Here is a 57,671-nt window from a genome sequence, read left to right on the forward strand (position 1 = left end):
GAGGGACGCGGGGCGGGGCTAGTAGAGGAAGATCGGCAGCCAGGCGGGGTGGTGGGCGTGGACGATGACGAGGAACACGACGAGATCGAAGAGCAGGTGCACGCAGATGACGTACGTCAGCGACTTCGTCTTCGTGAAGATCCAGCCCTGGATGAGGGCGAACGGCAGCGTCAGAAGCGGTCCCCACGACTGGTAGCCGAGTTCCCAGAGGAACGACACGAAGACGATCGATTGCAGCGCGTTGGCGACCCAGAATGGGAAGTGCCGGAGGAGGAGCGTGAAGACCGTGCAGATGAAGAGCAGCTCGTCCCAGATGCCGACGAACCCGACCCCCACGAAGAGGCGCCCGATCTCGGACGCCGTGGAGACGGCTGGCCAGTTCTGGTAGACGCCTGACGTGATGAAGTAGAACGGCAGGATGATCCATCCGAGGACGAGGACCAGGCCGAGCCAGAGCTTCTCGAGCCGCGACCACGGGGTTCCGCGGCGTAGGGGGAAGCGCACAGCGTGGTCCTTGTACACCCACCTCGAGATGGCGTACGGGACGGCGACGGCGAGCGAGAGCACCGCGCCCATCACGAAGATGTTGCCCCAGGAGATGTCGGCCTTCATCGAGTGCAGGCTGATGATGCCCATGCCGATTCCGATGAGCAGGAGGTCGCGGCCGAGGCCCCGATCTGCGGCGAACCCGAGGGCGATTCCGGCGGCGAGCGGCAGATAGCCGAGGTTGTTCTCGAAGGCGAAGAGCACGGTGGCGCTGCAGACAACAAGGAGCGCCGCGAGAAGGTGCAGAAGCTTGACCCCCTGGGATGCACGTCGCGGGGTGTCGGTGACGGGCGGGTTCTGCGCTCGTTCGCTCATTCGCCTATCTTCGCAGGCCAAGTTGGACGGCCCATTTCACCGTTGAGGCCAAGTTGGCGGCCGAAATCTCGCCACCGATATAACGCTCCGGTAACTATCGCGGTATGCGCCACGATCCGCACGAGCGTAGGCGAGACGCTGGGTCGCGACCCGACAAATGCGCCGACTTTGGCGGAAAATCAAGCCTCTCAGGCGTTCCCCGGGGAATCCCCCTTGCTAGCGTTGACTCTCGGAGCAATCGCCGCCACACCGGTTCGGCGCCGCGATTCCCCGCGAAAGACCATCCCGGAGCGCTTGATCCGCTGCCTCAGTGAGGCAATCTCGATCGGCAGCGCGCGCCCCGGGGCGACTACCTGCGCCCAATTGCAATTCTGGCGCGGTTTTCGCCCGGAACTCCGCCGCCTCCGCGACCGCCTCTCCTCGGAGGCTGCGTCGCGATTCGCTGCGATCTTTCGCGTCCGATCCATCTACCGCAGGGAGAACGCGTGAACGACACAGCAGTGTCTGTGAAAGGCCTCACCAAGGTCTTCGGGCGCAAGCCCAAGGAAGCCGCGAAGCGTCTGAGCTCCGGAACGCCGAGATCTGAACTTGGCGCTGGAGTCACCGCGGCAGTCATCGACGCCACGTTCGATGTCAAGCAGGGCGAGATCTTCGTTGTCATGGGCCTGTCCGGCTCCGGCAAGTCCACCCTCATCCGCACCCTCAACGGTCTGCTCGAGCCCACGGCCGGCAGCATCGTCATCCACGGAACCGACCTCGCGACGGCCGACGCCGCGGAGGTTCGCAGTGTGCGCCAGAACCACGTCTCCATGGTGTTCCAGCACTTCGCGCTCTTCCCGCACCGCACGGTGCTCGAGAACGCTGCCTTCGGCCTCGAGGTGCAGGGTGTCCCCCGCGCCGAGCGCCTGGAGCGTGCCCGCAAGGTCCTCGACCGTGTGAGCCTCGGCCAGTGGGCAGACTCGCTCCCCTCCGAGCTGTCCGGTGGCATGCAGCAGCGTGTGGGCATCGCCCGCGCACTCACGGCCGAGACCGACATCCTGCTGATGGACGAAGCGTTCAGCGCGCTCGACCCGCTCATCCGGCGCGAAATGCAGGAAGAGCTTGTCGAGCTGCAGGCTGAGCTCGGCAAGACCATCATCTTCATCACGCACGACCTGAACGAGGCCATGTTCCTCGGTGACAGGATCGCCGTGATGCGCGACGGCGCCATCGTGCAGATCGGGACACCGGAGGAGATCCTCACCGACCCGGCAAACGACTACGTCGCCCAGTTCGTGCAGGATGTCGACCGTGCGCGTGTGCTCACGGCCGGCAGCGTCATGGAACCCGCCCGCGCAGTTGTCCCACAGAGCGCGGGACCCCGCGGCGCGCTTCGTGTCATGCGTGACACGCAGACAGGCGGAGCGTTCATCACCTCGACCGGCCGCAGGCTCGAAGGCGCTGTCATCGACCGCCACGTCATGCGCCTCGTGAAGGACGGCCAGCCCGACCTCGCGAGCGCCATCAAGCGAGACATCGCCATGGTCTCCCCGGAGACACCCCTCTCCGACCTGTTCGAGCTGTCGGTCGACTCGACGCTGCCGATCGCGGTTGTCGACGAGAACCAGCGCCTCCTCGGCGTCGTGCCGCGCGTCACGATCCTCGCGTCGCTCGCGAACGTGCCGAGCACAACGGGCCTGCTCCCGATCATCGACCCCGTCACGAGCGTCAGCCCGGCGGACATCGCAGAGACTCTCGAAGGGAGCCACGCATGATCGCGGCCACCGCACTCACGACCCTGCCAGCCACGTTCCGCTTGCCCCTCGGTGAGGGCGCTGAGGCCGTCGTCGATTGGCTGACCACCGCGCTCTCCGGCCTGTTCGCGATCATCCGCACGATCTTCCAGGGCATGTACGAGGGCGTCTACTGGGTGCTCGAGACTCCGCCGTTCTGGGCGATCCTCGTCGTCGTCGTCGCGATCGCGTTCTTCGCGAAGGGCTGGAAGCTCGCCGTCGGCAGCCTCATCGGCTTCCTGATCATCGTGGGCGTCAACCAGTGGGAGAACGCCATGGCGACGCTCGCGCTTGTGCTCGTCGCGAGCCTCTTGGCGATCCTCTTCAGCATCCCGCTCGGCATCTGGGCCGCGAAGTCGGACGCCGCCTCGAGCGCGATCAAGCCGGTGCTCGACTTCATGCAGACCATGCCAGCATTTGTGTACCTGATTCCGGCACTCATCCTCTTCCGCGTCGGCGTCGTGCCAGGCATCGTGGCGACGATCATCTTCGCCATGGCGCCAGGCGTGCGCATGACGGAGCTCGGCATCCGCGGCGTGGATAAAGAAGTGGTCGAGGCCGGCCGTGCGTTCGGCGCGACCCCTGGCCGCATCCTCCGCCAGATCCAGCTTCCCCTCGCGATGCCGTCGATCATGGCCGGCGTCAACCAGGTCATCATGCTCGCGCTCTCGATGGTGGTCATCGCCGGCATGGTCGGTGCTGGCGGACTTGGCGCCGCCGTGGTGCAGAGCCTCAACCGAATCGACGTGGCGCTCGGCTTCGAAGCGGGCATCTCAGTGGTCATCCTCGCAATGTTCCTCGACCGCGTGACGGCCGCCTTCGCCGGTCAGAAGCGGCGGGTTCCCTCGTTCCTCCGCTCGAAGCGCACCCAGCAGCGTGAAGCGGTCGGCGATGTCGAGCGGGTCGACACGACATCGACGCCCACTCGGGCTCCGGTAGCAGCCGGCTCCGCCTGATCCTCAGATTTCAACTCCCACACACCAGAAACGAAAGGACGCACATGCGTACCAAGAAACGAATCATCACCGGGATCGCGGCGGCTTCCGCTGCCGCACTCGCCCTCACCGGATGCGCAGGCGACACCGCCGCGGAGACGCTCGAGAACGGCGACCAGGCCGACGTCACGATCGCCGTGTTCAACGGTTGGGACGAGGGCATCGCCGCGTCCGAGCTGTGGAAGGCGATCCTCACGGAGCAGGGCTACGACGTGGAGCTCGAGTATGCGGACCCAGCTCCCGTCTTCTCCGGCCTCTCGACGGGCGACTACGACGTGACGCTCGACACGTGGCTGCCGATCACGCACTCCGACTTCGTCGAGGAGTACGGCGACAACATGGTGGATCTCGGCGCCTGGAACGACGAGGCTTCGCTGACCATCGCCGTCAACGAGGACTCCCCCATCACGTCGCTCGATGAGCTCGCTGGTGCCGCCGACCAGTTCGGCAACACGATCATCGGCATCGAGCCGGGTGCTGGCCTCACGCGCATCACGCAGGACGACGTCATCCCCGGCTACGGCCTCGAGGGACTGAACTACCAGACCTCGTCCACCGCCGCGATGCTCACCGAGCTGCAGACGGCGACGAACAACGGCGAGAACATCGTCGTGACGCTGTGGCGCCCGCACTGGGCCTACGACGCGTTCCCCGTCCGCGACCTTGAGGACCCCAAGGGCCTGCTGGGTGATGCCGAGGGCATCCACTCGTACGGCAAGCTCGACTTCGAGGAGACCCACCCGACGTTCGCGGGTTGGCTGAAGAACTTCAAGATGGACTCCGAGCAGCTCTACTCGCTCGAGAACCTCATGTTCAACGAGAACGACACCGACGACTACGGCCCCATCGTCGAGCAGTGGATCTCCGAGAACCAGGAGTACGTGGACTCGCTCACCGCGTAGTTCCCACGCTGCAGTGAAAGAGGCGGGCTGCTCCTGGAGCAGCCCGCCTCTTGGCGTCCCGGTCGGTCAGGCGATGCGCCCCTGCTGCGCCATGCGCGCCATGTCGGTGTCGATGACCATCTGCGCGTACTCGAGGGTCTCTGACGTGTACTGACCGGATGCACGAGCCAGGAGCATCGCACCCTGCTCGGCTTCCAGCATGAGACGGTAGAGCTCGCTGCGCTGAGCGAATTCGGAGCCGGGCTCGGCCGCGAGGTTCCCGACGAAGGAGTTGGCGAGTTCGCGGCGTCGCGCGAGCGTGTAGTCGACGAACTGGGGGTCGAACTTCTCACCGTCGGCACTCACGAGCTCTGGGTTCCGCAGCGCATCTTCGCCGGCCGAGACGATGACATCGGTAATCGCGGCGACCTCGCGCAGGCGGGCTACCTCATCGGGCCCTGGCACGCGCAGGACGCGGATGACCCACGGCAGGGTCCCGCCCATGCCGAGCAGCGAGACGATCGCGACGGTGAAGGCGATGAGGATGAGTTCTGCGCGGAAGGGCACGTCAAGTGGCAGCGACTGCGCGGCCGCGAGCGTGACGACCCCGCGCATCCCCGACCAGGCCAGCACGGCTCCGCCTCGCCAGCCGAGACCCTCTCGCGCCAGCGTCTCCCAGTCGGAACGTTGGTTCTCGATGCGGCGCTGGATGCCGCTTCGTCGTTTCTCGCTCGCCCGCGCCACCATCTCCGGCGAGTCGATGTTGGCGAGGAAGTCGTCTGCCTTGTCGAGGAGACCGACGGCGCGGCGCTGCTCGAGCCGCAGGGAGATGACAAGCGGCACGATGAAGAGTGCGCGCAGCACGGTGAGGGCGACGACGACGAGCAGGCCGATGCCGACACCGGCCCACACGTCGAGGCCTGCTTTCTCAACGTTCTCGATGATCCCCGAGATCTGCAGTCCCATGACGAGGAAGACGCCGTTCTCGAGCAGCAGCTGGATGGTGCGCCAGTTCATGCGCTCACTGATGCGGTCCTGCGCGCTGAGGTGTCGGGCGGACTTGTACCCCGTCACGAGACCGGCGACGACGACCGCGAGCACCCCGGATGCGTGGATCGACTCTGCGGGCAGGAACGCCAGGAACGGCACGACAAACGAGATGGCGGTCGTGAGGGTTGGCTGGTTGATGCGCGAGCGCGCCCAGACGGTCGCGAGGCCAACCGCGACGCCGATGATGATCGCGGCGAAGACGGCGAAGGCGAAGTCGCCGACGATCTCCACGAAGCTGAACGATCCGGCGATGGCGGCCACTGCGGAGCGCAGCAGGACGAGGGCTGTCGCGTCGTTGACGAGCCCCTCCCCCTCGAGCACCGTGACGAGCTTGGACGGCAGCCCGAGGCGCTTCCCGATCGACGTGGCGGCGACGGCGTCTGGCGGGCTCACGACGGCCCCGAGGGCGATCGCCGCCGCGAGGGGCAGCCCGGGGAGCAGCCACGTCAGCAGGAACCCGACGAGCACCGCGGAGATCACGACAAGCACGACCGAGAGGCCGGTTATGGCGCGCAAGTTGCGCCTGAAGTCGGTGACTGGGACGTTCACCGCTGCGGCGTACAGGATGGGTGGCAGGACGACGGCCAAGATCAGTTCCGGCTCGATCTCGATCTCGGGGAGCCCCGGGACGTAGCTCAAGACGACGCCGAGGATGACCAGGAGGATGGGCGCGGCGACGCCGATCTTGGTTGCGAGCCAGGTCCCGCCGACGACGAGGAGGACGCCGACAACGAGCAGCGGAGCGATGGATTCCATCCGAGGATGCTAACCCGAAACGAGCACCGAATCCCGACCAACTGGTTGGCGAAGCATCGTTCGCATCTTTTCGGGTGCAACCTTGCGGGAATCACTGAAGTAGATCTCGTGGTGCCGACCCGTCATGTGCAACCCCTGTGCCGGGATGAACTCGTCGTGCAGGCGAGCCAGGGTGGGCCCCTCATCGTCGTACGAGCCGCGGTGCATGGTCTGCACAACCAGCCCTTCCTCGAGCGGCTCGAAGCGCACCCGATCGAGCCAGCTTGGCGACTTCTTCGCCGCCACCCTTGCGACGGCCTCGTTGAATCGATGCTCGTCGATCCAGTCGGGCGTCATGAGCAGGAGCGTCCAGTTCCACCGCGACTTGTCGCGGGCATCCGTGAACGTCGCCATGTCGTCCGACCACCAGAGCCCCTCGAGCGGCATGACCGTGTAGTCGCGACCGAGTTCCTGCTTGCTCGCGAACTTCAACAAGTACGCCACCGGGTAGAGCGCCTCGACGGCGTTCGTGAACTCCGTCGACGTATTCGGGTCGCCGTACCCGTCGACCATGAGGTACTGGAGCGGTGGCACCTCGACCACGCGGAATTCGCCGCTCTTCGCCTGGTAGCAGTCGAGCTCCTTCTTGAAGTCGATCTTGGAGGCGCCGGTCACACCGCTCCCTGACGAGCGCGGATGCGCTCGGGAAGCTCAGCCATGCGCTCGAACGTCTCCGCCCCCGCATCCTCGAGCCAGGCGCGCGGCGTGAGCCCCCCGGCGAAGCCGTAGGCGTGCATCCCCGCAGCAACCGCGGCCTGCACGCCGTACTTGCTGTCTTCGACGACGACGCACATCTCGGGGTCGACGCCCAGACGCTCGGCGGCGTGTAGGAACAGATCGGGTGCCGGCTTCCCGTGCTGGACTTCTGTCGCGCTGAAGATGCGCCCCTCGAAGCGCGGGTAGAGACCCGTGTGACCAAGCGTCTTGCTGAGCTTCGTGTGGTCGCCGCTCGACGCGACGCAGCTCGCGAGGCCGAGCTCATCCTGAATAACTGCGAGCGCCTCCGGGAGGCCCTCGACCGCCGTCAGCTCCGTGTCGAACGCCCGGAAGAGCGTCTCACGCTGAAGGTCGAACCACCCCTCTGGCACGGGACGCCCGAGCCCTTCCTGCAGCTTCTTCTCGAAGGTCGCCTGCGACGTGCCGAGGAAGCGAGACACGTGCTCGTCCTGCGTGAGGTCCCAGCCGAGCTCCGCGAGCATCTGCCGCTCGATGCGCACGGCGAGCACCTCACTGTCGACGAGCACTCCGTCACAGTCGAAGATGACGAGTTCGACGACGCTCATGCACCGACCGCTGGCAGTGTGCGCGTCGCGATGAGCTGCTGGTACCAGCGGCCCGAGTCCTTCCAGGTGCGCTCGAGCGTTTCGTAGTCAACGCGCAGGATGCCGAAGCGCATGTTGTAGCCGAACGCCCACTCGAAGTTGTCGAAGAGAGACCAGGCGAAGTAGCCACGCACGTCGGCCCCGGCGTCGATGGCGTCTGCGATGGCCGCGATGTGGTCGCGGTAGTAGGCGACGCGCTCCGGGTCGTGCACGAGGCCGTCCTCGCCGACGACATCGGGGAACGCGGCGCCGTTTTCGGTGACCATGAGCGCCTGCCCCGGATACCGCTCGCTGAGCGACACCAGCAGCTCGGTGAGGCCGTCGGGGAAGATGCTCCAGCCCATCGACGTATACGGCGCACCCTGGTCGACGAAGTCGATGTCGGTCACGCCGACCCAGGGGCTCGCCGCGGACTCGCCGTGCCCGTCGTTGCGTGAACGCTCACCCGTGCCGAGATACTTCTTGACGCGGAACGTCGTGTAGTAGTTCACCCCGAGCACGTCGATGCGCTGGTGGATGAGCTGCGTGTCACCCGGCAGCACAAACCACCAGTCCGTCACATCCCTCGTGTCGTGGATGAGGTCTTCGTCGTAGTGTCCGGAGAGCATCGGCCCGAGGAAGACCCGGTTGGCGAGCGCGTCGATCTGGCGCACCGCGTCGTGGTCGGCTGCCGACGCCGGGTCGTCCGGCCGGATGACGTGGAAGTTCAGGGTGACGGAGACGACGGCGTCTTCTCCGACAGCTTCGCGGATGGCGCGCGTCGCGAGTCCGTGCGCGAGGTTCAGGTGGTGGCAGGCGGCGAGAGCCGCCGCTGGCTCGGTGCGGCCGGGGGCGTGCACGCCGGACGCGTAACCGAGGTAGGCCGTGCAGAACGGCTCGTTGAGCGTTGACCACGTGTGCACACGATCGCCGAACTCCGCCGCCATCCGTGCCGCGTACTCCGCGAACGCGTACGAGGTGTTGCGGTTCGCCCAGCCTCCCTCGTCTTCGAGCTCCTGGGGCAGATCCCAGTGGTAGAGAGTGGCGACGGGCTTCACTCCAGCCGCGACGAGCGCGTCGAGGAGTTCGGAGTAGAAGCGGATGCCCTCCTCGTTGAACTCGCCTGAGCCGCCCGGCTGCACTCGCGACCAGGAAATCGAGAATCGGTACGCATCCAGCCCCATCTCGCGGATGGTCTCGATGTCTTCACGCCACCGGTGGTAGTGGTCGATGGCCACATCGCCCGTGTCGCCGCCCTCGACCTTGCCGGGCGTGTGCGAGAACGTGTCCCAGATCGAAGGAGTCCTCCCGCCTTCCGCGGCCCCGCCCTCGATCTGGTAGGAGGCGGTTGCAGAGCCCCAGACGAAATCGTCGGAGAAGACTCGAGGGGAAGAGGCCGTGGTGGATTCTGGCACGATGCTCCTTGGCTGAGTGGAACGCGCGTCGTCGCGCACGCCCACTCTAGCGAGCCTCCGCAACGCATCTCGGCGCATCCCACAGGCCCACGAAAAATGCACCCTCGTTCGAAAACGAAGGTGCATTTCTCGTGCGCTTGGGGCACAGAGTCACAACAGACTCGCCCCGGGAAACTTGCTAGCTGTCGTAGCGCTTCTTGTACGGGCGGTCACCCGAGTCGCGCGACGGGCCGCGGTCCGGCGTCAGCTCGATGAGCTTGCCGGAGATGCGGGTGCCGGTGAGCTTGTCGAGCACGTCGTTCGACAGATCGGCCGGCAGCTCCACAAGCGAGAAGCCGGGGCGGATGTCGATCGCGCCGAAGTCGTCGCGGCTGAGGCCACCCTCGTTCGCGAGCGCGCCCACGATCTGGCGGGGCTCCACCTTGTGGCGCTTGCCCACCGCGAGGCGGTACATGGCCATGGGCTTGCCGTTCGAGCGCGAACGGCGTGGTGCCCGCTCGCCGCCGTCGCGACCACCGCGGTCGCCGCCGCGCGAGCTGCCACGACTGTCGCCGCCGCCCTCGCGCTCACGGCGCTCCTTGCGCTCCGCCTGCTCGCGCTGGTTGCGCTCGAAGCGCTCCTTGCGTTCGGCTTCGGCGTCGAGCAGCAACGGCGTCTCACCCTGGGCGACGATCGCGAGTGCCGCGGCGACATCGGACTCCGGCACGTCGTGGTGACGGACGTAGTGCTCGATGATGTCGCGGAACTTCTCGACGCGGTCGGTCTGCGTGAGCGCCTCGCTGATGGCGTCGTCGAAGCGCGTGAGGCGCGTCGTGTTGACGTCGTCGACGCTGGGGAGCTGCATCTGCGTGAGCTCCTGCTTGGTGGCCTTTTCGATCTGGCCGAGCAGGTAGCGCTCACGCGGGGTGATGAAGCTGATGGCGTCGCCCGTGCGACCCGCGCGCCCCGTGCGGCCGATGCGGTGCACGTACGACTCGGTGTCGGTGGGGATGTCGAAGTTCACGACGTGGCTGATGCGCTCGACGTCGAGGCCGCGCGCGGCGACATCGGTGGCGACGAGGATGTCGAGCTTGCCCGACTTCAGCTGGTTGACGGTGCGCTCGCGCTGCACTTGCGCCACGTCGCCGTTGATGGCTGCAGCGGAGTACCCGCGGGCTCGGAGCTTCTCAGCGAGGCCTTCTGTCTCGTTCTTCGTGCGAACGAAGATGATCATTCCCTCGAAGTTCTCGACCTCGAGGATGCGCGTGAGCGCGTCGACCTTCTGCGCGTAGCTCACGATGAGGTACCGCTGGGTGATCGTCGACGAGGTCGTGGTCTTGGTCTTGACCGTGATCTCGGCGGGATCGTTGAGGTACTTCTTGGAGATGCGGCGGATCTGGGATGGCATGGTCGCGGAGAACAGCGCGACCTGCTTCGTATCAGGAGTGTCGGCGAGGATCGTCTCGACGTCCTCCGCGAAGCCCATCTTGAGCATCTCGTCGGCCTCGTCGAGCACGAGGAACTTGAGCTCGCTCAGGTCGAGCGTGCCCTTCGAGAGGTGGTCCATGATGCGACCGGGGGTTCCGACGACGATGTGCACGCCGCGGCGGAGCGCGGAGAGCTGGACGCCGTAGCCCTGGCCGCCGTAGATGGGGAGAACGTGCACGCCGCGCATGCGCGCCGCGTACTTCTCGAACGCCTCACACACCTGGAGTGCGAGTTCGCGGGTCGGGGCGAGCACAAGCGCCTGAGGCGTCTTCTGGTCGACGTCGAGCTGGGCGAGGATGGGCAGCGCGAACGCGGCGGTCTTGCCGGTTCCCGTCTGGGCGAGGCCGACGACGTCGCGGCCTTCGAGGAGGGTGGGGATCGTCGCGGCCTGGATGGCGGACGGCGTCTCGTACCCGACGTCGCTGAGGACCTTGAGTACGGGCCCGTCAAGACCGAGATCGGCGAATGTAGGCGCGGCCTGGGCCTCTTCGGAGGGAGCCTCGGCCTCGGTCTGAACGGAAGAATTGCTAGAAGTCACGCTTTAGACTAGTCGTTTCTGTAGATTTTTGGGCAGTTTCAACTCTGAGTATCGCATCAAGGACTGATCGAAGCAGGTCCGGGCGATTCGCGTCTCTCCCCCAGCGCACGAGTGCGTGGGCGTTGAGGCCGTCGATCATGCCGAGGATCTGCCACGCGACGGCATCCGCCACCCCGTCGCGGACGCTGAATTCTCCGGCCGAACTGCCGTCGACGATGATGCGCGTGATGGCTGCGTGCCATCGGTCCATCTCGGCCCGCACCCCCTCGGCGAGCGTGTCGTTGCGGCGTCCGAGCGACCACCCGTCGACCCACGCGAGGGTCACGGCGTCGCGACTGCCGTCGAGGAGGGTGCTGACGAGCAGGTCGAGCTTCTCGGCGGCGGACGCGACAGGCGAGAGCTGCACCTCGAGGTCATCGAGCTCGCCGCCCACGATTGCCCTGAATGTGGAGGTGACGAGCTCGTCCATGTTGGGTTCGTAGTGGGCGACGAGGGCTGGCGCGACGCCGATGCGCGTCGCGACGGCGCGCAGGGTGACACCTGCGAGCCCTTCTTCGAGGGCGAGTGCGATTGCGGCCGCGGTGATGTCGGCGCGACGCTCGGCTGCTGGCTTCCTGATGGCTCTTGACACGATGTCTCGAGTCTACGTACTCTTCGAGCACTTGTTGATCACTTGATCAACAGAGGCTGTATCGACCTGGAGGACCCGGACATGGCTTGGAAGATGCCCGCCGAGACGGCGCCGCACGATCGCACCTGGATGGCCTTCCCCCGCGAAGGGATCACGCTCGGCGACACCGCCGCGCAGCGCGAAGCAGGCTACGCCGCCTGGACAGCCGTCGCCCACGCCGTCGCGCGCTTCGAGCCCGTCACCATGGTCGTCGACCCGAGCGAGCTCGCCCGCGCCCGACGCATGCTCGGCGAGGAGATCGAGATTCTCGAGGCCCCACTCGACGAGTTCTGGATGCGCGACATCGGCCCCACGTTCGTCACCGACGACAACCGGCCCGGCGTGCTCGGCGCCGTCGACTGGATCTTCAACGGCTGGGGCGCCCCGGCCTGGGCGGAGTGGCAGAAGTCGGCGGGCATTGGTCGCTTCGTCGCGGAGGCCAGCGGCGCCGAGCTCGTGAGCTCGCTCCTCGTGAACGAGGGCGGCGGCATCCATGTCGACGGCGAGGGAACTGTCCTCGCGACTGAAACGGTGCAGCTCGATCCACGCAGGAACCCGCTCGCAGACAAGACGCGAGTCGAGGCCGAGTTCGCACGGACGCTCGGCACCACGCGCACGATCTGGCTGCCGCGCGGACTCACCCGCGACTATGACGAGTTCGGCACGAACGGGCACGTCGACATCGTCGCCACACTCACCGCTCCCGGCACCCTGCTGCTGCACGAGCAGCTCGACCCGGAGCATCCAGACCACGCGGTTGTCGCCGAACTGCGCGAGCACCTCTCCGGCCAGCGGGACGCGGCTGGCCGGAAGCTCGAGGTCGTCGGCATCCCTGCGCCGAGCACGCTGCGCGACGAGGAGGGGTTCGTCGACTGGAGCTACGTCAACCATCTCGTCACGAACGACGGCGTCGTCGCGTGCGGCTTCGACGACGAGGCGGCGGATGCGCGGGCGCGCGAGGTGCTCGAGTCCGTCTACCCGGGGCGCACGGTCGTCTCAGTCGACGCCCGCGAGCTGTTCGCGCGTGGCGGCGGCATCCACTGCATCACGCAGCAGCAGCCAAGCCTCAGCCCCTCGACTGCAGACGGAGGCCGGCCATGACCTTCGACGTCGTGGAAGCGAGCATCGCCCAGCTGCGTGAGGCGCTCGAGAACGGCGGGGTCACGAGCGCGGGTCTCGTCGAGGCGTACCAGGCGCGCATCGCGGCCTTCGACGCCGCGGGGCCCAAGCTCAACTCGGTGGTCGTCGCGAACCCCTCCGCGCTCGAGGAGGCGCACGCCTCTGACGAGCGACGCGCCAACGGCAGCCCGCTCGGGCCGCTCGACGGGATTCCGTACACGGCGAAGGACAGCTACCTCGTCGAGGGCCTGACCGCCGCATCCGGGAGCCCCGCGTTCGCGGACCTCGTCGCCCAGCGCGACGCCTTCACGATCGAGCGCCTCCGCGCCGGCGGCGCGATCTGCCTCGGCCTCACGAACATGCCGCCCATGGCCAACGGCGGCATGCAGCGCGGCGAGTACGGCCGAGCCGAGAGCCCGTACAACGCGGCGTTCCTCACAAGCGCATTCGGGTCCGGCTCCTCGAACGGCTCCGGCACCGCGACGGCCGCGAGCTTCGCGGCGTTCGGTCTCGGCGAGGAGACGTGGTCGAGCGGCCGCGCGCCCGCCTCGAACAACGCGCTGTGCGCCTACACGCCCTCGCGAGGCGTCATCTCCGTGCGCGGCAACTGGCCACTCGTGCCGACCATGGACGTCGTCGTGCCCCACTCGAGGTCGATGGCCGACCTGCTCGAGGTGCTCGACGTCGTCGTCGCCGACGATGCCGAGACGCGAGGCGACTTCTGGCGCGCGCAGCCCTGGGTGCGCATCCCCCGCTCCTCCGAGGTACGGCCGGCCTCGTATGTGGCCATGTTGCCGTCCAACCAGGCGGATGCGCGGGCGACGCTCGCCGGCACCCGCATCGGCGTGCCTCGCATGTACATTAACGCCGACCCGGAAGCCGGGACGGCGGAGAAGCCCGGGATCGGGGGCCCTACCGGCCAGAGGATCGACACGCGTCGATCCATCATCGAGCTGTGGGAGTCGGCCCGTGCCGACCTGGAAGCCGCCGGTGCCACGGTCGTGGAGGTCGACTTCCCCGTCGTCTCGAACTACGAGGGCGATCGGCCAGGAGCCCCGAACATCTTCACGCGGGGCCTCGTCACACCCGAGTACCTGCAGCGAGAGATCGTCGACCTGTCGGCGTGGGGCTGGGACGATTTCCTCGCCGCGAACGGCGACCCGCAGTTGAACTCGCTCACGCAGGTCGACGGCACACGCATCTTCCCGCACCCGGACGGTGCCCTCCCCGACCGTTACACGGGCTTCGACGACGACATCGCGACGTACCCGGACCACGTCCGCGAGCATCCTGTCGCGTCGTTCACGGACATCCCGGAGCTCGCCGACGGCGTGCGCGGGCTCGAGGAGACACGACGCCTCGACCTCGAGGACTGGCTCGTCTCCGAGCGCATCGACGCCGTCGCCTTCCCGGCCGTCGCAGATGTCGGGCCGGCCGATATGGACGTCAACGAGTCCTCCGCCGACCTCGGCTGGCGCAATGGAGTGTGGGTCGCGAACGGCAACCTCGCTATCCGGCACCTCGGCATCCCGACCGTGACCGTGCCGATGGGCACGACCTCCGACATCGGGATGCCTGTCGGCCTGACCTTCGCTGGCCGGGCCTACGACGACACGTCGCTTCTGCGGATGGCGGCAGCCTTCGAGGCGACCGGCGAACGCCGCACGGAGCCCCCGCGCACGCCTCGCCTCTGATTCCACGTCGGGCGACTCGAGCTCAGCTGCGCACAGAATTGTGGCGTGATGCGCTTGCCGCATTCGGGCATCGCACCACGCCACAACCCTGCAGCCGTGTCAGCCTGCAGCAGCGAAAACGCTACTTCTGCGGCTTGACGATCGCAAGAGCGCCGGTCTCCGCGAACTCGCGCTCGACGTCGTCGTCGGTCGCGCTTCCCGGCTTGTGCGTCAGCAGGCTGACGACGACCGATACGACGAGGTTCAGGATGAACCCCGGGATGATCTCGTACAAGTCAGTGCCAAGTGCTGACCAGATGAAGACCGTCGCAGCACCGGTCACCATGCCCGCCAACGCACCCCAGTTGGTGAGCTTCTTCCAATACAGGCTGAGCAGAATGATCGGGCCGAAGGCGGCACCGAACCCGGCCCACGCGAAGCCGACAAGCGCGAGGATCGAATCCGAGGGGTTGAGGGCGAGGATGCCGGCCACGATGGCGACACCGAGCACACCTCCACGACCTGCGAGCACCAGAGTCTTCGCGCTTGGCTTGCGCTTCGCGACCACCATGAACAGATCTTCGACGAGCGCGGAAGAGCAGACGATGAGCTGGCTCGAGATGGTGCTCATGATGGCCGCGAGCACTGCGGCGAGAATGAATCCGCTGACCAGCGGGTGGAACAGAACCTGTGCCATGAGGAGCACGACCGTCTCAGGGTCCGAGACGTCCACTCCGTTCTCCTGCACGTACGCGACGGCCACGAGTCCCGCGATGACTGCGCCGAGAAGCGACAGGAACATCCACGAGATGCCGATGCGTCGCCCTGCGATCGCTGAATGCGAGTCACGCAGCGCCATGAAGCGCACGATGATATGCGGCTGTCCGACGTAGCCGAGGCCCCAGCCGAGCGCCGAGATGATGCCGATGATGACGGGCCAGCTCAGCTCCTCCGGGATGAGACCCGTGTGATCGACGCCAGAGGCGACAATGGCTTCGCTCACGCCGCCGAAACCTCCGAGGGAGATGATCGCGACTACGGGGATCGCAAGGAGGGCGAGCAGCATCATCATGCCCTGCACGACATCTGTGAACGTTGCACCGAGGAAGCCGCCGAAAAGCGTGTAGGCGAGTGTCACTCCTGCCACGAGGAGCATCCCCGTCAGGTAGTCGCCGTCGAAACTGCTCTCGAAGAACACGCCACCGGCCACCATGCCAGATGAGATGTAGAACGTGAAGAAGACGAGGATCACGAGGCCGCTGGCTATCCGCAGTGCCCGCGATTTGTCGTGCAGGCGGTTCTCGAAGTAGCTCGGAACCGTGATCGAGTTGTTCGCGACCTCTGTGTAGGCGCGCAGCCGCGGTGCGACGAATCGCCAGTTGAGGTACGCGCCGATGAGGAGGCCGATACCGATCCACGCTTCGAAGAGGCCAGAGACGAAGATGGCCCCCGGGAGGCCCATCATGAGCCAGCCGGACATGTCGGAGGCACCAGCGCTCAGTGCTGCCGTGCCCGGACTCAGGCTTCGTCCCCCGAGCATGTAGTCCTCGTGGTCCTTGGTCTGGCGGAACGCGTAGAGGCCAATGCCCACCATCGCCGCGAAATAGATCGCGAGAGCGATGAGCTGGAAGGTCAGATCGGACATCGGCGGTGACTCCTTCTGGAAGCGACGCGCCTACCCCTGTGGATGCGCGACCTTCTCAGTGTCACTGGCATAAACGTGAACGAATAGCGAAGATATTCGAAACGAACTTGTCGATGTCTTCGAAAGGTTGCTTGTCATGTGGGATCTGCGACGACTCCGACTGCTCCGTGAGCTGCAACTCCGCGGAACGATCACGGCGGTCGCGACGTCGCTGAATTTCAGTGCATCGACCGTCTCGCATCAGCTCGCGCAGCTGCAGCGCGAAGTGGGCGTGACACTCCTCGAGCAGGACGGCAGGCGGGTGCGTCTGACGCCGCAGGGCGTGACGCTTGCCGAGCACGCGGCCCTTGTCCTCGACCTCGAGGCGCGCACGCGCGACGAGCTCGCGTCTCAACGTGACGGCGCCGAGCCCGTGCGCGTCGCCGCCCTGGAGTCCGTGGTGCGGTCGCTCCTGCCCCGGGCGCTCACGCTGCTCGGGCGGGCGAACCCGGAGTTGCGAGTCGAGGTCGACGCCGTCTCGCCAGAAGAGGGGCTCTTCGAACTGGGAGCCCACCGCTACGACCTCGTGGTCGCCGAAGAGTATCCGGGGCACACGCGTCCGCACGTGGACGGCATCGAGCGGGAAGTGCTCGGCTTCGACGCGATAGCACTCGCGACCGCCGAATCGAGTGGGGCGGCGTCCATCGCGGACGTGCGGCACACACCCTGGGTGATGGAACCGCCCGGAACTGCCGCACGGGAGTGGGCCGAGCAGCAGTGCAGAGCGGCGGGTTTCGAACCGGAGGTCCGGTATGTGGCGAGCGACCTCCACACGCACCTGAGGCTCATTGCGGCGGGCCACGCGGTCGGTCTCGTCTCGGAACTCGTGGGTGTCGACGCGGGCCGGGGCCTGCGCTTCCTTGATCTCCCCGGCAGACCTCACCGCGACATCTTCACGGCGACGCGCGCCGTGCTCCGGGACCGCTTGGGCGTCGGGCTCGTGCGGGACGCGCTCGGCGATGCCTTCTCGGAACTGGTCGCGCGGTCTGACAGAAACGGACGCGCCCCGACTCCGAGGTAGCCGATCAGGCGACCGTGTCCAGGCGATGCTGAAGATCCGGCGCTGGGACCCACGCGTGACGACGACCTTGTCTCGCTGGAACGAAAAGGCCCCGCGAAGTGAGGTCACCTGCAGTGCACGAAGCTCTCAGGAACGACTGCGCGTCCTTCGACGGGGCCTGCTTCAGGATGCGCGAAATGGTGAGGAACTCAGTGAGCCAGGATGATCTGCGCAGCGGGGACTAGTGGGTGCCGGGGCGCGGGGTCTCGGTCCCGGTAGGGGTGGGCTCGCCTGCGATGACGGCCTTTGGCTTCTTCGGCAGGATGCGGCCGACAAGCAGCGTGATGCCGACGACGACCAATCCGACCGCGAGTCCGACGACGGCCGAGATGAGGGTGTCGACGAGCCACACGACAACGGGGCCCGTGTTGATGAGCGCGTGCTCGATCTCGTGCAGCAGGACGGCCGGCGCGTGGAAGCCGACCTCACCGACGTTGATGATGACGAGGTGGCCGCCGACCCACAGCATGGCGACGGTGCCGACGATGCTGATGAAACGGAACACGGCGGGCATCGAGCGGACGATGCGCACGCCGAGGTGACGCGTGCGTCGGTCGCTGCGGGTCGCCATGTGCAGGCCGATGTCGTCGATCTTGACGAGCAGCGCGACGGCGCCGTAGACGAGGGCGGTCATGGCGAGCGCGATGACAACAAGCGCGGCCAGGCGCATCCAGAACCCGAGGTCTGGGTCGAGGTTGGACAGCGAGATGAGCATGATCTCGGTCGAGAGGATGAGGTCGGTGCGCACCGCCCCGGAGACGAGCTTCTTCTCGTCGCGCGGGTGATCCTCGTCGAGCGCGTGATGGTGCCCGAACCATTCGGTCACCTTCTCCGCACCCTCGAAGCACAGGTACACGCCGCCGATGATGAGGAGGAACGGCAGCACCCACGGCGCGAACGCTGTCAGGAGCAGCGCGATCGGGATGATGATCACGAACTTGTTGAAGAGGCTGCCCTTGGCGATGTTCCAGACGACGGGGAGCTCGCGGGCGGGCGTGATGCCCTGCACGTACTGCGGCGTGACGGCGGCGTCGTCGATGACCACACCCGCCGACTTGGCCGAGGCCTTGAGCGCGGCGGTGAGGATGTCGTCGACGACGGCAAGCAGGCCTACGGGCACGGTGTTCTCCTAGGTGTTCAGGCGCCACGCGAAACGCGGCAGACAGAGCTTACCCGGGCCGTGCGAATACGGGCAGGTCACGACGAATGCGCGTTCATGTTTCTTGGCAGCTCTGGCGGTATCGCCGCGAGCAGCTGCCTCGTGTACTCCTGCTTCGGGGCACCGAAGATCTCCCCGGCTGGCGCGTGCTCGACGACCTGTCCACGTTGCATCACCAGCACGTCGTGGCTCATCTCCTCGACGATCGCGAGGTCGTGCGCGATGAAGAGGTAGCTGAGCGACAGCTCACCCTGGAGTCTGCGCAGCAGTTCCAGCACGCGTGACTGGATCGACACATCCAGCGACGCGGTCGACTCGTCGAGGATGACGACGTCGGGCTCGAGCGCGAGTGCCCGCGCGATCGAGACGCGCTGACGCTGCCCGCCGGAAAGTTCGTGCGGGTACCGCCCGATGAAATCCCGGGGAAGCTCCACGAGGTCGAACAGCTCCTCGATGCGCGCGGACCGTGAGCCGCCGGCCGGGAGACGGTGCACTCGAAGCGGTTCCGCGACCGACTGACCGACGGACATGCGGGGGTCCAGCGACGAGAATGGGTCCTGGAAGACCATGGCGATGCGGCGCCTGAGCTGGTTGTCGGCCTTCAGCACGTCGAGTCCAGCGAGCGTCGCCGTGCCGCCCGTCGGTTTCACGAGCCCCGTGAGCGCGTTCGCGATGGTCGACTTCCCTGAGCCCGACTCCCCTACGATGCCGAGCGTCGTCCCTTGTCGCAGCCCGAACGAGACGCCGTCGACGGCGTGCACGTGGCTGCGGCCCTTCGGGGTTTGAATCGGGAAGCGTACGTCGAGGTCGGTGACCTGCAGGAGGACCTTCGCGTCGACCCTGGCCGGTGCCGGCTTGGCCTTGCCGAGCCTGGGTCTCGCCGCGAGCAGCTCCCGGGTGTAGGGATGCTGCGGGTCAGTGACGAGGTCGACGGCGCTCCGTCGCTCGACGGCCTCGCCGTGGCGCATGACAAGCACCTCGTCGGCGACCTGCGAGATGACGCCCATGTCGTGGCTGATCCAGACGACCGCAGTTCCGTGCTCATGCTGGAGCGTGCGCACGAGCTCGATGATCTGCGCCTGCGTGGTCACATCCAGCGCTGTTGTCGGCTCGTCAGCGACCAGAAGTCCCGGGTCGCAGGACAACGCGATCGCGATCATGACGCGCTGCCGCTGACCGCCGGAGAGCTCGTGCGGGTAGGCGTTGAAGCGCGCCTCAGGCGCGGGGATGCCAACCGACTCGAGGAGCTCGATGGCCTTGGTCCGGGATGCTCCCCGTGAGAGGCGCCGGTGCGTTTCCAGCGACTCGGTGAGCTGACGGCCGAGCGTGAGCAGCGGGTTGAGCGACGTGCTCGGATCCTGGAAGACGAAGCCGATCCCGTTGCCGTGCACGCTCCGCAGCGTTCGGGCGGAGGCACCGACGAGCTCGACCTGTCCGAGCTTCGGATCGACGAGTGTGCTGGTGCCCGTGACGCGCGCACCCGGCGCATCCAGCAGCCCGGTCGCGGCGAGGACGGTCATGGACTTGCCGGAGCCAGACTCCCCCACGATACCGAGGGTGCCCCCCGGTTCGATCGAGAAGTCGAGGCCTCGGACGATCTCCTTGCGCCCGATGGAGACCCGAAGGTCGGCGACGCGGAGTGCGGGAGCGGTCATCGCTTCCTCCTTGACTCGATGAGGGTGCGCTGCTTGGGGTCGAGGACGTCTCGCATCCCGTCGCCGAGCAGATTGAAGGAGAGTGCCGTGACGAAGATCGCGGCTCCCGGGAACAGGCTCATCCACCACGCCTGGCTGATGAAGCCCTGCGCGGCGAAGAGCATGCCACCCCAGGAGGGGGCTGGCGGCTGAATACCGAGGCCGAGGAAGGAGAGCGCCGACTCGGCGAGGATCGCGAACGCCAGGGAGAGGGAGGTCTGCACGATGATCGGCCCCGTGATGTTCGGCAGCACGTGACGCCCGAGGATGCTCGCCCATGGCGTGCCCATCGTGCGGGAGACCTGCACGTACGGCTCGACCCGCACGGAGAGTGTGCTCGCCCGAGCGACTCTCGCGAAGATGGGCGTGTAGACGATGCCGATGGCCAGCATGGTCGTCGCGAGCCCGGGGGCCAGGATCGCGACGATGGCAAGGGCGAGCAGCAGGACAGGGAACGCGAACATGACGTCGACGAGGCGCATGAGGACGGTGTCGAGGAGGCCGCCCGCGTAGCCGGAGATGACGCCGACGAGCACGCCGACGACAAACGCGAACGCGACGGAGACGAACGCGACCTGCAATGAGACGCCGGACGCGATCATCACACGACTCAGCACATCCCGTCCGAGGTCGTCGGTGCCGAACCAGTGCGCGGCGCTCGGCGGCTGAAGCTGGTTCGACACGTCGACGTCGTTGACGCCGTACGGCGCGATCCACGGGCCGAGCAGGGCGACGAACACAACGATGAAGAGGAGGACCGCGCTGACGACCGTCACCGGGTTGCTGAGGAGGAGGCGCCAGGCGGCGACGCGAGTCCGCTCCTCTGGTGCCGGGAGACCGGATGCGGACTGCTGCGTGGCTGCTGGGTTCTGCGCAGCTTCTGGGTTCTGCGCAGCTTCTGGGTTCTGTGCGGTCATGAGAGCCGGATCCTCGGGTCGACGAGCGCGTAGAGCACATCGACGACGAAGTTCACGGCGAGGAACATCACGGCGATGAGCAGCACGGAGCCCTGGATGAGCGGGTAGTCCCTGGAGGAGACGGCGTCGTAGACGAGACGCCCGAGTCCCGGCCAGGCGAAGACGACCTCGACGACGATGACGCCACCGAGGATCGTGGCGAGCTGGATCCCGGCGATCGTGAGGACGGGGACAAGGGCGTTGCGGACGATGTGGCGCATGGTCACCGTCCAGGCAGAGAGACCCTTGGACCTGGCCGTCCTGACGTACCCCATGGAGGCGACTTCGAGCACGGCCGAGCGGATGTAGCGCGTCATGATGGCTCCCGCGACGAGGCCGACTGTGAGTCCAGGCAGGAGCACGTGCCTAGCCCAGTCGCCCGGGTCCTCGCTGATCGACGAGTAGCCGCTCGAAGGCAGCCACCCCAGGGTCGACGAGAACAGTCCGATGAGGAGCATGCCCATCCAGAAGTCTGGAATGGAGACACCGAATTGGCTGGTGACGCGTATGATCCCATCGCTGAGACGCCCTTCCCTCAGCGCCGACCAGATTCCGGCGGGCACGGAGATGAGGAGCGCGATCACGAGCCCGACGCCGGCGAGCGAGAGCGTCGCCGGAAGGCGCTCGAGCAGGGTTGTCGTCACGGCGTCTCCGTTACGGAAGCTGACACCGAGGTTGCCGGAGAGCGCGTTGCCGACGTACGAGAAGAACTGCTCGAGGATGGGCCTGTCCAGACCGGATGCCGCGCGGAGCGCGTCGTACGCCTCTTGCGTGTACCTCGTGCCGAGCGCCAGCCGAACTGGGTCGCCCGGCACGAAGTGCACAAGGGAGAAGACGACAACAAGGACTCCGAGCAGCACGATCGCCGAGTAGAGCAGGCGCCAGCCGAGGAACGCGGCGATGGAGCCGAACGACATTCTCATTGGGTTTTCCCCTCGTAGACCCGTGTTCTGGGGTGCGGTGCGGCGTGAGCTACGGCGTCAGCGTGGCGTCGCGGAATCGCGTCGCCCGGTCTGCCCGTGCCTCGTAGTCGCTGAGGCTGGGGCTCCACACCTGGATCACCGACGGGTTGTACAGGTAGATGTAGCTGGCGTCGTCGGCGATGATCGTCGCGGCTTGCGCGTATTGCTCTTTGCGCTTGGCCTGATCAGTCTCGGTGCGAGCCGCATCGAGCAGCTTGTCGACTTCGGGGTTCGAGTACTTCTGTGCGTTGCTGCCGCCCGAGCTGTGGTGCTGCGAGTAGTAGAAGTCGTCCGGGTCGATGTTGCCGAGCCAGCCCATCATGAGCATGTCGAAGTTGCCGGAGTTCTGCTCGTCGAGCCAGGTCGAGAAGTCAGGCTGTCTGATCTCGACCGTGATGCCGAGCGGCTCGAGGTTGGATGCGATGATCTGCGCGGCAGTGACGGTCTCCGGGTACTCGCTCGTCGCGAGGAGGTCGAGTGTTCCGCCGGCGAAGCCTGCTTCGGCGAGCAGACGCTTCGATTCTTCGATGTCGGTCGAGTACTTGTTGTATTCCGTGTACCAGACGCTGTCCTCTGGGATCGCGAGCTGGTTGGCCTGGGCGGTCCCGTAGCTGACGGCCTGCACGATCGCGTCGCGATCGATGGCGTAGGCGATCGCCTGCCGAACCCGAGGATCCTTCCACTGTTCCTTGCCCTCGTTGAGCGCGAGGTACCAGTAGTCGCTCGACGGGCTCTGCCCCAGCTCGATGGAGTCGTCGCCGCTGAGCTCCGCAACCTGCTGCGTCGGAACCACGTCGGTCCACTCGATCTCGCCGCTCTTGAGGGCCGCGAGTGCCGTCGAGGGCTCCGAGATGAACTGGAATTCGACGCCGCCGATGCTTGGTGCACCGTCCCAGTAGTCGGCGTTGGAGGCGAGCTCGATGCTGTCGCCGCTTGTGTAGTTCGCGAGCGAGAAGGGGCCGGTGCCGATGGGCTTGTTCGCGATCTCACCGGACTCGACGTTGGCCTGCTCGACGATCGCCATGCCCTTGAAGCCGCCGAGGTTGGACAGCAGGTTCGGGGTGGGCTGCGAGACGGTCACGACAACCGTCGAGTCGTCTGGCGCCTCGATGTTCGTGACGGCGTCGAACTTCCAGGCGTTGGAGAGCTCTTCGTCGATGATGCGGTTGTACGAGTAGACGACATCTTCGCTCGTGAAGTCGGACCCGTCGTGGAATGTGACCCCGTCGCGGAGCTTGAAGGTCCACGTCAGCTGATCTTCGCTCGTCTCCCATGACTCCGCGAGCGCCGGCTGCATCTCGAGATTCTCGTCCGGCTCGACAAGGGTGTCGTAGACGTTCTCGAGGACCTGGAACGAGAAGTAGGAGGAGGTCTTGTGGGGGTCGAGCTGGTCCGGCTCACCACCGATCGCGGCGTGCAGCACCTCACCCTCGACGGTATCTCCGCCGCCGATGTCGACACTCTCACCGGCCGAGCATCCGCTCAAGACGAGGAGCGCGCCGATGGCCGCGGCTCCGATCCCAGCACGTCGTCGTTGCATGGTGCACTCCACTTCGATCATTTTCGTGAATGTTTCATCAGTATGTGGCACGCTTGGGCGAGGTACAAGACCGCCGGGCGGTCGAAACAGGATCGTCACAAACGGTCCCGGCCCGCGGGATTGCCCATCCTGTAGCCCACCAGCAGAGACGAGGACACCATGACTTTCACGCTCTTGGCGCTTGATCGCGCGGCTGGCCTCCTCGGTGCAGTGACCGCCAGCCGCTCGCTGGCGGTGGGCAACGCAGTGCTGGCCATAGACCCCGCCGTCGGTGCCGTCGCGAGTCAGGCATGGACAAACCGTGCCCTCCGGGGCCGCATGCTCGACGCCCTGGCGGCGGGCGAGTCACCCGAAGCTGTCGTTCGTCGCGTCACCGAATGGGACGAGCAACCGGAGCTTCGGCAGACCGCGGTGCTCGACCTCACCGGAAGAACCGGCGCGTGGGTAGGAAGCCAGACGAGCGCGTGGACGGGCCAGCGGCAGGGCCTCGACTATGTGACCGTCGGCAACCTGCTGACGGGACAGGACGTCCTCGACGCGGTTGCCGACTCGTTCGAACGCGGCGGCGCTGAAGCTGGGGACTCCGACACCTCGAAATCGGGCGCAGTCGCCGCATTCGCGCGTCGACTCATTGCGGCGCTCCAGGCGGGTCAAGGTGCTGGCGGAGACGCGCGCGGCAGACAGAGCGCGGCGGTGCTCGTCGCGCGACGGCAGGAGCTCCGCGCGCATCCAGCGGAGTTCGCGATCGACCTGCGGGTTGACGACCATCCGCACCCGGTTGCTGAGCTCGAGCGTCTCCTCGAGTTGCGCATCCGCGACCTCGACGAGGACCTCGCCTCCGGCGCTCGGGCCGCTGTGGAGCCGGAAGCCATAGCCGGAACCTAGCGCTCGAACGGGCTCACGGCCCCGATGACAACAGTCTCCCCGTCGTGCTCGTTCGACCACCAGTGGGCGGTCGAGCATGCGTAGGTCGCGGTGTCCCCAGCATCGAGGACAACTTCCTCTTCACCGTGCACCACCATGAGACGCCCGGACAGCACTGTGACGCTCTCCGTCCCGATGTGCCGAAACGGGCGACCCGCGTTCGTGAAGCGAGGCGGAAGGACCGAACGGATGAGCTGCAGCGTCGACTCGCTGCGGGGCGTCAGCAGCTCGCGCACGGCGCGCTCGTCCTCGGGTACGTCAGTCGGCGTCGGCAACCTGAGCCGCCGGTCAGAGGTGACCACGGCGAAGTCGGGGGCAGAGGGCTCCAAAAGCTGGGTGATCGGCACCCCGAGGGCCGCCGCCAGGCGCTGAATCGATCCGAGAGACGGGTTTCCGATGCCGCGCTCGAGCTGACTGACGAGCCCGAGACTTACCCCAGCCTGCTTCGCGAGCGCGTGCACCGACAGGTCCAGGCGTTTGCGCCCCGCCCGCACGGCCAGCCCGAGCGAGGTGACCGCGAACTGCTCGTCGTCCTCGGAAGCTCGGGGGTCTGCCATGTCGCGAGTCTACCGACGGCTCAGCCGATCAGATCGGAACGCACTGCAGGAAGGTGTACGTGAGCGGGCACGGCACCGAGGTGACCGTAAGAACCGAGGACGGCGTGCATCTTGCCGAGTTGGTGCTGTCTGCCCGGAAGTCGATGAACGATCCCGCAGGGATCAGGAACGAGAACGTGCCCGTGACCGCGTCGACCCTCGTGTAGGTGAACTCCGCACCGTTGGAGAACTGCGTGTTGGGCCAGGGATAGACGACATCTGGGTTGAACGCGACCGTGTCCGAACCGGAGGTCACATACATGGTGAGCGGATCCGCGCCCGCAACCTGCGTGAAGGTGTAAGCCAGCGGAGCGGCTCCGGTGTTGGTGGCCCGAAGAGTACTGACGATGCTGGACAGAATCGGGTCCGGGACACACGGTGGCCCGCTAGCGGCCATAGCGGGCGCAGCGGCTGCCAGGGCGAGCACGGGCACGCTCCACGCGCTTGCACGCATGACGCTGCGGCGGGTGTGGGAATTGCTGATGTCAGACACTGAGGCTCCAAGCCGGCCAAGGGGCCAATGAGATCGAGCTGAGAGCGCTCGCATCTGAAGAATAGCCACTCCGGGATGAACTGCGCGTTTCGAGGTCCCCCGCACGCAACGCCGTGCCTAGGCTTGCGACATGCGCGATCGTGCCGCCCCCAATCTCAACCGCAGCGGAGAGCGATGAGCAACCGGCCAATCGCACAGTTGCCGGGGGCCGCGCGGATGCTGTGCCTCAGCCGGCGGGACGGCGAGATCTGCACCCGCCGGGCCGGGCACCTCGGCCTGCACAACCGGACAGGCTCGAGCATCCTCTGGAGCGATGTCAACGCCGACCAACCTCGGTGCCCCGGGAGTGGTTCCGCCGCGACCCCCGCCCCGAGGCTCGCCGACGGCTACCCGAACGGACTCGCGCTCTGCCCTGTCTGCTTCGCGTTTGTCGCGTTGGACGTCGGAACGCTCAGCGAGCATGACTCCTGGCGCGGCGACGCCACTCGCGAGGAAGCCGACCAGCGGCGCGAATGGATGAACAGCCACGGCTGGTGACCACGGCGACGGCGACGACCACGACCACGACCAGCCGCCCCTCAACTCAGTAGGCTGTGTGCGCTGGCCGACCACTCCCCCCGAGGCGGCTTTCCCCGACGGCATGGAGCGAGCCCGTGAGCGACGAAACCCGCGACATTGCACCGCGTTCCCCGACGTCTCGCTGGAGGGCGTTCTGGGAGCGAGGCAGATGGTGGAAGGCCGTTGTGCTCGTGGTGGTCTACTACGTGCTGTATCAGCTCGGCGGCTTCCTCTTCTTGCCGTTCCGAGGCGACCCGGAGCCCGGTTCCGCTGCAGCCATGCTCTTCGACTACATTCTTCCGATCGGGTTCGGCGGAGTGCTTCTCATCGCGTTCGGGCTGTCGCTCGGCTGGCTTCGTGAGCTGTTCGGGCGGCAGCCGATCAAGGGCAGAGGGTGGATGTGGATCGCCGTCGCCGTTGTCCTGCTCTTCAACGCGCTCAGATTCGCGTCCCTGGACTACGCGGCCGCCGGCTTCGACGTGGTCGCCGCCTGGCTAGTCGCAGGTCTCTGCATCGGGTTCGCCGAGGAGGTGCTGACTCGCGGCTACGTCGTCACTCTCATGCGCAAGGCCGGCCACTCGGAGCTCGCGACTGCCCTCGTCTCTGCCGCTCTGTTCGCGGCGATGCACTCGGGCAACCTGCTGGAGGGGCAGAGCCTGATCGCGACGGCTATCCAGGTGGTGTACACGTTTGCGTTCGGCATCTGCATGTACCTCACGTTGCGCGTCACGGGCCACCTGATCTGGCCGATTCTGCTGCACGCGAGCACCGACCCGAGCATCTACCTGCTGACGGAGCACCCGGGGAGCGGCCCATTGACGACGTTCGCTGGGTTCGGGAACATCGCCGTCATCCTCTTCGGCCTCGTGGCGATCGTCTTCATCCGGGGACGGGTCGCTGCATCTGCCGGCACTGCATCGCCGGCGCTGGAGCCGAATAAGTAGGCGAGCCCCCGGAGGCATAACCACCCGGAAGTCAAGGGGCCGGAAAACTTCAGAGCCACCTGCGACGCTCTTCCCAATCACACCGGGAGCCCTTCATGACCTCCATTTGGCACGACACGTCCGCTCGCCCGACCACCGACCCTCTCGGCGAGCTGCCGAGCAGGAGCGACGCCATCGTGGCGGGCGCCGGCATCGCCGGGTTGGTCGCCGCGGTGATCCTCAGCGAAGCCGGCCTCAAAGTCACGCTTGTCGAGGCCCGCACGGTCGCGGCGCTCGCGACGGGCAACACCACGGCGAAGTTCTCGCTCCTGCAGGGCTCGCAGCTCTCGAGTGTGCGGCGGAAGCGCGGCCACCAGATCGCGGCGGCGTATGTCGAGGCGAACAGGGCTGGGCTTGATTGGACGGCGGCGTTCTGCGCGGCGGAGGGCGTCGCCTGGCAGACGCGGCCTGCAATCAACTTCGCAACCACGAGGTCCGGGGCCAGGAAGGTCGATGAGGAGCGCGCGGTCGCCGAGGAGCTCGGGCTCCCCGTCGAAACCGGCGGGCACCACGGGCTCCCCTTCACGGTGGACAACTTCTTCGCCGTTCCCGGCAACGGGCAGGTCGACCCGTACGAGCTGTCGATCGCGCTTGTCGCTCGTGCCAGGCGAGCCGGGGCGAAGGTCGTCGAGGGCGTCACGGTGACGGCCGCGACGCAGCACAAGCAGCATGTCGAGGTGCAGGCGACAACCGGGCGGGGGGCTGACCTCGTCTCGTTCTCTGCCGGGCACCTCATCCTCGCGACCGGCTTTCCCGTGCTCGACCGCGGCCTGCACTTCACGCGCCTCACGGCGCACCGTTCGCACCTCGTGTCCTTCAGGTCCGAGCGCGACGTGCCGACCGGCATGTACCTGTCGATGGATTCGGGCGGCCACTCCTACCGGCAGTTCCGTCGCGCAGACGACGACTACCTGCTTGTGGGCGGCGCAGGCCACCAGGTCGGGGCGCCGGTTTCGTCGCGAGCAGGCGTCGACGAGCTGATCGAGCATGCCCACGAACGCTTCCCTGGCCTCACCGAAACGAACCGCTGGGCGGCGCAGGACTACACAAACGTCGATGCGACGCCGCTTGTCGGGCCCATCGACCCGCGCGACGACCGCATCCTCGCGATGACGGGGTTCGCGAAGTGGGGCATGACCAACGGCGTCGCGGCCGCGCACGATCTGGCCGCGCGCATCCTCGGCGAGCGGACCGAGTGGATGAAGACGCTCTACGACCGGGCGCCCAGCGCTCAGGGCGCACTTGGCCTCGTCGAGCGAGGCGCTCACACGGCCGCGAGGCTCACAAGTGAGTGGGGCAAGGCGCTCACGCACACCGACGACTCGGCACCTGCGGAAGGTGAGGGGCGTGTGAGACGCGACGGAGTGCATCCGGTCGCCACGAGCACAGTCGGCGGGGCAACCCGGACCGTGTCTGCCGTGTGCCCGCACCTCGGCGGCGTGGTCGTCTGGAACGACGAGTCGTGCAGCTGGGACTGCCCGCTGCACGCCTCGCGGTTCGAGCCAGACGGGACGAGAATCGAGGGACCGGCGACGACTGGGCTCGCGAGCGTCGAGGCCGGGAGCTCGGGCGACGAACGCTGACTTCAGCGAGACGAGCAGGTCGTGACGCGTGGCACGATGAGCCCATGAGCGAACCCACTCCGCACGAAGAACTCCACAACGACGGGAGCGTGCGCGGTCGCGGGCAGACGCTCGACGGTGAGATGCACGGCTACTGGGAGTGGTTCAGGCTCGACGGGACGCTGATGCGAAGTGGATCGTTTGATCGCGGTCGCCAAGTTGGAGTCTGGACGACCTACAACCGCTCTGGGGCACCGCACAAGGAAACGCGCTTCGGCGACTGACGCCGCGCACCGTCCTCGAGCTCAGCCTGAAATTTTGGCGCGGTCAGTCTCCGCGCTCGCGCGCCTCCCGAGCATCCCGCTCAGCGATCCGCACGCGGCCTTCCGCGAGCTTCGCCTTCAACCACTCCGGCTGATGCTCCTCGTCCCGCGGGAAGTGCTTTTGGTCCGTGACGTACGCAATCGAATCGACCGGCACGTCCCACTCCGGCTCATCGTCGTAGTTGTACTCCGCCGTGAATGCCCCGCGGCAGTCACCGTGAACTTCGCACCAAACCACGTCCCGGCACCCTCCCGGTAGGACGCAGCACGGACAGAATCCATGGCCTTTGAGACGGTGGCTGGTATCCGCAGCGAGTCGTAACGAACGCCATCGTCAACCAGGCGCCCGTCCGCATGAATCGCGCGCATCCGTTCCCGGGTTACCGGGGCAAGAACTGAGCACAGCAAGACCACGGATTCGTCTCCCGGGCGCAATTGGGCTGCCAGCTCTCGCGCCAAATCGTCCGAGGCGATCTTCTCCGCAAAGAAACCCAGCTCACCGTCGATTCGGGAATCTCTTCTTCGTCCACTCGCCATCATCAATCTTGTACTCAACCACAAACTTGTCGGGCACCTTGCTGCCACCTGAATACTCGGGTTCTATTCGTACCTCGATGTTCGTTGAGGGGTCTTTCGCGAGAAGGTCTCGCCAGGAGTTCTCCAGGTTGAAGTGGCTGTCCGCGCCGCCGCGGTTGATTTCCTTGAGCATCGCGGCCATGTTCGTGTACTCGCCGCCACCGCCGTACCCCTTACCGAACAAGTGGCCGCCATCGTAAGCGTCACCACCCTCACCGCCCACTTTCGCCTGCACGCTCGGTGAACGATCCGCCTCACCCAACGACAGATGATCCGTATGCGCCAGCACCGTGCGACCAAGATCGTCCGTCGCGAACACATGCGCCGCGCTCACGCCAGCGGGGACTTCGCCCGCGTTCGGGTGCACCACGTACGTGATGTTGCCCTGCGGCTTGTTGAGGTCGGCGTTCAGGTTGCCTTTGCCGCCGTACGTCGCTTCCACGTAGGTGACCTTGCCGGACGCGTCCGTGTAGAAATCGCCACGCCCCTCGACGTGGTACACCGTGTTGGGCTCAAGGTCGTCGCGCTTCGCGAACGGCGTGTTCTTGCCGGGCCCCTCCCCCTTTGGCACCTCGATCACCTGCAGCGGCTCTGGACGCGGGAATTCCTTCGGCGACTCAGGGAATCCCCCAGGCTCTGCGGAACCGCCAGAAGACTCGGCAGCTCCGCCGTCCTGCAAAGGTGGGCGTCCCGTCCCATCCGGATCGCGCACGTCTTCTTTGCAACAACGATCCAGGCATCCGGGTCCGACTCGGATGGCTTCCAGCTCCGGCCCCGTCGTATCGAGATGTCAGGATGACTCCATGACGACCTCCGACACCTCGATCCTTCTCCGCATCACGCTCGGTTACTGGGAGGGCGACGAGCTACAGCTGCGCTTCCCGCCTGAGCGTCAGGAGGAGGTGCTCGCCCTGTTGGACGAGGAGGGAGTTGAGCACAACACGGGCCTGGAGTTCTCCTTCGGGCCCGCCGAGTGGATGGAGAACGTCACCGTCCTGGGCGGCTCCGCTGGCGCAGCCCTTACTGGCCTCTCGCTGGTGCTGCATCGTTTCTGCACCCGAAACGATGGCAAGAGCGTGGAGTTCGACGTCGACGGCGAAGCGAAGAAGGTCACCGGGTTCTCCCCGGAACAGTTCCGAGCGCTCTTGGAAGAGACGGCAGTGCGGAAGTCAGAGCAGGGTAAGAGGATGCGCAAGCAGTTCGACGCTGAAAACCCGATGCCTGGCCGTACCGACCCCGAGGCCTGATCCTCGAGCCGCTACGTCGAGGCGCTCGTTGCCCTCATACGAGTGACCGGCAGCGCGCATCTTTTGCGCGACGATGAGCTCGGCGTTCGCCTGTAGAAGCGCCCGCCGACCGGCGTCCACCCGTCCGTAGGCGAAGAGTGCGACCTACAGGTAGTCGCTCTCGTCGCCGGTCCCTGGGATGCGATCGCTCGGAATACCGAGGCGTTCCTCGGCACGTTCGATGTCCACGTAGCGAGGATGCAGCACCTGCAGGAGCACCGTCGCTTTCAACGCCTTGATCCAGAGACGTCCGCGGTTCTCCAGTTCCCAGTGGACGTTTCCGTCTTGCTTCCCAGACGGTTCCCCCAGCACCAAAGTGACGGACGCCGCCATGTCCTTCCGGATCGACAGCAGGTCCTTCCGCGCATGCTCCCTCGAGAAGTTACAGAGGTTGACGCGGACTTCAGCCACGTCACCGTCGGCAGTCGATACGCCCACGTCTGAATGGCCATCCGCGGCGTCGAGCATGCCGGAGTAGTAGCTCGCGCCCCTCGCGCGTTTCCGATCCAATCGCCAGCCCAACGAGCCCGCAATCTCGCGCTCCCGCTCGGCGAAGAGCGGCCATTCGACGTCTCGATACGCGGCAGCGATCGGCTGCACCTGTGCGGTATCGGCGACGATGAGTCGGGTGTTCGTGTCTCCTACTTCGGACATGGTTGCTCGGTAAGCCGTCGGCAAGCCACGACCTACAAGTAGTCGCTCTCGTCGCCGGTCCCTGGGATGCGATCGTCCGGAATACCGAGGCGCTCCTCGGCACGTTCGATGTTCGCATAGCGTGGCTGCAGCACATGCAGAAGGACCGTGTAGTCGATGCTTTCAATCCAGATACGACCGCGGCTCTCCAGGTCCCAGAACGCATTTCCGCGCTGTTTGCCAGTTGGCTTGCCCAGCACCGTCTCGACGCATTCGGTCATGCTCTTACGAACCGCCAAGATGTTCTCACTCGAGTGTTCCCGGGAGAAGTTGCACAAGTTGACGCGAACCTCGGAGACGTTGCCGTCCGAGCTCGAGACCCCCACGTCTGAGTGTCCGCCCGCGGCATCAAGCATCCCGGAGTAGTAGCTTGCGCCTCTGGCTCGCTGACGATCCAATCGCCAGCCCAACGAGCTCGCGATTTCGCGCTCCCGCTCGGCGGACAGCGGCCATTCGACGTCTCGAAACGCAGCGACGATTCGCTGCACCTGTGCGCTGTCGGCGACGATGAGTTCGAGTTTCGTGTCTCCTGCTACTGACACGATTGCTCTCCAGGCCTCTGTCAAGCCACGACCTACAGGTAGTCGCTCTCGCTGCCGGTTCCCGGAATCCGGTCCTCGGGAATGCCGAAGTGCTCCTCAGCCCGCTCGATGTCCGCGTAGCGCGGGTGGAGAATCTGCAAGAGCACAGTCAGGTCGATGTTTTTCGCCCAGATCCGCCCGCGGTTCTCCAAGTCCCAGTAGGCGTTCCCTCGCTGCTTGCCCGAGGGTTCCCCGAGCACTGACTTCACACACGCGGTCATCTGCTTGCGCACCGCGAGCATGTCCTTCCGCGCGTGCTCCTTCGAGAAGTTGCACAGGTTGACCTTGACCTCGGCGACGTCGACGTCCAAGTAAGAGACGAGCACATCCGCGGTGCCACCAGCAGCGTCGAGCATGCCTGAAAAATACTGAGCCCCGTTACTCAGGTCCATCTCCATGCGCCATCCGAGACTACCCGCCAGGCGCTTGCCGTCCTCTATGGGAAGCGGCCAGACGACGTCTCGAAACGCCGCGACGATTTCCTGCACGCGGGCCTCATCGGCCACCACCAGTTCCACCATGAGTTCTCCCTTACTTTCCGAGTCCGAGGTCTAGCGCGTTCGGGTTCAACACAATTTCTTGCACGGTGACGCTACCGCTTTCCTTCGCTGTCACAAGCTGGTACGACACCTTGATGGACCCATCGGCGAGCCCTTCGGCAAGTGCAGGATTCTCGGCGAGGTGTTGCTGCAACTGCTTGTCCACGCGGAACACGTCGTTGAAGTACATCGTCGATCCTTGCGGAGCGCGAGTCCCGTCCGGCAAGACACGCCCAGCCTTGCTCAACGAGGAGGCACCACCCTTCGCTTCCGTGATGATCAGTGTGGACCCATCCGCCGACAAACCAACCTGATCGAACGAGTCCTTGCCGTTCTTCGACTCATACAAGAGCGACGCGTCCTGCGAAGCAATCACATCCTTTGCAGCCTGATCGCCCATATCCTCCGAGAGTTTGAGCTGCGCAGTCAAGCCGTCCCGCTCCGCCCAGGACAGCTTTTCGAGCTCAAGCAGTTTCTGAGCGAGATGGGCCTTGACCTCTGGCGCGAGCGTCGGATCAGCATTCACATCACCGATTTGTGCGGCGATCGTCTTCTCGATCGTGCCCTTCGTCAGCTCGGCCTTGCTGACGTCGATGCCGTGCTCGGCGAGCTCGGCGAGTTTGGCGTTCTGCGCAGCGACTGCCTCCACCCGGGCAGCCGCAGCGTCTGTGCGGTCGTCGAAGAGCTTGTCGAACTTCTCTGTCAGCTCCGGCACCGTGTCGTTCACGCCCAGCGTCGCCTTGTACGGGTCGATGCTCGTCGGATCTGGGATGCCACCGTCGGAGGCCGGGACACCCGACTTAGGCGTGGCACCATCTTCTGGATCGCGAACGTCCGGAGTCCCGTCACCGTCGAGATCGGGTCCCCTGCCGCTCGGGTCACGCACTCCCCCGTGCTCGTCGAGCAGCCCACCGGGCGCGCCCGGGGTTCGGTCCTGCCCGGGCATTTCTGGCGTTCGCACGTCAGGTGTTGCCGTCGACGACCACGGGTCTGGCTTCCCACCCGAGGGCGCCTCCGGGATGTGCCCACCGTTCGGTATCCCAGCGAACTGCCCGTCGGGGCCTTGGAACTCGGGCAGGGACTTCACCCAAGCGGCGAACTCGGCGACGCTGGTGTCTGCCTTCGCCAGGGCGTCGGCGAACGGCTTGAGGGCTGCGTTCAACGCGTCGTCTAGCTTCGTGAAGCCGCCGCCGACCGTGAGGAGGCCCTCGGCAAGCAGCTGGCCGAGCTTCACCGAAAGAGAAGCCGGGACCCCGGCGTCGGCAGCGGCGTCCGCAGCCTTCGCGGCTACGGACGAGACCTTCTCACCCAACGCGGTCGCCTTCGCCGCAGCGCCCGCACCGGTCGGAATGAGCACCGTACCGATGTTGAACGTCAGCGAGCCAGCCGCCTGGGCAGGGTTCTTCTCCCAATCCTCCGGCGTGCCGACGAACCCTTCCCAGGTCGTCTTCCACGCCTCATCCCCAACGACAGTGCAGAGCCCGTTGTCCGCGCCATCCAGCCAGTCATCGTCCACGCTCCCCTGCTGCAACCCGTCAAGCAGGTCATCGAGCGGCTGCACGACCAGGGCACCAGCCAGCGCGAGCGTGCTCACCCACGACGGACCCCAGACAGAGCCATCGAAAAAGCCACCCGTCTCCGGGTTGAACCCCAGGACGAGAGTGCCGAGGCCGCTGATCGTCTCGCCCAGGCTCTCCAAGATGCCAGCAGTGAAGTGGATGCCGTCGGTGTGCGCATCGGGAACATCCACACCCCACGGGAGTGCGCCGCCCTCTGCTTCGAACTCCGCGTAGTCGATCGGTACGTACTCGGGGATCTCCTCGCCCAGCACCGTCTCGACCATCGGCAGCAGGACGTTGATGCAGGTCGCGACCTTCTCCGCCAACAGCGTCGCCTGCGTCGTCACATCCGCCTGACGTTCCTCGTTCTCATCCACCCACGGCTGGTACTGATCCCAGTCGAGATGCACGGACTCCGGCTTGTCATCAGCGCTCGGTGGCGGCGAAAACTTGCCCTTCGGCTTCGCCTTCTCGTAGATGTTGTAGGGGCTGTCGCCTGGGATCGTGATGCCGTGCTCGGTCTTGGTGAGGAAGTTCCACGCCGCGACCTTGAGGTCGACGAGCTTCTTCACGATCGGGGCTGCCTCGTCCGCGAACGTCTCCAACGCTCCCTGCGCTGCTGCCGTGTCTGCACTGACGGCGGACGTCATCGTCTCGACCGGGCCCATCAGGCCCAGCAGCAGGTCGCCTTCCGGTGCGACGTAGTGCGTTGCCATGCTCTGCCACTCCAGCGCTGCGTCCGCACCCGCGCCACCGATCGCGGTGCCCGCCGAGCCCAGCCTTGCCGCTTGTTCGGCGATCGTGTCCGTGTCGACCTTCGTGCCAGGAATCGACTCCGGATCCAAGCGCCCGCGCAGATCCACCACGACTACTCGCCCTCGGGCAAGAAGTAGTCGAAGTCCCCATCGGAAGCGGCGGAGAGCGCTTCGTTCTGCGCGGCCTGCACGCCGTCAGCCATCTCATAGCCCGCGTTGACGTACACCGTCGTTGCCTCCTGGGCCCCGAGGGATGCGGCAGCCAGGTGGTTGCCCGCGACACCGCTCTGCTGCAGCTGCGCAGACACGAACGCGTTGATCGCGGTCGCGAGATCCGCCTGGTCATCACACGCCGCAGCCAGCGACTCCGCGATGCCCGGGAACAACGAGGCGTTCGTCGACAGTGTCTCGCTCGGCGACTGCAGCTTCTGCAGCACACCAAGCACGCCATCCGGATAGATCCGATACTCCGACACCAACGCCCCCTCGCCTGGACCGATCCCCACGGCCCGGGATCAACCTACGAGCGAACGGGCATTCCTACAACGGGGAGAACTGCCCCGTGCCGCCTCCGAGCGGCACTACCCAGCCATCCGACAGTCGAGCGATCCCAGCGAGGAGCAGTTCGACTCTGCCCGACCCCCAGCCCTCCGAATGGCCTTCCGTCCACCAGAAGGTGCCTCCGTCTTCGAGGGCGTCGGCGTAGCCCTCTGGCAGCAACCAACGAACGCCAGCCCACGCCTCGATGCGCAGCGACTGCACGAGAGTCAGCTCCGCACCCGTCGACGGCTGCTGCACGTAGAGCCCTCCACCACCCCACAGCGGGGCAGCCACGATGTCGGTGTCGACTACTGCCGCAGCAGCCACGCAGGCCTCCACAGAAACAGGCAACGCTGTGGCCAGGGCCCAATCGCGATGCGTCATTCCGCATCCTCCGACCAGGAATGCCACCCGAGTCTGGTCGCGGCAGGGCTGTCGTCGGCGTCGGCGTCGGCGTGGGGATGCTCGAACTTCGTCAGCACCCGACCCGAGCCGGATGCGCCGAACCTGCTCACCTTGGCGGGGCCGTTGGCCGCTTGCTCCGGGAGCTCGCCGGGGCCAACCGACAGCACCGGGCGAGTGACAGCCAGGACACCAGACCCCACGGTCAGGTCTCGCCTCCCCAGGTCGACAGTGACCAACGCGCTCGTGGCTGTCGTCTCCCGCTCCAGCTTCCGCAGAGCGAGTTCGGCTTCGCGAGGCAACACGTCGCCCTCGAGCAGCAGATGCGTCTCCTCGAGGAGCGCACCGCTTCCCCGGCGCACGTTCATCGTGGCTGAGAGGCCCTCACCGGCGACATAGAGCTGCGTGGGAGCGGGAACGCGGGAGCGCAGGAACTCCGTCAGCTTCCGACGGTCCCAGTCCACCAGCGCCGGTTCCGCGGTGCCCCAACCTGTCGGCACTCGCCCCAGCACACCAGCCAGCAGCTCGACCGACCCTCCGAGCAGCAGGGATGCTGTGGGCTCGTGGCGGATGCGCACAGAGAAGAGTGTTCGGGCGACGCCCGGATCACCGTCACTCATCCAGGCGGCGACCGTTGCCGCCCGCGGTCCGGCGAAGGCCTCGTCCAGCGAGACGGGCCGCACTCCGGTTCCGGCGAAGCGGAAGCCCGCAGCATCCCGGACGATCCACCGCCCACCGGTGCCGCGCATCGCGCGCAGCATCCCGAGCGTCAGCGAGCTCTCGGCGGGTGAGACCCAGGCCACGCGGCCGCCAGCTTCACCCACCGACCGCATCAGCCCTAACCGCATCGCGCTTGCATGCACCACGCGGGCATCAGTTTCGGCCACCACGAAGCCATCACCGCTGTGCGAGACAAGCGGATGCCGCACGCTGAGTCCACCGGACAACGCACCGCCCGTCACTCCCTGAGGCGGTCGCGAAAAGCGCGGCGCTGACGCCGCCTCTCCCCCACCGTCTTCCCGCCAGCTCTGCATTTCGCGCACCCCCATGCGATTCAGCGCAAGCGTAGATGACCCTGGGGCCGACCGCGGCCCGGGAGCCGAAGCGCCTGACTGGCGCCCAACCATCACACGGCCGCGCCAGCGCACAGCGAAAGGCCCCGACTCCCTTGCAATCGCAGGGAAGTTGAGGCCTTTCAGATGGCGGTGACGGTGGGATTTGAACCCACGGTAGAGTCGCCCCTACACAACATTTCGAGTGTTGCACCTTCGGCCGCTCGGACACGTCACCGTGGGGAATCTTAGTACGACCATGGGGGTGCTTCGCAAATCGAGCGCCGACATCGGCGCGTCAGCCGAGCGCCCCCGGCTCGATGAGCCTCACTGCACCAGGGTCTACGCGCGCCTCCAGGATGCAGGCACCCTCGCCTGGACCGCGCAGCGCCTCGCCGTCCGCATAGACAAGCACCCCACTCGGCACCTGCACGCGGATGCTCGTGATGCGCTCGAGGGATACGGGCGGCAGTCGCGTGTGCAGCCCCGCCATAGCAAGCGGGAACAGCGTGAGGAGGCCGATGCGCGGGAGTCGACCGACAACAAACAGCTCGAGGAGACCGTCGTCGATGATCGCTTGGGGTGCCACCCTGATGCCGCCGCCGATCGAGGAGCCGTTCAGGATCGTGACCAGCTCCGCGGCCACTGCACGCGTGGGGCCGTCATCGACCGACAGGCCGAACTCAACCGGCGAGAAGCGCCGCACCGATTCGAGGAGCGCAGCGACATAGCGGGCGGTGCCAGGCAGCTTCCGCAGCTCGTTCGCGCGACAGTTCACGACGGCATCGAAGCCGATATTCACCGAGTTGATCGCCAGGTGATCGGCACCATCGACCGAGAGACGGATGACGTCCACCTCGCGGACGCTGGCCGCGCCCGTTCGGAGCGAGGTCAGCATGCGCTCGATCCCGGCCGCGGGCGACCCACGCCTGATTCCAGCCGCGCGTGCAAAGTCGTTGCCCGTGCCGGACGGCACAATGCCGAGCGGTACCCCGGTACCCGCAACGAGGCCAGCACCCATCGAGACCATGCCATCGCCACCCTGCACGATGAGCACATCCGGCCGCAGCTCCCCCGCGAGCACGTCAGCCGCCTTCTCGCGGAGTTCGGTGAAGGACTCGGCCGCGACCAAGACAACCTCGAGGTCTGGCGACGACCCGGCACCGGCTCCCCCGGCAAGGCGTCTCCCGAGGTGGGCGGACGCGCCAAGCCCAGCCGTCGGGTTCACCACGTACAGGACTCTCTGCGCTCGCACGGACCCATTCTGCACTCGCGGCCACGCGCACCCGCGCCCCGCTGCTGCCAACCAGCACGAATCGCGCCGCCACGGACCGCCCGGGGCTCCAGTGTCGGTGGTCACCCCTAGCCTTGACCCATGCCTCCCAAGACCAAGCAGCAGCCAGCGTTCAAGTGCACCGAATGTGGTGCAGCATCGCTGAAGTGGTTCGGGCAGTGCCCCGAATGCCAGGCCTGGGGCACGCTCGTCGACCGCTTCGAGTCGCAGACCGCCGGCCGTATCCAAGCCGCCACCATCAGCGAGTCGCGGGCCGCCCGCCCCATAACCGAGGCGCCCATCGACAACGTCGCGCACCGGCCCACCGGCATCGGCGAGTTCGACCGTGTGCTCGGCGGGGGCCTCGTACCGGGCGCCGCGATCCTGCTGAGCGGCGAGCCGGGCGTGGGCAAGTCGACGATCCTGCTCGAGCTCGCGTCACGCGTCGCCGCGAAGGGCACCACCGTGCTCTACGCCTCCGCCGAAGAGTCGGTCAACCAGGTGCGGATGCGCGCCCAGCGCACCAACGCACTCCACGACACCCTCTACCTCGCGAGCGAGACCGACCTCTCGACCGTGCTCGGCCAGATCGAACGACTCGACCCCGGCCTCATCATCGTCGACTCGGTCCAGACCGTCGCGAGCGACACCGTCGACTCACTCGCCGGCCAGCCCAGCCAGGTCCGTGAAGTTGCGTCCGCGCTCATCCGCGTCGCCAAGACCCGTGGCGTGCCGGTCATCATCGTCGGCCACGTCACGAAAGACGGCACGATCGCGGGCCCGCGCCTCCTCGAGCACCTCGTCGACGTCGTCGCCCACATCGAAGGCGACCGGCACACGGCCCTGCGATTCGTTCGCACGATCAAGAATCGCTTCGGCCCGACCGACGAGGTCGGCTGCTTCGAGATGACCGGCGAAGGCATGACCGAAGTACCGGACCCCTCCGGCCTGTTCCTCAGTGAGCGGCCAGAACCCGTCAGCGGCACCTGCGTGACCGTCGCCCTCGAGGGCCGGCGAGCGCTCCCCGTGGAGATCCAGGCGCTCGTGCAGAAAACCAACGCACCGAACCCGCGTCGAGTCACCAACGGCGTCGACACGAGCCGCGTCGCGATGCTGCTTGCCGTGCTCGAACGGCGGACGAAGCACAAGCTCTCCGAGTACGACGTCTACGTGTCCACGGTCGGCGGGGTGAAGCTCCAGGAGCCGGCGGCCGACCTCGCCATCGCGATCGCCATCGCCTCGTCAATCCGCAACCGGCCCGTGCGCGACGGCACGGTTGTCTTCGGCGAGGTGAGCCTCGCCGGCGAGATCAGACGGGTCGCATCCGCCAACCTGCGCGCCGCCGAAGCCAAGCGCATGGGTCTCGCGCACGTCGTCGACCCCTCGATCGGGAGCATCGACCGGGCCCTCACCGCCGCGCTCGGCAACTGAGCCACCACTCGGCGGTTTCCCCTGCGGACGCAAGAAGGCCCGGAGCATGCTCCGGGCCTTCTTGCGAGTCAGCCTCCGGCCGCCTCAGTGTTCCATGCGGACGCTATGCGTCGCTGCCTGCTCGGCGGCGAAGCAGCATCGCGGCTCCACCAGCTACGAGGAGCGCAAGCGCACCCGCGATAGCAGCGAAGATCGCGTTGTCGTCGGCACCCGTGGTGGCGAGAGCGCCACCACCTGCCGCCGGCGTCGTCGCGGTCGGTACAGGAGCGGCGGTTGCAGTCGAAGTCGCGGTTGCGGTCGGCTCGACGGTGATCGTCGGCTCTGGCGTCGCGGTCGGCTCGACGAGCGGAGGCACGACGACCGGCAGCGATACGACGGCACCCGACTCACTCGCGAGGAACGCGAGGCGCGAGTCAGGAGTCTTCGCAGCGCCATTCTCTGGAACCGTGAAGGTGAACTCGACCTGGTTCGGCGTGGCGAGATCGACGGTCTGCGCGCCGAGCTCCACCTCTCCGAGCCAGCCGACCACGGAGAGGTTCTGCACGAACCCGAGCGACGTGAGGTTGAACTTCGACACCGTCAGCGTGTAGGTCTCGCCGGCGACGAACGTGTTGTCCGCGGGGAGGCCGACGATCTCGATGCCGTTGCGTTTCGTGTCCGGTGTCACACCCTCAGGCGCTGCCGCGGTCTCGCTACGGATCCACGTGACGAACGCGTCGAGGTCGATGAGGCCGGTGTCCTGCACGCCGACGTTGTTCGCCAGCGAGTGGAAGTTGTCTCCGCCGGCAGCGAGGAACGTTGGCATGACGAGGTTGTAGGTCTCGTCCGGCTGCACAGGCTCGTCATTGATGGAGAGGCCCACGATGCGGTCCATGCGGGGACGCGAGCTGTCGAAGACGTAGGAGAAGTTGTCGCTCAGTCCGAGCTGCAGGTAGGGGCGCGAGGGCACCTCGCCGCTTGCGGTGAGCTGCCACTGCTCCTCGAGCACGTTCTTCACGTCGACGCCCTTGAGCGAGACGACCGAGAGGTTGTTGGCGAACGGGATGACCGTCGCGGCTTCCTTGTAGGTGATCTGTCCGTCGTTGTCGAGCAGGTCTGCGCGCAGGCCACCTGGGTTCATGATGGCCGCATCGACGTCGCGTCCCGTGGCGGCGACGGTCTCGAGCATCGACTGCGAGATGATGCCGCCGAGCGAAGACTCCTCAGCACGGTTGTCTGCGGTCGTGACGACGCCGCCCGACGTGGTGCCGTCTTCGGCGACGACGAGGGTGCCGGGCTCGTATTCCTTGCCGCGCGACAGGTCGCCGGTCTGCGTTCCGACAACCTGGGCACCGAGCACGTCTGCCTCGGCGACGGCCGCGTCGCGGATCTTGCGAACCTCAGCGATGCGGGGGTCGCTCTCGAGCGCCGCGGGTACGGCCTCGAGAGTCGGGACGATCGAGCTGTCGGACTTGGTCACGCTGCCAGAGGCGTCGACGGTGAGAGCGACCTGCGCGATGTTCTCCGCGTACTGGCCAGCCTGGATGACGGGACGCGTGGAGGCACCATTCGGAGCGTCGTAGGCGTATTGACGGTGCGTGTGCGCGTTGAAGATCGCATCGACCTCAGGGGCCGTGTCCTCAACGATGTGACGGAAAGTCTCCGACTCCTCGTTCTCCGCGATCGGCGCGTCGTCGAGCGGTGCACCCTCGTGATACGAGGCGATGATGATGTCGGCGGCCTTGCTGGCAGTGAGCTCTGCGGCAACCTTGTTGACACCCTCGACGGGGTCGCCGAAGGTGACGCCCTTGATGCCGTCAGGCGAGACCAGAGCTGAGGTCTCTTCCGTGACCGCGCCGATGACGGCGACCTTCAGGCCGTTGACCTCGAAGATCGCATGCGTGTCGAACGGGTACGAGCCGTCAGCGAGCGTGACGTTCGCGGCCAGGTCCGGCCCGTTCGTGGCGGATGCGAGACGACCGGTTGCATCGTCGATGCCCTGGTCGAACTCGTGGTTGCCCTGCGTCCAGGAGTCGACGCCGATCGTGTTGAGGACGTCGATCGTCGGCTGGTCCTGCTGGATCGATGATTCGAAGAGGCTCGCCCCGACGGCGTCGCCCTGCGAGATGACGAGGCTGTTCTCCTCGCCGAAGCCCTGCTGGGCCTGCAGCACGGTCGCGGCGAAGAGGTCCGCGTCGAGGAAGCGACCGTGGAAGTCGTTGAAGCCCACGATGTTGATCTGCTTCGCGCCGGCGGCGGGCTCGATGAAGCTTGGGGAGAGCACGGCGGCTTGGGCTGGGGCCGCGAAGGCCGAAACAAGAACTGCCGTGCCGAGAACGGCAGCGGCAGCGGCCTGGCGCTTGCGAGTGGGCGTCGTCATGAGTCTCCTGGAGATCGACGGAAGGACAGATTCGTGCGGAACGAGACGATGGTCTCAGCTCACACTGTCTTCAAGGTTAACGTTCAGGGGTTTATCGCGAAACCCCCGAGCTTCTCGCTCGATTACTCCAGGACGAACGTCGCGGGCTGTGAAGCGATGCCGTTGACGCTCGCGACGAGCTGGTAGTAGGCGCCCCCCGCAACCGCATCCGCCCGATCCGTCCCGCAAGTGTCGAGCGACGAGCGCTCGCGCACCCAGGTGATGGGCGGGGCCGTCACTGATTGACCGGCGCCGATCGTGACGACCTCGTCGGCCGGGTCGGTCTGGCAGTGAGACGAGACCCAGATGACGTCGGCTCCGCTCGAGATCGTATAGACCTGCACAGCTGTGCCGACGTTCATGACGCACGCCTCGGCTCCGGTGTTGGCGATCGAAAGAGAGAGCTGCGGCTGCGCGTTTGACCCGTAGCTGGTGGCATCGAGCGCCGCCGAGACGACAAGCTCAGGGGCGGCGCACTCGGCCGGTCCAGTTGGCGTCGGAGTGGGAGTCGGTGTTGCGGCTCCCGTCGCACCGGCCTCGGCAGGCACCGTTTCACCCGTGGATGCGCTCGGGGTGGCGGATGCAGCGCCCGGCTCACCGCGTCCGGCCCCGAAGAGACTCGTCACGCCCCAGATCAGCAGGCCGATCACGAGCGCGCAGACGATGAGCAACGCCAGCCGCCGACGGCGGTAGACGGCCTTGCTTGGTCTGCGGGTCGAACTCACCCGCCAAGGGTACGGACCCGTTCCCGGGAGTCCGGGGAGGCGCACCGGAGGCCGGAGCGACGGCGCCAACCGGCCGGTTAGAGGTGCAACTAGAGGACCTTCAGCATGCGCGTGTTGCCGAGCGTGTTCGGCTTGACGTGGGCGAGGTCGAGGAACTCGGCGACACCTTCATCCGGAGAACGGCGCATCATCTCGTACGTCTCGGCGTCAACAATCTGCTCGCCGACGACCACGAAGCCATGCCGTTCGAAGAAACCCGTCTCGAAGGTCAGACAGAAGAGGCGCTCGAGCCCGAGGTGGCGCGCGTCAGCCATGAGGCGATCCAGGATCACGTGGCCGACGCCGGTCCCGCGCACCGAGTCGGTCGTCGCGATCGTGCGCACCTCACCCAGGTCGCGCCACAGCACATGCAGGGCGCCGCATCCGACCAGCTGCCCCCGCTCATCCACCGCGACGCGGAACTCCTGCACCGCCTCGTAGAGGGTGACAAGCTCCTTGCGCAGCAGCACGTTCCGGTCGACGAGCGGCTGAATCAGCTCGCTGATGCCCACGATGTCGTGCGTGGTGGCCCGTCTGATGGTGATCTCCTGCATCCGTCAAGCGTACGCGCGAGCACGAGAGCGAGCCGCCGGACGCGACAGCACGGGTAACATCACGGGCATGCGCCTTGGAGTTCTCGACGTCGGATCCAACACCGTCCACCTGATCGTGGTCGACGCCCACCCCGGCGCGAAGCCCGTGCCAGAGACGTCACAGAAGAGCATCCTGCGCCTCATGCGCTACCTGCAGCCCGACCGCTCGATCTCTGACGAGGGCGTCTCGAAGATCATGGAGGCCATGCACCGGGCCGCCGACGCCGTGAAGAAGAGCAAACTCGACCACTTCATGCCGCTCGCGACAAGCGCCATCCGAGAGGCGAAGAACGGTCCAGAACTGCTGAAGCGCATCCACCGTGAGACCGGGATCGACCTGCAGGTCATGAGCGGCGAAGAGGAAGCCCGGACGACGTTCCTGGCCGTGCGCCGCTGGTTCGGCTGGTCCGCGGGGCGCATCATGCTCGTCGACATCGGCGGCGGCTCGCTCGAATTGGCCGTCGGCGACGACGAACTCTCCGAGCACGCCATCTCCGTGCCCCTCGGCGCCGGCCGCAGCACCGTCAACTTCCTGCACAACGACCCGCCAACCGAAGACCAGGTGGATGAGCTGCGCAAGTACGCGCGCAAGCTCATCAAGGAGGCGGCAGAGACCTTCGCAGGCTCCCGCCCAGACCAGTTCGTCGGTTCATCGAAAACCATCCGCTCGCTGGCGCGCCTCGCCGGCTCGTCGATCGACGGCATCGGAGCCGGACAGCGCACGACCCTGCAGAAATGGCAGCTCGACGACTGGGTGCCGCGCCTCGCGAAGCTCCACTCGGAGGCGCGTCCCGCGTTGCCAGGCATCACCACCGACCGCGCGTTGCAGATCGTCGCCGGGGGCGTTGTGCTCTCCGAAGTGATGCACGTGTTCGACATCAAGCAGCTCGACGTCTCGCCGTGGGCCATGCGCGAAGGCGTGCTCCTCGACTACCTCGACCGCCTGCCTCGCTAGGCGCGGCATCCAGGGGCGTCCCCGTTATCCGGCTGCCGAATCTCGGGATGGGTTGCCCATCTCAGGATGGGTTGCAACCCATCCTGAGATGAGAAGCCCATCCCGAAACGCTATCGCGGGACGCGGGCTCTACCGCTAGCGCCGCTGACGCGGGCTCTACCGCTAGCGCCGCTGACGCGGCACGTGCTTCGGGATCTGCCAGCCCATGAGCGCCGCGCCGACGAAGCCGAGCACCCCGAGCATCCCCGATGTGAACGAGATCGAGACGAGGGCCGTCGCCGCCGCGACGATGACCGGCACGGACGCAGCCGACGAGTCGGTGATGAGTCGCCACGCGCCGAGGAACGGGGCCGGGTCCTGCCGCGGCGCGAGGTCGGCACCGAGCGTCATGAGGATGCCAGAGCCGATGCCGTTCGCGAAGCCCAACCAGACCGCGAGCGCCGTGAACCACAGCTGAGACGCGTCACCCGCGAGGTCGTGAGTGAACGCCAGCGTCAAAAAGCCGGCGCCCAGGCCGAGCAGCGCCGGCACTGCGCCCCACACTCTCCCGAAACGATCCATCACCCAGCCGGACACGAAGAACAGCGCGAAGTCGACGCCAGCGCTCACGCCGATGACCAGCACCGCGGCCGCGGTATCCATGCCGATCGAAAGCGCCCAGAGCGGCAGCATCACATTCCGAGCAGCACGCAGCGCTGCCATGATGCCCGCGCCGGTTCCGAGCCGGAGGAGCACACCCACGTTCGCTCGGATCGTGGCGAAGACACCGAGCCGCTTCGGCGGCAGCACTCCAACTGCTCCTGGTCCGGCGTCCGACAGCACCTTCGCGGAGTGCGCGGGCCGCGCGACCGTCTCGGGGTCGGGCGCGAAGAGCAGGATGAGAGCGGCGATGACGCCGCACACGACGAACACCCAGAACCCGTACTGCGGCGCATCGAACAGCACGAGAATGCCGGCGATGATGAACGGGCCGACGAAAAAGCCCGCCCGGAAGACCCCGCCGAGTGTTGACAGCACGCGCGCCCGATAGCGCAGCGGCACGTAGGTCGTCAGGAACGCGTGGCGTGCGAGGTTGAAGTTGGCGGCCGAGATGCCGATGATGATGACCCCGACGAGCAGCATCCAAGGCGCAACCGCGAAGGCGCACAGCAGGATTCCGACGAGGCTCACCCCAAGCGCTGCGAGCATCGCGCGCTTCTCCCCCAGCCGCTGAACGACGGCACCGGCAGGCAGGTCGCCGATCATCTGCCCGATCATGAGCGACCCCGCAATGAAGCCGGCGAACTCGATCCCCGTGCCGAGCGAGACAGCGACGGTCGGGATGATCGGGATGATCGCACCCTCGCCGATCGCAAAGACGAACGACGGAAGCAGCGCCAGCAGGGTCACCTGCGCGAGGGTCGCCTCCTTCTTCGGCTTGCCGTTCGACGAGGAGAAAGGGGATGCAGGCACGCGCTCCAGCGTAAACCCGCGATGTCGACGCCAGTGCCGCGGTGTCCGCGCGAACTTCGGTGACAACTGGGCTCATCCGTCGCGCCGAGACAACACGGGACGCGTTTTGTCACCAAAGTTCTCAGCGCTCCGCCCAGAGGCCCGGAGCCTCTCGACTCACAACACAGTGTCATTGACGACACTGTGTGATGCACACTATGGTGTGAAGCATGAGCGACGACGAAACCCACGACATCCACCTGCAGGAGCTCCGCAGGGGCACCGTCGTGCTCGCCTGCCTCCGCCTCCTCGCCGAGCCGGGCTACGGCTATGGCCTCCTCGAAGCGCTGCAATCCCGCGGCTTCGACACCGACGCGAACACCCTCTACCCGCTCCTCCGCAGGCTCGAGAAGCAGGGGCATCTCACGAGCGAGTGGAACACCGACGAGGCGCGACCTCGCAAGTTCTACCGCGCGAGCCCAGCAGGAACGGCGCTCGCGACCGCTATGACCGCAGAATTCCGCTCGATCGCCGCGGCGATCGAGCAACTCCCTGAAGGGGCATGACATGACGACCATCAACGACACCCTGACCGAGCGCTACGTCAGCGCCGCGATGCGCACCGTGCCAGACGATCAGCGGGCCGACCTCGAAGCCGAGCTGCGCGCATCCATCGGCGACCTGGTGGAGGGCCGCGTCGAGTCGGGCGAACCATCGAGCACCGCCGAAATCGCCGTACTCACAGAACTCGGCGACCCGGAGCTGCTCGCCGCGAACTACACCGACCGCAAACTCTTCCTCATCGGTCCGCGCTACTACCTCATGTGGTGGCGACTGCTGAAGGTACTGCTCTGGATCATCCCGGCATGCGCGGCATTCGGCGTCGCGATCGCGCAGACCCTGGCCGGCAGCGGCATCGGCGAGATCATCGGCGAAGTTGTGGCGATCAGCCTCAGCGTCGTCATCCACGTCGCGTTCTGGACGACGCTCATGTTCGTGATCCTCGAACGCAGCGGCACCCCGTCCGGTGCAGGCAAGTGGAGCATCGACGACCTGCCCGAGATACGTCAGACCGGGGCGAACGCCACCGAACTCGTGGCATCGCTCGTGTTCCTCGCGCTCGGGGCCGGCGCCATCGTGTGGGACCGCTTCGTCGGGTTCGTGCCGACGCAACCGGGGCTCTCGTTCTTCGGCCACGAGCTCTGGCCCTGGTGGGCGATTGGCTTGATCGTGCTGTTTGTGCTCGAGGCGGCCTACAGCGTCGCCCTGTACCGGACGGGACGCGTGACGATCCCCCTCGCCTGGGCGAACGCGGTGCTCGCGGTCTTGTTCATGTCGCTGCTCTTGACCGCGCTTGGCCGCGGACTCCTGTTGAACCCTGACTTCTTCGCCACGATCATCCCAAGCGCCGAGAGCGCGGCGACGGTGACGACGATCGTCACCGTGATGATCGCCTTCGGAGTTGTCGCGACCAGCGTCTGGGACATCTGGGACGGCTTCCGCAAAGCCACCCGCTAGGCGGCAGCCCGTGTGAAAGGAGTGAGCCAGATACATCTGTCAGCTGAGCTGAGCATGCATCAGGCTCACTCTTTTGGCCCGCCCGTGAGGCCAGGGCGCAACTCCAGTGCCCAGCACCCCGCGCCGCAGGGCAGGGCCCAGCGCGGCAGGACCCAGCGCGGCAGGACCCAGCGCGGCAGGGCCCAGCGCCCAGCGCGGAGATGAGTGAGCGAGAAGCATGCTCCAGCCGCGCAGGACATGCGTCTGGCTGACTCTTCTTCTTGCGCAAACGCGAACCTCAGCACGGGCGAGCGAGTCTGAGGAGAGTGAGTGAGATGCATCCGCCATCCCAGCTGAGCATGCATCTGGCTCACACTTCTGGCTGCCCGGCTCCCGGGCTGCCGGCACCCTGGCGCCCAGCACCCAGTACCAGCACCCAGTTCCCAGCACTCAGCGCTCAGCGCCCAGCAGCCAGCACTCAGCGCCCAGCGCCCAGTTCCCCGCTGCCAGTTCCCGGCGCCAGTTCCCCGCATCCAGTTCCCGGCGCCAGTTCCCCGCATCCAGTTCCCGGCGCCAGTTCCCCGCATCCAGTTCCCGGCGCCAGTTCCCCGCATCCAGTTCCCAACGCCCAGCGCACGGATAAGTGGGCGTGCAGCATCCACCGGCCGTGCAGTACGTGCGTCTGGCTCACTCTTATGCTCGAGGCGCTTGGCGCGCCAGCTCCTCGAGTCGGCGGCGCCTCAACTCGTGGGCGTACTTGACGAAGGCGTCGGGGCTCGGTTCGAGGTCCTCGACCGTGAGTCGCTCATCGTGCCAGCCGAGCATACGAAGGAGACGAGGGCGCCTGACATCCTTCCGGAACTGCCGCTTGTCCACGCGGTGGCCGTCGCCGTCGAAGTCGTAGAGGATGCGCGCTTCAAGATCTGCCCCGTCCGCCCGCGCCAGCTCGACGCCGTCGTGGAAGATCGAAAGCTGCAGAGTCAGCTCCGGGTAGCCGGATTCGTGCAGGTGGAAGCGCATCGAGGTCTCGTAGGGCGACTCGACGCCGGGCCGGATCATGGGCGTCACCTTGCGGAGCTTCGCGCTCCCCGTTCCCGGAGACCAGCGGATGACCGCCGCCGCAAGTTGCTCGGCGCTGGAAAGCGCGGTGAACCAGGTGCGGTTCGGATAGTTGTCGGCCTCGGTGATGAGCGCGTCACCGACTGCGAGCAGATCCACCTCGGAGAGATCCCGCGCGAGCAGACAGTAGAGCAGTTCCGGGGGTGCGCACGGCACACCGTTGACCGTCTGCACATCGAAAATGCGCCCAGGCACGCCCCGCGCCTGGACCCCCGCAGCGTTCGGGCGGCAAGCCCCTTGCGGCACGATGACGTCTACGGTTGAGTCACGCAGCATGCGCAGGGGAAGCGGTAGCCCGTGCAGCAGGGCCGTGGTGCGCGGGCCGAACGCCTGACCGGGCCGCAGCCGAGGAACGTAGGCGAGGATGCGTCTGCGCTGACGAATCCGGAGCACCTGGAACTCGTCGAGCGACGGGCCACGCGCTTGACTGCTGGCACGAGGCGGCTGTGGCGGTACCTGCCGAACACCGTAGAAGGGTCGCTCAAGCCCTTTGTTGCTCAGCGCGCCACGACCTACGCCGGCCTTGCGAGCGTCAGCGACACTGATTGGCTTCGCCCCGAGCATGGCCCGCAGTGGCAGGCGCGGACGCCACGGCGCGCCTGCCCCGGATGCACCGGATGCTTGGCTGGCGTTCAACGGTTCCGTCATGACCAGATCGTAGGAGCGCGCGTGACCCACAGCGACGCAGACTTCCTGCCCTGTGGATAGCGCTCGCCTTGGTTGTTCACTCATCGCGCAATCCCGCGCAACCCGCGCGCAACCCCCGGGCTCCCCGCGTGTCAGCAGGGCGTCCCCCCGTGCATCCTTCGCAAGAGTCAGCAACAAGCATTCGCGAACGCGACTGAGCGTGTATCTGCCTCACTCCTCACAACGGATACGCGACAGGCCACGGCTCACCCCCGGCGCCAGCCGCACCCCACAGCCCACAGCCCACAGCCCACAGCCCACAGCCATCCACCCATCCGCGAGAGGAGTCAGCACGAAACAGGCCGGATCGCCCAAGAGCATGCATCTGCCTCACTCATCACAACGGACACGCGACAGGCCACGGCTCACCCCCGGCGCCAGCCGCACCCCACAGCCCACACCCATCCACCCATCCGCGAGAAGAGTCAGCAAGAAGCAGGCCGGATCGCCCAAGAGCGTGCATCTGCCTCACTCATCACAACGGACACGCGACAGCCCACGGCTCACCCGCAGCGCCAGCCGCACCCACAGCCCACACCCCACATCCATCCATCCATCCATCCGCGAGAAGAGTCGGCGAGAAGCAGGCCAAATGTGCCGGGAGCATGCCTCTGCCCCACTCTTCGCAGCCGGCGCATAAGGGTCTACCGCGCATCTACTGCGCGTCCACCGCTCGTCCACCGCTCACCGGCCGCTCACCGGTCGCTCTTCCGCCAGAAGAGCCAGAAGGTCAGAAGGTCAGAAGGTCAGAAGGTCAGAGGAGTCAGAAGGTCAGAAGGTCAGAAGAGTCAGCGACAGGCACCAGCCAGCGCACGGGAGCATGCATCAGAGTCACTTTTCGCTGCGGGGACAGCGAAGGGCATCCGAGCCAGCACATAGAACGAAGCCCCCGCATCCAGTGGATGCGGGGGCTTCAATCTGCCTGTCGGCGTGGGTTACGCGGTCTGCGCGTCGCCCTCGCCTGCGTCGGCGATGATGCCCTCAGCCTGCGAGGTGACTCCGCCGGCTGCGACCGTCTCGGGGACGAGGCGCTTCGAGACGTTGAACACGAACTCGTCGTCCGGGTAGTCGACCTCGACGTGGTCGCCTGCCTTGAGCTCGCCGCGGAGGATCTTCTCGGAGAGAAGGTCTTCCACTTCGTGCTGCACGGCACGACGCAGCGGACGGGCGCCGAGCGTCGGGTCGAAGCCGACCTTGATGAGCTTGCGCTTGGCGAGCTCGGTGATCTCAACAGTCATGTCGCGGTCGAGCATGCGCTCGCTGAGGCGACCGATGAAGAGGTCAACGATCTGCAGCAGCTCGTTAGTGGAGAGCTGTGGGAACACGATCGTGTCGTCGACACGGTTCAGGAACTCGGGCTTGAAATGCTTCTTGAGCTCTTCGTTGACCTTCGACTTCATGTTCTCGTACGACACCGAGGCGTCGCCTTCGAGCTGGAAGCCGACGGGACCGCCGGAGATGCCCTTCGTACCGAGGTTGGTCGTCATGATGATGACCGTGTTCTTGAAGTCCACGACGCGACCCTGGCCGTCAGTGAGACGTCCTTCTTCAAGCACCTGGAGGAGCGAGTTGAAGATGTCCGGGTGGGCCTTCTCGATCTCGTCGAACAGCACAACGGAGAACGGCTTGCGACGCACCTTCTCGGTGAGCTGGCCGCCCTCTTCGAAGCCGACGAACCCTGGAGGGGCACCGAAGAGCCGCGAGACGGTGTGCTTCTCGCCGAACTCCGACATGTCGAGCGAGATGAGCGCCGACTCGTCGTCGAAGAGGAACTCCGCGAGCGCCTTGGCGAGTTCCGTCTTTCCGACACCCGTGGGGCCGGCGAAGATGAACGAGCCGGAGGGGCGGTTCGGGTCCTTGAGTCCGGCGCGGGTGCGGCGGATCGTCTTGGAGAGCGCAGCGATGGCTTCGTTCTGGCCGATGACCCGCTGGTGCAGGGCATCTTCCATGAAGACGAGGCGTGCGGTCTCTTCCTCGGTGAGCTTGAAGACGGGGATGCCGGTGGCCTGCGACAGCACCTCGGCGATCAGCCCCTCGTCGACGGTGCCGGTCGACTTGACGTCGCCCGACTTCCACTGCTTCTCGAGGCGGAGGCGCTCGCCGAGCAGGTTCTTCTCGTCGTCGCGCAGTGACGCGGCGCCTTCGAAGTCCTGCAGTTCGATGGCCTGCTCCTTGTCGGCGCGGACGATCGCGATCTTCTCGTCGAGCTCGCGCAGCTCAGGCGGCGACGACAGCACCGAGAGGCGCAGGCGTGCGCCGGCCTCGTCGAGGAGGTCGATCGCCTTGTCCGGCAGGAACCGGTCGGAGACGTAGCGGTCGGCGAGGGTGGCCGCGGCGACGATGGCGTCGTCGGTGATGGACACCTTGTGGAACGCCTCGTACTTGTCGCGGAGGCCCTTGAGGATGTTGATCGTGTGCGCGATCGACGGCTCTTCCACCTGGATGGGCTGGAAGCGTCGCTCGAGGGCCGCATCTTTCTCGAAGTGCTTCTTGTACTCGTCGATCGTGGTGGCGCCGATGGTCTGGAGCTCGCCTCGTGCGAGGAGCGGCTTCAGGATGCTCGCGGCGTCGATCGCGCCCTCGGCGGCACCCGCACCCACGAGGGTGTGGATTTCGTCGATGAAGACGATGATGTCGCCGCGCGTGCGGATCTCCTTGGTGACCTTCTTGAGGCGCTCTTCGAAGTCACCGCGGTAGCGGGATCCGGCGATGAGCGAGCCGAGGTCGAGCGAGTAGAGCTGCTTGTCCTTGAGCGTCTCGGGCACCTGGCCGGTGACGATCGCCTGGGCGAGGCCCTCGACGACGGCGGTCTTGCCGACGCCGGGCTCCCCGATGAGGACGGGGTTGTTCTTCGAGCGGCGCGACAGGATCTGCATGACGCGCTCGATCTGCTTCTCGCGCCCGATGACGGGGTCGAGCTTGCCCTCGCGAGCGGCCTGCGTGAGGTTGCGGCCGAACTGGTCGAGCACGGCGGAGCCCTGGGCTGCCTGCTGGGGCTGGTCTGCGCCGGCGACAACCTGCTCTTTGCCCTGGAATCCGCTCAGCAGCTGGATGACCTGCTGGCGCACCCGGTTGAGGTCGGCGCCGAGCTTCACGAGCACCTGGGCTGCGACACCTTCACCCTCGCGGATGAGGCCGAGCAGGATGTGCTCGGTGCCGATGTAGTTGTGGCCGAGCTGCAGGGCTTCGCGGAGCGAGAGCTCGAGCACCTTCTTGGCGCGCGGCGTGAACGGGATGTGCCCCGTCGGTCGCTGCTGCCCCTGGCCGATGATCTCCTGGACCTGCTCGCGAACGGCAGGCAGTGAGATGTCGAGGGATTCGAGCGCCTTGGCGGCGACCCCTTCACCCTCGTGGATGAGGCCGAGGAGGATGTGCTCGGTCCCGATGTAGTTGTGGTTGAGCATCTTCGCCTCTTCTTGGGCGAGGACGATCACGCGCCGGGCGCGGTCGGTAAATCTCTCGAACATCCGTTTCTCCTTCGACTCCCTGACCTCGACACCTGGCTACAGGGTCGGGGGCCGTGTACACCGAGAGTAACGGCGACCACCCCCGAAACCCTCCCCTGTTCGCCCTGGGCGTGCGGATAACTACCTCGGGCACACAGATGCGCCGCCGCGGGCCAGTTGGACCGCGCGACGGCGCATTTGTGGTTCAGCTTGCGAGCGTCAGAGGCACTTCTCGAATGCGAGGTCGCTCAGGCCGATGAGCTGGTTGTGGTTCCGGTTGAGGTTCGGCAGGTCCTGGAAGTAGCGGAAGCTGACCTCCGTGATGGGGCCGGTGTAGTTGAGCTGCACGTTGCCGTTGAGTGACGTGCTGGGGATCTCGCCCACCGTGGTCTTGCGCCAGGGATTGTTCAACGTGCCGTTGCCCTGGAGCGCAGACGCAAGGTTGAAGGACGTCGGCGGAGTCGTTGCGATGACTGCGTCGCGGTGGTTGCCGTCGGCCCAGTCGAGGTCGAAGAGCGTGAAGGAGAGCTTCAAGACCGGCTCGCTGAAGACGATCTTGACGTCAAGGCCGCTACCGGACTGCGCGGTCTCGTCTTCAAACTTGATCCACTTCTGCGTGGTCGGGTTTCCACCCTGCGGTCCGTTCTGCACGGCACCGTTTGTCGACGACCCCGTGAAGCCGCCATATCCGACGTAGCTCAGCGTCGCGGTGACGCCGGTGCCGGGGAACGAGATCTGCGTGGGCTTCGTTCCCGTCGTCAGTGCGTTGAAGTTTGTCTTGTTGACGCATCGCGAGGCCGCCTGTGCCGGCGCCGCGGTTGCGAGCGCGATGACCGGCACCGTCCACGCTGCCGCGCGCATCACGGTTCGGCGGCTGGAGACGCCGTCTGCGGTCGAGAACTTGGGGTCGACTGGGGAGCTGGGATTTTCAGACAAAAGGAACCTCTTCGGGCGCGTTGGGGCATTCGCTAGCGCGCTGGGGACGCGCCTAGCTCCGGTGCATCCATCTGGGCTTTACCGGGGCGCGTCAATATCACCCCAGATGCAGGCCCATCACCCCGAAGTCACCCCGGACTTCACCCTAATTTGTAGCTACAAATAAATGACTGACTAGCCAACCGCTCAGCAACGAAGAAACCACCCCGGGCTTCACCCCGAGGTGGCTTGCGCGAAGTCGCTCGAGGGGACTAGTCGTCACTTCGATCGCGCAGCAGCCCGAGAGATTCCGCACGACGGAGCGCTTCCGGCCGGGAGTGCACGCCAAGCTTCTTGTAGGCAGAGCGCAACTGGGTCTTCACAGTGTTCGGCGAGACGAAGAGCTCCTCGGCGATCCGCGCGGGCGAGGTGTGCCGGGCGAGCGCGTGAACCACGACTCGCTCTCGCTCAGTGAACTGCGGCATGAGGCTCACTTCACGGATCGTTGTGACCACGTCGAGCGAGTCGAACATCGCCACGTCATCGGGACCACCCGATTCCCGGCTGAGTTCCGCGAGCGCCCTTCTGTCTCGGTCCGGCAGGAGCAGCAGCGGCGAGATGAGCCCGTATTGGCGCGAGAGCCCCGATGCGAGCCCGATCATGCTCAGCGCGACCTCGCGGTCACCCGAGCGGAGTGCTCCGGCGGCTCCGAGCGCGTGCACGGCCGTGCGCATCCGCGGAGTTGTCACGAAGTCGAGCGATCTTGAAACCAGGCGCATCGATTGGTCGGTATCGCCATCGACGAGCGCGAGCAGAGCCCTCGCGGGCAGCGTGCGCAGGTCGTCTGCCGCGTACCCCTCGAGCAACTTGCGAGCTCGAGCCGGTCGCCCCGCCGCGAGCCAAAGCACAACAAGGAAGGCCTTTACTCGGAACAAGCCGAGGCTCTCCCCCGCGCCAGACGCCGCGAGCGGACCATCCAGCATCTCCTCGACGCGTCGCGCCTCCGCGAGCGCCTCACCCTGCGCGAGCCGGGCGAGCATCACTGGCTCTTGCAGGTAGGGCCAGAGGTCCGACGTGACCGAATGGCGCTCGACGTTCTCGAGCGTGGAGCGCGCCTGCGCCCACTCTCCCCGCTCGAGCAGGACGTAGGACCTCGCGATGTGCCCGAGGGTGCCGAGGTGCCCACGCTCGCTTGTCGTCTTCCAGGAGCCCTCGTCGATCTGGGCGAGTACCGCTTCCGACGTTGGCATGTCACCGTCGATCGCCTTGTAGCCCGCGGCGTCAGAGAAGGACAGGTTGCGTGAGCTCTGCGATTGCGGCACGCCGAAGGTGTCGGCCACGGCATCGTGCGCACCCTTGACGTCTCCGACGAGGAAGAGCGAGAGCGCGACCCCGCGCGTGAAGACCGGCGGGAGCGTCGACGAGCCAGCAGGCCCTTGCTGCTTTGTGACCTCGAGCGCTTCCCTAGCAAGCTCAGCTGACTCGCGGTAGCGGCCGAGTGTGCGCAGCGCGAAGACCTTGAAGCAGAGGTGCTCACCGCGGCGTTCGGTCGGCAGGTCGGTTGGAACGCGCATGCCGGCCGCGATCTGCAGCAACGGCTTCGCCGCGTTGCGGAGCACCGGGTTGGCGAGGCGCGCGAGCCCGAGCGCAAACGCGAGGATCGGGTAGGCCACGAGCACGTCGTTCGAGAGGTGCTGCAGGCGCACCTCGTAGCGGTCGGTCGTGTAGGCCTCGACCACCGAGAGGAGAAGCCTGGAGCAGATGCGGGAGGCGAGCTCGTAGTCGTCGACTTCGAGGGCAAGCTCGAGGGCGCCTTCTGGGTCGCCGTTGGCCACCAGCCAGGCAGAGGCGATGGATGCGGCACGCTTGTACTCGGTCGGCGACTCGGTGCGCAGCTCCTCGTGGAGCGCCTCACGCAGGGCGGTGACGTACTGGAATGCCCCACCGGTGCGTGTGAAGGTGATGTGTCGGCCGAAGCCGTCGGCCTCAAGCACGCTGATTGCCGCGTCTGGGTCGAGCTGGGGTACGAGCATCCGCGCGAGGGAGGCGTCGAAGTAGGGCACGACGCTCGTGATCCGCGCGAAGTGCGCGAGCTCTTTGCTGGGCAGCTGGCCCGAGAGGTTCGTGGTGTTGAGGGCGTTCTCGCGCCAGTGGGCGGCGCGGGGGCCCGATCTCGAGAGTTCGAGGACCGCCGCGCGAACGGCGATCGCGTACCCGCCGGTTGCCTCGTAGACCTCTCTCGGTGTTGCGACTTGCGCATCGCCCACGACCAGTCGGAAGAACTCGGTGACCTCAGCCTGGGTGAACTCGAGGTCGATGTTCGTAATCACCTTGACCTGCCCGCGAAGCTGCAGCCTCAGATGGTCGAGGGCGGTCCGGCCGCGAGCGGCGATGATGACCCGCATTCCGGGAACGTTCTCGACACCGCGGAGGAGGTCCTGGTCGATGACCGGGGCAAGCTCGCCGAGGCGCTCGTAGCCGTCGAGGACAATCGTGAACGGAACCTCGCCGCGCATGGCGGCCATGAGGTCACGCTTCTCGAAGTCGTCGCTGTTGATGAGGTTCATGAGGTCATCGAACTGCAGGCTCGTCACGAGGCCTTCGCGGAGTGCAGCGCGCGCGATCTGCTCCCAGACGCTGTTGCGGCTGGTTGTGGATGTACCGAAGGTGACCCAGAGCAGTCGACCGGTGTGGCGACCGGCGTCGACCCACATGCGCATGAGGGTGGTTTTTCCGTATCCGCTTGGAGCCTGCAGAAGGGTGATTCCGACTGACTCGTCGTCGAGCGAGCGCAGGAGACGCTCCCTTACCAGCAGCTCGCGCGTCGTTGCGTTCACCTTGTTCACCCCAGCTCTAAAAGCATGACTTTTCACCTACCAAATGGATGGTCACGACTCTAACCCGAGAATCCCGGTTTGACGAGATCCGGATAACCGGGCATTTGCCGGGATTTTGCCCTGTGATGGCCACGACAGTGAGGAGAACGCCACGTTCAGCGGCAGATGCAAGCGTCTGCCGGTCAGCGCTGCGCCGCGCAGATCTGGGCGGCCGCGATTGACGCATCCGCGCCCTGCAGACTCCAAGCCCAGTTCATCTCAAGCTCACGCGCCAGGTCGGGCCACTGAGACCCCGACCAGAATTCACAGTCACGCACCCCGAACTTCAGCTCGAAAACGCCGAGACCTGTGAGGTTGTTGCCGACGAAGTTGACGCTGAAGTCGCGGTTCGTCTGTTGAAGTCCGGGAACAAGCTCGAGGAGCTCCTGCCACTCTGTGGTCTCCCGGAACATCTTCGCCGCGTCGGCCGACTTGACGCCCTCCATCGTGTCGTCGAAGGCGGTCACGTTCACCTGCGTGCTGCCCGACAAGGAGTCATCAACCCGGACGTGGACGCTCGCGAGCTGCTCCGACCCGTCGAAGACTGCGCTTGTCTCCCGCACGAAGGTGATCTGCTCGGACGAGGGGATTCCAGACTGCACGAATTGACCCGTCGTGAACGGGGCCAAGCCCATGAGGTCCCACTCGCCCGTCGCGGCACCCGGGTCTTCGATCGTGCGAGCGGTTTCGAGAAGTTGAGCAGTGCGTTCCTTGTCGTCGCGCTCGTCGCTGGACAGCTCGATCACGACGAGTCGTCCGCGCGCGGCAGAAGAAAGGGAAGGTGCGCCCGAATCTGCGGGAGGCAGAGTTGCCGGTGCTGCCGTCAGAGGAGCCGCAGGTGCCTGCGTCTGGGGCTGAGCTTCGGCATCCGCGTTCTCCTGAGCAGACAGACCGGCGCCTGAGTCGTTGACGACCTCGTCGGCTGCCTCGAACATGCCGGCCGTGACCGGCGCGGAGTAGGTGCGCGTGGAGATGGACTCGAACCCGACCGTCGTCAGCTCCCGCCAGTACTCGAGCTGGGCGTGGAGCGCCTCGGGGGTGACCAGGTCGAAGTAGGAGTACGCGGAACCGGCGAGGCGCAACTCAACCGCGCCCGGGAACTGTCCCTGCCCCAGCTGCACGGTCGGGAAGGTTGTCGTGTAGTCGCCGATGTCGGCGAGCTCCTCCTCCGTGACGTCGTCCGTCAGCGTCACGATGAGGTCGACCTTGACCGCCCCGTCGACTGGTGGCCGGTCGAGGCTGGACGCCTCGACCCCGGGAAGTGACCGCAGG

General features: G+C 66.4%; 50 protein-coding genes and 1 tRNA gene (1 of these 51 running past the window's edge). 16 read left to right on the top strand and 35 right to left on the bottom strand.

The features are described from left to right. Positions 1-18: 18 nt before the first annotated feature. Positions 19-861, bottom strand: a complete 843-nt coding sequence (locus C5B85_RS12480) for a CPBP family intramembrane glutamic endopeptidase (protein ID WP_104286345.1) — start codon at positions 859-861, stop codon at positions 19-21. A 485-nt stretch (positions 862-1,346) separates the two neighbouring features. Between C5B85_RS12480 and C5B85_RS12485 the strand changes: the two genes are divergently transcribed. From C5B85_RS12485 to C5B85_RS12495, 3 genes are read left to right on the top strand one after another with little or no spacing between them, the layout of a single operon-like run. Further along, positions 1,347-2,615, top strand: coding sequence for a glycine betaine/L-proline ABC transporter ATP-binding protein (locus tag C5B85_RS12485; RefSeq protein ID WP_104286346.1), 1,269 nt, complete (start codon positions 1,347-1,349; stop codon positions 2,613-2,615). Continuing rightward, positions 2,612-3,589 (top strand): proline/glycine betaine ABC transporter permease, encoded by a 978-nt coding sequence (locus C5B85_RS12490; RefSeq protein WP_104286347.1) that lies wholly within the window; start codon positions 2,612-2,614, stop codon positions 3,587-3,589. Before C5B85_RS12485 ends, C5B85_RS12490 begins: the two co-directional genes overlap by 4 nt. Positions 3,590-3,633: 44 nt before the next feature. Beyond that, positions 3,634-4,530 (top strand): glycine betaine ABC transporter substrate-binding protein, encoded by an 897-nt coding sequence (locus tag C5B85_RS12495; RefSeq protein ID WP_104286348.1) that lies wholly within the window; start codon positions 3,634-3,636, stop codon positions 4,528-4,530. A gap of 66 nt (positions 4,531-4,596) precedes the next feature. On the opposite strand, the gene C5B85_RS12500 is transcribed toward C5B85_RS12495, so the two are convergent. The 6 genes from C5B85_RS12500 to C5B85_RS12525 all read right to left on the bottom strand — a co-directional run bounded on the left by C5B85_RS12500 (position 4,597) and on the right by C5B85_RS12525 (position 11,706). Continuing rightward, positions 4,597-6,315 (bottom strand): sodium:proton antiporter, encoded by a 1,719-nt coding sequence (locus C5B85_RS12500; RefSeq protein WP_104286349.1) that lies wholly within the window; start codon positions 6,313-6,315, stop codon positions 4,597-4,599. 9 nt (positions 6,316-6,324) lie between these two features. Further along, positions 6,325-6,969 (bottom strand): GyrI-like domain-containing protein, encoded by a 645-nt coding sequence (locus C5B85_RS12505; RefSeq protein ID WP_104286350.1) that lies wholly within the window; start codon positions 6,967-6,969, stop codon positions 6,325-6,327. Next, complete coding sequence (locus tag C5B85_RS12510) at positions 6,966-7,637, bottom strand: HAD family phosphatase (protein WP_104286351.1); 672 nt, start codon at positions 7,635-7,637, stop codon at positions 6,966-6,968. The genes C5B85_RS12505 and C5B85_RS12510 overlap by 4 nt, the downstream gene beginning before the upstream one ends. After that, positions 7,634-9,070, bottom strand: coding sequence for a GH1 family beta-glucosidase (locus C5B85_RS12515; protein ID WP_258070769.1), 1,437 nt, complete (start codon positions 9,068-9,070; stop codon positions 7,634-7,636). Before C5B85_RS12515 ends, C5B85_RS12510 begins: the two co-directional genes overlap by 4 nt. A 178-nt stretch (positions 9,071-9,248) precedes the next feature. Continuing rightward, positions 9,249-11,075 carry a DEAD/DEAH box helicase gene (locus C5B85_RS12520; protein ID WP_104286353.1) on the bottom strand — a complete coding sequence of 609 codons (1,827 nt, stop codon included), beginning with the start codon at positions 11,073-11,075 and terminating at the stop codon, positions 9,249-9,251. After that, on the bottom strand, positions 11,065-11,706 hold the full coding sequence (locus C5B85_RS12525) for a TetR/AcrR family transcriptional regulator (protein ID WP_104286354.1): 642 nt from the start codon (positions 11,704-11,706) through the stop codon (positions 11,065-11,067). Before C5B85_RS12525 ends, C5B85_RS12520 begins: the two co-directional genes overlap by 11 nt. Positions 11,707-11,787: 81 nt before the next feature. Between C5B85_RS12525 and C5B85_RS12530 the strand changes: the two genes are divergently transcribed. Together C5B85_RS12530 and C5B85_RS12535 are read left to right on the top strand one after the other, a co-directional pair. Beyond that, on the top strand, positions 11,788-12,846 hold the full coding sequence (locus C5B85_RS12530) for an agmatine/peptidylarginine deiminase (protein WP_104286355.1): 1,059 nt from the start codon (positions 11,788-11,790) through the stop codon (positions 12,844-12,846). Then, on the top strand, positions 12,843-14,558 hold the full coding sequence (locus C5B85_RS12535; protein WP_104286356.1) for an amidase: 1,716 nt from the start codon (positions 12,843-12,845) through the stop codon (positions 14,556-14,558). Before C5B85_RS12530 ends, C5B85_RS12535 begins: the two co-directional genes overlap by 4 nt. A gap of 121 nt (positions 14,559-14,679) precedes the next feature. Here C5B85_RS12535 and putP read toward each other — a convergent pair whose 3' ends face one another. After that, positions 14,680-16,182: a sodium/proline symporter PutP gene (gene putP / locus C5B85_RS12540; RefSeq protein ID WP_104286357.1), complete on the bottom strand. Its 1,503-nt coding sequence runs from the start codon at positions 16,180-16,182 to the stop codon at positions 14,680-14,682. A gap of 136 nt (positions 16,183-16,318) precedes the next feature. Here putP and C5B85_RS12545 point away from each other — a divergent pair, with 136 nt between their 5' ends. Then, positions 16,319-17,242 (top strand): LysR substrate-binding domain-containing protein, encoded by a 924-nt coding sequence (locus tag C5B85_RS12545; protein ID WP_104286358.1) that lies wholly within the window; start codon positions 16,319-16,321, stop codon positions 17,240-17,242. A gap of 220 nt (positions 17,243-17,462) precedes the next feature. On the opposite strand, the gene C5B85_RS12550 is transcribed toward C5B85_RS12545, so the two are convergent. The 5 genes from C5B85_RS12550 to C5B85_RS12570 form a co-directional block, all read right to left on the bottom strand. After that, the gene (locus tag C5B85_RS12550) at positions 17,463-18,401 is read right to left on the bottom strand and encodes a DUF808 domain-containing protein (RefSeq protein WP_104286359.1); all 939 of its coding nucleotides are present in this window, start codon (positions 18,399-18,401) and stop codon (positions 17,463-17,465) included. Between the two features lie 77 nt (positions 18,402-18,478). After that, the gene (locus C5B85_RS12555) at positions 18,479-20,095 is read right to left on the bottom strand and encodes an ABC transporter ATP-binding protein (RefSeq protein ID WP_104286360.1); all 1,617 of its coding nucleotides are present in this window, start codon (positions 20,093-20,095) and stop codon (positions 18,479-18,481) included. Then, complete coding sequence (locus C5B85_RS12560) at positions 20,092-21,051, bottom strand: ABC transporter permease (protein ID WP_104286361.1); 960 nt, start codon at positions 21,049-21,051, stop codon at positions 20,092-20,094. The genes C5B85_RS12555 and C5B85_RS12560 overlap by 4 nt, the downstream gene beginning before the upstream one ends. Continuing rightward, the gene (locus tag C5B85_RS12565; RefSeq protein WP_104286362.1) at positions 21,048-22,013 is read right to left on the bottom strand and encodes an ABC transporter permease; all 966 of its coding nucleotides are present in this window, start codon (positions 22,011-22,013) and stop codon (positions 21,048-21,050) included. The genes C5B85_RS12560 and C5B85_RS12565 overlap by 4 nt, the downstream gene beginning before the upstream one ends. Positions 22,014-22,062: 49 nt before the next feature. Then, positions 22,063-23,592 (bottom strand): ABC transporter substrate-binding protein, encoded by a 1,530-nt coding sequence (locus C5B85_RS12570; protein ID WP_104286482.1) that lies wholly within the window; start codon positions 23,590-23,592, stop codon positions 22,063-22,065. A 159-nt stretch (positions 23,593-23,751) separates the two neighbouring features. Between C5B85_RS12570 and C5B85_RS12575 the strand changes: the two genes are divergently transcribed. Next, positions 23,752-24,477, top strand: a complete 726-nt coding sequence (locus tag C5B85_RS12575; RefSeq protein WP_104286363.1) for a DUF1028 domain-containing protein — start codon at positions 23,752-23,754, stop codon at positions 24,475-24,477. Here the strand turns inward: C5B85_RS12575 and C5B85_RS12580 are convergent. Together C5B85_RS12580 and C5B85_RS12585 are read right to left on the bottom strand one after the other, a co-directional pair. Further along, positions 24,474-25,073, bottom strand: a complete 600-nt coding sequence (locus C5B85_RS12580; RefSeq protein WP_104286364.1) for a helix-turn-helix domain-containing protein — start codon at positions 25,071-25,073, stop codon at positions 24,474-24,476. The two genes, C5B85_RS12575 and C5B85_RS12580, sit on opposite strands and share 4 nt — an antisense overlap. 28 nt (positions 25,074-25,101) lie before the next feature. Continuing rightward, the gene (locus C5B85_RS12585; protein WP_104286365.1) at positions 25,102-25,605 is read right to left on the bottom strand and encodes a hypothetical protein; all 504 of its coding nucleotides are present in this window, start codon (positions 25,603-25,605) and stop codon (positions 25,102-25,104) included. A 174-nt stretch (positions 25,606-25,779) separates the two neighbouring features. Between C5B85_RS12585 and C5B85_RS12590 the strand changes: the two genes are divergently transcribed. The 4 genes from C5B85_RS12590 (at position 25,780) to C5B85_RS12605 (ending at position 28,992) form a co-directional block, all read left to right on the top strand. After that, a complete protein-coding gene (locus C5B85_RS12590) occupies positions 25,780-26,142 on the top strand; it encodes a hypothetical protein (RefSeq protein ID WP_258070770.1) in 363 nt (120 codons plus the stop codon). Positions 26,143-26,258: 116 nt separating this feature from the next. After that, entirely contained in the window at positions 26,259-27,107 is an 849-nt protein-coding gene (locus tag C5B85_RS12595; protein WP_258070771.1) for a CPBP family intramembrane glutamic endopeptidase, read from the top strand. 95 nt (positions 27,108-27,202) lie between these two features. After that, positions 27,203-28,729: an FAD-dependent oxidoreductase gene (locus C5B85_RS12600; protein ID WP_104286366.1), complete on the top strand. Its 1,527-nt coding sequence runs from the start codon at positions 27,203-27,205 to the stop codon at positions 28,727-28,729. 44 nt (positions 28,730-28,773) lie between these two features. Further along, positions 28,774-28,992 (top strand): toxin-antitoxin system YwqK family antitoxin, encoded by a 219-nt coding sequence (locus tag C5B85_RS12605; protein ID WP_104286367.1) that lies wholly within the window; start codon positions 28,774-28,776, stop codon positions 28,990-28,992. A 43-nt stretch (positions 28,993-29,035) separates the two neighbouring features. Here the strand turns inward: C5B85_RS12605 and C5B85_RS12610 are convergent, their stop codons facing one another. Together C5B85_RS12610 and C5B85_RS12615 are read right to left on the bottom strand one after the other, a co-directional pair. After that, positions 29,036-29,269, bottom strand: a complete 234-nt coding sequence (locus C5B85_RS12610; protein ID WP_104286368.1) for a hypothetical protein — start codon at positions 29,267-29,269, stop codon at positions 29,036-29,038. 258 nt (positions 29,270-29,527) lie between these two features. Continuing rightward, positions 29,528-30,319: a DNA/RNA non-specific endonuclease gene (locus C5B85_RS12615; protein WP_181064419.1), complete on the bottom strand. Its 792-nt coding sequence runs from the start codon at positions 30,317-30,319 to the stop codon at positions 29,528-29,530. Positions 30,320-30,410: 91 nt separating this feature from the next. Between C5B85_RS12615 and C5B85_RS12620 the strand changes: the two genes are divergently transcribed. Then, the gene (locus C5B85_RS12620; protein WP_104286370.1) at positions 30,411-30,854 is read left to right on the top strand and encodes a hypothetical protein; all 444 of its coding nucleotides are present in this window, start codon (positions 30,411-30,413) and stop codon (positions 30,852-30,854) included. Positions 30,855-30,998: 144 nt separating this feature from the next. Here C5B85_RS12620 and C5B85_RS12625 read toward each other — a convergent pair whose 3' ends face one another. From C5B85_RS12625 to C5B85_RS12665, 9 genes are all read right to left on the bottom strand, one after another. Then, complete coding sequence (locus C5B85_RS12625) at positions 30,999-31,547, bottom strand: DUF6301 family protein (protein ID WP_104286371.1); 549 nt, start codon at positions 31,545-31,547, stop codon at positions 30,999-31,001. Positions 31,548-31,579: 32 nt separating this feature from the next. Beyond that, on the bottom strand, positions 31,580-32,128 hold the full coding sequence (locus C5B85_RS12630) for a DUF6301 family protein (RefSeq protein WP_104286372.1): 549 nt from the start codon (positions 32,126-32,128) through the stop codon (positions 31,580-31,582). A 32-nt stretch (positions 32,129-32,160) separates the two neighbouring features. Next, positions 32,161-32,688 carry a DUF6301 family protein gene (locus tag C5B85_RS12635; protein ID WP_104286373.1) on the bottom strand — a complete coding sequence of 176 codons (528 nt, stop codon included), beginning with the start codon at positions 32,686-32,688 and terminating at the stop codon, positions 32,161-32,163. Between the two features lie 10 nt (positions 32,689-32,698). Then, entirely contained in the window at positions 32,699-35,131 is a 2,433-nt protein-coding gene (locus tag C5B85_RS12640) for a hypothetical protein (RefSeq protein ID WP_146077948.1), read from the bottom strand. Positions 35,132-35,133: 2 nt separating this feature from the next. Continuing rightward, positions 35,134-35,496, bottom strand: coding sequence for a DUF6507 family protein (locus C5B85_RS12645; RefSeq protein WP_146077949.1), 363 nt, complete (start codon positions 35,494-35,496; stop codon positions 35,134-35,136). 64 nt (positions 35,497-35,560) lie between these two features. Beyond that, the gene (locus C5B85_RS12650) at positions 35,561-35,887 is read right to left on the bottom strand and encodes a hypothetical protein (RefSeq protein ID WP_104286376.1); all 327 of its coding nucleotides are present in this window, start codon (positions 35,885-35,887) and stop codon (positions 35,561-35,563) included. 53 nt (positions 35,888-35,940) lie between these two features. Further along, the gene (locus C5B85_RS12655; protein ID WP_308471339.1) at positions 35,941-37,089 is read right to left on the bottom strand and encodes a DUF6177 family protein; all 1,149 of its coding nucleotides are present in this window, start codon (positions 37,087-37,089) and stop codon (positions 35,941-35,943) included. 73 nt (positions 37,090-37,162) lie between these two features. Then, positions 37,163-37,252: transfer RNA gene (locus C5B85_RS12660), tRNA-Ser, on the bottom strand. Positions 37,253-37,312: 60 nt separating this feature from the next. Then, complete coding sequence (locus C5B85_RS12665; RefSeq protein WP_181064420.1) at positions 37,313-38,269, bottom strand: diacylglycerol kinase family protein; 957 nt, start codon at positions 38,267-38,269, stop codon at positions 37,313-37,315. 120 nt (positions 38,270-38,389) lie between these two features. Between C5B85_RS12665 and radA the strand changes: the two genes are divergently transcribed. After that, complete coding sequence (gene radA, locus C5B85_RS12670; RefSeq protein ID WP_104242905.1) at positions 38,390-39,718, top strand: DNA repair protein RadA; 1,329 nt, start codon at positions 38,390-38,392, stop codon at positions 39,716-39,718. 103 nt (positions 39,719-39,821) lie between these two features. On the opposite strand, the gene C5B85_RS12675 is transcribed toward radA, so the two are convergent. The 3 genes from C5B85_RS12675 to C5B85_RS12685 all read right to left on the bottom strand — a co-directional run bounded on the left by C5B85_RS12675 (position 39,822) and on the right by C5B85_RS12685 (position 43,434). Beyond that, a complete protein-coding gene (locus tag C5B85_RS12675) occupies positions 39,822-42,077 on the bottom strand; it encodes a bifunctional UDP-sugar hydrolase/5'-nucleotidase (RefSeq protein WP_104286378.1) in 2,256 nt (751 codons plus the stop codon). Positions 42,078-42,199: 122 nt separating this feature from the next. Then, positions 42,200-42,841, bottom strand: coding sequence for a hypothetical protein (locus C5B85_RS12680; RefSeq protein ID WP_146077951.1), 642 nt, complete (start codon positions 42,839-42,841; stop codon positions 42,200-42,202). An 89-nt stretch (positions 42,842-42,930) separates the two neighbouring features. Continuing rightward, positions 42,931-43,434 (bottom strand): amino-acid N-acetyltransferase, encoded by a 504-nt coding sequence (locus tag C5B85_RS12685; RefSeq protein WP_104286380.1) that lies wholly within the window; start codon positions 43,432-43,434, stop codon positions 42,931-42,933. Between the two features lie 67 nt (positions 43,435-43,501). Here C5B85_RS12685 and C5B85_RS12690 point away from each other — a divergent pair, with 67 nt between their 5' ends. After that, positions 43,502-44,428 (top strand): Ppx/GppA phosphatase family protein, encoded by a 927-nt coding sequence (locus tag C5B85_RS12690; protein ID WP_104286381.1) that lies wholly within the window; start codon positions 43,502-43,504, stop codon positions 44,426-44,428. Between the two features lie 162 nt (positions 44,429-44,590). Here the strand turns inward: C5B85_RS12690 and C5B85_RS12695 are convergent, their stop codons facing one another. Continuing rightward, positions 44,591-45,880, bottom strand: coding sequence for an MFS transporter (locus C5B85_RS12695; RefSeq protein ID WP_104286382.1), 1,290 nt, complete (start codon positions 45,878-45,880; stop codon positions 44,591-44,593). A gap of 209 nt (positions 45,881-46,089) precedes the next feature. Here C5B85_RS12695 and C5B85_RS12700 point away from each other — a divergent pair, with 209 nt between their 5' ends. Beyond that, positions 46,090-46,425 (top strand): PadR family transcriptional regulator, encoded by a 336-nt coding sequence (locus C5B85_RS12700; protein ID WP_104286383.1) that lies wholly within the window; start codon positions 46,090-46,092, stop codon positions 46,423-46,425. Position 46,426: 1 nt separating this feature from the next. After that, positions 46,427-47,377: a permease prefix domain 1-containing protein gene (locus tag C5B85_RS12705; protein ID WP_104286384.1), complete on the top strand. Its 951-nt coding sequence runs from the start codon at positions 46,427-46,429 to the stop codon at positions 47,375-47,377. A gap of 672 nt (positions 47,378-48,049) precedes the next feature. On the opposite strand, the gene C5B85_RS12715 is transcribed toward C5B85_RS12705, so the two are convergent. From C5B85_RS12715 to C5B85_RS12735, 5 genes are all read right to left on the bottom strand, one after another. Then, on the bottom strand, positions 48,050-49,123 hold the full coding sequence (locus C5B85_RS12715) for a hypothetical protein (RefSeq protein ID WP_146077952.1): 1,074 nt from the start codon (positions 49,121-49,123) through the stop codon (positions 48,050-48,052). A 974-nt stretch (positions 49,124-50,097) separates the two neighbouring features. Next, on the bottom strand, positions 50,098-52,629 hold the full coding sequence (locus C5B85_RS12720; RefSeq protein WP_104286387.1) for an ATP-dependent Clp protease ATP-binding subunit: 2,532 nt from the start codon (positions 52,627-52,629) through the stop codon (positions 50,098-50,100). Between the two features lie 198 nt (positions 52,630-52,827). Next, the gene (locus C5B85_RS12725; RefSeq protein WP_146077953.1) at positions 52,828-53,544 is read right to left on the bottom strand and encodes a hypothetical protein; all 717 of its coding nucleotides are present in this window, start codon (positions 53,542-53,544) and stop codon (positions 52,828-52,830) included. A gap of 251 nt (positions 53,545-53,795) precedes the next feature. Further along, positions 53,796-56,360, bottom strand: a complete 2,565-nt coding sequence (locus C5B85_RS12730; protein WP_146077954.1) for a LuxR C-terminal-related transcriptional regulator — start codon at positions 56,358-56,360, stop codon at positions 53,796-53,798. 182 nt (positions 56,361-56,542) lie between these two features. Beyond that, positions 56,543-57,671, bottom strand: partial view of a hypothetical protein gene (locus C5B85_RS12735; protein ID WP_104286390.1) — the 3' portion only. It continues 116 nt past the right edge of the window; 1,129 of the gene's 1,245 nt are visible here — the last part of the coding sequence; its start codon lies beyond the right edge, outside the window; its stop codon occupies positions 56,543-56,545.

This window comes from Pseudoclavibacter sp. AY1F1 (assembly GCF_002931075.1).
GTDB lineage: Bacteria > Actinomycetota > Actinomycetes > Actinomycetales > Microbacteriaceae > Pseudoclavibacter.

Coding starts and splice junctions, on each gene's coding strand:
- C5B85_RS12480 (WP_104286345.1), bottom strand. CDS start 861: ATGAGCGAACGAGCGCAGAACCCGCCCGTCACCGACACCCCGCGACGT.
- C5B85_RS12490 (WP_104286347.1), top strand. CDS start 2,612: ATGATCGCGGCCACCGCACTCACGACCCTGCCAGCCACGTTCCGCTTG.
- C5B85_RS12495 (WP_104286348.1), top strand. CDS start 3,634: ATGCGTACCAAGAAACGAATCATCACCGGGATCGCGGCGGCTTCCGCT.
- C5B85_RS12500 (WP_104286349.1), bottom strand. CDS start 6,315: ATGGAATCCATCGCTCCGCTGCTCGTTGTCGGCGTCCTCCTCGTCGTC.
- C5B85_RS12510 (WP_104286351.1), bottom strand. CDS start 7,637: ATGAGCGTCGTCGAACTCGTCATCTTCGACTGTGACGGAGTGCTCGTC.
- C5B85_RS12530 (WP_104286355.1), top strand. CDS start 11,788: ATGGCTTGGAAGATGCCCGCCGAGACGGCGCCGCACGATCGCACCTGG.
- C5B85_RS12535 (WP_104286356.1), top strand. CDS start 12,843: ATGACCTTCGACGTCGTGGAAGCGAGCATCGCCCAGCTGCGTGAGGCG.
- putP (WP_104286357.1), bottom strand. CDS start 16,182: ATGTCCGATCTGACCTTCCAGCTCATCGCTCTCGCGATCTATTTCGCG.
- C5B85_RS12545 (WP_104286358.1), top strand. CDS start 16,319: ATGTGGGATCTGCGACGACTCCGACTGCTCCGTGAGCTGCAACTCCGC.
- C5B85_RS12555 (WP_104286360.1), bottom strand. CDS start 20,095: ATGACCGCTCCCGCACTCCGCGTCGCCGACCTTCGGGTCTCCATCGGG.
- C5B85_RS12560 (WP_104286361.1), bottom strand. CDS start 21,051: ATGACCGCACAGAACCCAGAAGCTGCGCAGAACCCAGAAGCTGCGCAG.
- C5B85_RS12565 (WP_104286362.1), bottom strand. CDS start 22,013: ATGAGAATGTCGTTCGGCTCCATCGCCGCGTTCCTCGGCTGGCGCCTG.
- C5B85_RS12570 (WP_104286482.1), bottom strand. CDS start 23,592: ATGCAACGACGACGTGCTGGGATCGGAGCCGCGGCCATCGGCGCGCTC.
- C5B85_RS12575 (WP_104286363.1), top strand. CDS start 23,752: ATGACTTTCACGCTCTTGGCGCTTGATCGCGCGGCTGGCCTCCTCGGT.
- C5B85_RS12580 (WP_104286364.1), bottom strand. CDS start 25,073: ATGGCAGACCCCCGAGCTTCCGAGGACGACGAGCAGTTCGCGGTCACC.
- C5B85_RS12590 (WP_258070770.1), top strand. CDS start 25,780: ATGAGCAACCGGCCAATCGCACAGTTGCCGGGGGCCGCGCGGATGCTG.
- C5B85_RS12600 (WP_104286366.1), top strand. CDS start 27,203: ATGACCTCCATTTGGCACGACACGTCCGCTCGCCCGACCACCGACCCT.
- C5B85_RS12605 (WP_104286367.1), top strand. CDS start 28,774: ATGAGCGAACCCACTCCGCACGAAGAACTCCACAACGACGGGAGCGTG.
- C5B85_RS12620 (WP_104286370.1), top strand. CDS start 30,411: ATGACGACCTCCGACACCTCGATCCTTCTCCGCATCACGCTCGGTTAC.
- C5B85_RS12625 (WP_104286371.1), bottom strand. CDS start 31,547: ATGTCCGAAGTAGGAGACACGAACACCCGACTCATCGTCGCCGATACC.
- C5B85_RS12635 (WP_104286373.1), bottom strand. CDS start 32,688: ATGGTGGAACTGGTGGTGGCCGATGAGGCCCGCGTGCAGGAAATCGTC.
- C5B85_RS12655 (WP_308471339.1), bottom strand. CDS start 37,089: ATGGTTGGGCGCCAGTCAGGCGCTTCGGCTCCCGGGCCGCGGTCGGCC.
- radA (WP_104242905.1), top strand. CDS start 38,390: ATGCCTCCCAAGACCAAGCAGCAGCCAGCGTTCAAGTGCACCGAATGT.
- C5B85_RS12675 (WP_104286378.1), bottom strand. CDS start 42,077: ATGACGACGCCCACTCGCAAGCGCCAGGCCGCTGCCGCTGCCGTTCTC.
- C5B85_RS12685 (WP_104286380.1), bottom strand. CDS start 43,434: ATGCAGGAGATCACCATCAGACGGGCCACCACGCACGACATCGTGGGC.
- C5B85_RS12690 (WP_104286381.1), top strand. CDS start 43,502: ATGCGCCTTGGAGTTCTCGACGTCGGATCCAACACCGTCCACCTGATC.
- C5B85_RS12700 (WP_104286383.1), top strand. CDS start 46,090: ATGAGCGACGACGAAACCCACGACATCCACCTGCAGGAGCTCCGCAGG.
- C5B85_RS12705 (WP_104286384.1), top strand. CDS start 46,427: ATGACGACCATCAACGACACCCTGACCGAGCGCTACGTCAGCGCCGCG.
- C5B85_RS12715 (WP_146077952.1), bottom strand. CDS start 49,123: ATGACGGAACCGTTGAACGCCAGCCAAGCATCCGGTGCATCCGGGGCA.
- C5B85_RS12720 (WP_104286387.1), bottom strand. CDS start 52,629: ATGTTCGAGAGATTTACCGACCGCGCCCGGCGCGTGATCGTCCTCGCC.